We start from the raw sequence: 57,039 nt of genomic DNA, 5'->3' as shown, positions 1-57,039 counted from the left end.
CGAGGATCGTGCCGAGGCCGGAGATCGCCAGGCCGACGAACCAGAGGTCGGCACCGACGCCGGGCGAGTTGATCGAGTCGGTGAGCGGCGAGTACGCGTACCACCCGAAGTCGGCGGCGCCGCCGGGCGTGGCGAAACCGGACACCGCGGTCAGGGCGCCGAAGAGATACAGCCAGTACGAGAACGCGTTCAGCCGCGGGAAGCTCACGTCCGGGGCGCCGATCTGCAGCGGCAGCACCAGGTTGGCGAACGCGAAGACCATCGGCGTCGCGAAGAACAGCAGCATGATCGTGCCGTGCATGGTGAACAGCTGGTTGTACTGCTCCAGGCTGAGGTACTGCAGGCCCGGGCGGGCCAGCTCACCGCGCATCAGCAGGGCCATCAGGCCGCCCGCGAGGAAGAACAGGAACGCCGTGACCAGGTACATCTTGCCGATCAGCTTGTGATCGGTCGTCTTGAGCAGGTCGAGCAGCATCGACCCACGCGACGTCGTCCGCACCGGAGCGGGGCGGCTGACGATCGGCGAGGGGGCGGTGACGGTCACTGCTGGCCTCCGACTCATCGACAGCACCGCCGGAGCTGGAAGCTCCGGCAGCGAGCATCCGCAGAATAGTCCCCGGCTCCGGCGGGCGCGCTCCGGGATCCACCCGGTGGATCAGGCCGTCGCTGGGCCTGCGGAGATCGCGTCACAGGTGGGTCGTACGCCGATGTGATGCGGTCGGCTGGATTGGGCCCGTGCGGTCCGGGGTACCTCCAGTGCTGACCCAATGTGACGGTGTGGGGCCGTCGCAGACACAGTGGAGGAACCCGTGCTCTGGTTCATCATCTCGCTCATCATCATCGGCGCGATCGCCGGGTTCATCGCCCGCGCGCTGGTGCCGGGCAAGGACCCGATGGGCATCGGCGCGACGATCCTGCTCGGCATCATCGGCTCGTTCATCGGCGGTCTCCTCGGATACCTGCTGTTCGGGCACGACCTCAGCGAGGGCGCGCTGCAGCCGTCCGGGATCATCGGCTCGATCATCGGCGCCGTCATCGCGCTGCTCATCTACCGGGCCGCGACGCGTCGCGGGGTCGGTGGCCGCAGCCGTACGCGCCTCTAGTACCAACGCACCACTCCACGGGGATTGCACACTCGCTGTAACCGAAAGGCCCGGCCTCACGGCCGGGCCTTTCGGCTGTCGGGCCGCCCCTAACCCCCGGGCGGGGCTTCCGCGCGGTGCCGGAGAAGCACCGACCTCCTCCACCGAGGCCCCGCCGCAGGCGGAGGACCAGTAAGTCCAACCCCGGGTCAGGTCGGCTGCCGAGTTCCGGCGTGGATCGCCCGGACGGTGTCGAGGGTGTCCGCTTCGGCGGCGGTCTTGTCCTCCCGGTAGCGCAGGACGCGGGCGAAGCGCAGCGCGACCCCGCCGGGATAGCGCGGGCTCGTCTGCACCCCGTCGAACGCGATCTCGACCACCAGTTCCGGACGTACCCGCACGACCCAGCCGGAGTCGTCGACCGCCAGCTCCCCGAGCCGCGCCGTCTGCCAGCGCAGCATCTCGTCGGTCAGCCCCTTGAACGTCTTGCCCAGCATCACGAACCCGCCGGCCGGATCCCGGGCGCCGAGGTGCAGGTTGGACAACCACCCCGTACGGCGGCCGTGCCCGCGCTCGACCGCCAGCACGACCAGGTCGAGCGTGTGCCGCGGCTTCACCTTCAGCCAGCCCGCGCCCCGCCGCCCGGCCTCGTACGGCCCGGTCAGCGACTTGACCACGACCCCCTCGTGCCCGCGCTCCAGCGCCGCCGCGAACGCCGCCGACGCGTCGGCGGCCGAGCCCGCGACGACCCGCGGCACCCGCAGGTCGACCGGCACCACCGAGGCCAGCGCCGCAGCCCGGTCCGAACCGGGCGCGTCGAGCAGGTCCGCACCGTCCAGGTGCAGCAGGTCGAACAGCACCGGCGACAGCGGCGTCGCGACCCGCAGCCCGACCGGGTCGCCCTTGCTGCCGACCCGGGACGCGGTCACCTGGAACGGCAGCGGCCGGCCGTCCGGTCGCAGCGCGATCGCCTCCCCGTCCAGCACGGCCGCGGTCACCGGCAGCGCCAGCGCCGCCTCCACGACCTCCGGCACGCGGGCGGTGATGTCGTCCAGCGAGCGGGTGTAGACCGCGACGTCCGAGCCGCTGCGGTGGACCTGGATCCGGGCGCCGTCCAGCTTCCACTCGACCGCCGCCGCGCCGCCGATCTTCGCCAGGGCCGTGTCGACGCCGTCGGCGGGCTGGGCCAGCATCGGCAGCACCGGCCGCCCGACCTCCAGCCGGAACTCCGCCAGCGCGGCCGCGCCCCCGGCCAGCGCCGCGGCCGCGACCAGCCCGAGGTCGCCGCGCAGCATCGCCGCCCGCCGGACGTCCTTCACCGGCACCCCGGACGCCTTGGCGACCGTGTCGACCATGACGCCCTCGAGCGCACCCTGCCGCAGCTCTCCCACCAGCAGCTGGCGCAGGAACTTCTGCTCCGGCCCGGTCGCGCGGGCGAACAGCGCGGCCAGCAGCGTCCGCCGGGCCGTCTGCGACCCGGCCCCGGCCTGCCGGCCGACCTCCTCGAAGATCGCGTCGACCTCACCGACCCGCAGCGAGGGCGCGTCAGCCGGCGGCGGCACCTCGCGCAGGCTCGCCCAGCCGACGCCGATCTGCCGCTGCCGCAGCTCCCCGGACAGGAACGCCACGGCCGCGGCTGCCTCCGCGGGATCGGCCCGGGCCAGCGCCTCGGCCAGCAGCCCGACCTTGCCCAGCCGCGCGGAGGTCCCGGCGACCGCCGCCGAGGTGTCGGCGAGGTCCCGGAGCAGCACGGTCATGCCGCAGAAGCTAACCCGCCCCTACGACAGACCCGGCCGCCCGGCGCCGCTCAGGCCCGGCGAAATGAGCCGGGGCCGGGTCAGGTCCGGCGAAATGAGCCGGGCCGGGTCAGGTCCGGCGATGGGAGCCGGGCCTGGCCGGCTCAGTCGGGATCCGGGATCGTGAACCAGGCCACCGTCCCCCCGGTCGGCGCCGGCTTCAGGCCGCTGGCCATCGTCACCCCCCGTGACAACTACGCCAAGATCGTAACCAGTTCGGCCCAACGCGGAAATCAGCCGGCCGATTCGGGATAGGCCGACCTGCTCGCCGGGCACACAAGGAACGTGGACTTGGCACACGGCGGGGACCAGACGCAGGTGATCGAGCTCGACGGCGATCCGGACGCGCCGTCGCGTGGCCGGCACGCCGTGACCGAGGTGCTGGACGACTGGGGGTGCGAGCCCGGCATCCGCGAGGACCTGCTGCTCGTCGTCAGTGAGCTGGTCACCAACGCGGTCGTGCACGGCGCCGAGCCGATCGTGGTGACGATGGTCCGGGCGCCCGAGCGGGTCCGGGTCGAGGTCACCGACGGGGCCGCCGGGTCCTCGCCGCACGGCAACCCCCGCCCGCCGGCCGACGCCGAGAACGGCCGGGGACTGTCCGTGGTCACCCGCCTCGCGGTGGCCTGGGGCTGGCGCGCCTCCCCCGGCCATGGCAAAACGGTTTGGGCGGAGCTCCCGCTGCTGGCGCGCTAGCTATCCGAGCTGGTCCATCGCCCGGTAGATCCGCTGTTCCGAGACCGGGTACGGCGTGCCGAGCGACTGCGCGAACAGGCTGACCCGCAGCTCCTCCACCATCCAGCGCAGCTGGCGGACCTCGTCGGCCTCCCGCCGCCCCGGCGGCAGCGCGGCCAGGAACGAGTCCAGCTCCTGCTGTGCGGCCTGCACCCGCCCCATCCGGATCGAGTCCCGGGCCGTGTCCCCCGGCAGCCGGTCCAGCCGGTACGCCGCGGCGGCCAGGTAGCGACGCAGGTCCGGCAGCCGCCGGCGCCCGGTCGCGGCCACGAACCCCGGTCCGATCAGGCCCCGGACCTGCAGCTTCAGGTCGTTCAGGGCCGGCTGCAGCGGCGACGCGACCGGTACGCCGAGCCGGGCCACCAGCGGCGCCCACTCCCCGATCACCTGCTGGGCGCCGCGCAGCAGCTCCAGCACCCGCTCGTTGAGCTCGGCCTTGATCCGGTCGGCCAGCTTGGCGAAGCCCTCGGCGTCCCAGGGCGGCCCGCCGGCCTCGGTGATCATCTCGTCCGCGGCCGCGGCGGCGCAGTCGGCCAGCAGCGCGGCGAGGCTGCCGTGCGGGTTGTTGGTCAGCGCCAGCTTGGCCCGGTTGTCCAGCCGGGCCGAGACCCACTTCAGCGGGGACGGCACGCCGAGCAGCAGCAGCCGCCGGACCCCGGCCCACATCGCGGCCCGCTGCTCCGGCTCGGTCGGCAGCACCCGCAGCGCGACCGTCGCACCCTCGTCGACCAGGGACGGATAGCCGACCAGGCCACCGGCCTCGAACGTCCGCGGCACCGTCCCGACCGTCCAGCTCGTCAGGCCCGTACGCTCCAGCGTCCGCGCGGCGCCGGAGAGCACGTCCTGCACGGTCCGGCCGAGGCGGCGCTGCAGCTGCTCCAGGTCCTTGCCCTCGGCCACGGTCCTCGCGCCGTCGGTGACCCGGAACGTGGCCCGCAGGTGGGCCGGCACCTTGGCCCAGTCGAACGCGGTGATCGGCACGTCCTGCCCGGACGCCCGGCGCAGCTCCCGGGCCAGCGCCTCCACCAGCGGCTCCCGCCCCGGCTCCAGCTGGGCCAGGATGGCCCGGGCCGCGTCCGGCGCGGGGACGAAGTTGCGCCGCAGCGGCTTGGGCAGCGACCGGATCAGCGCGGTCACCAGCTCCTCCCGCAGCGCCGGCACCTGCCAGTCGAAGCCGTCCGGCCGGACCCGGTTCAGCGCCGCCAGCGGCACCTCGACGATGACCCCGTCGTCCGCCGCCCCCGGCTCGAACCGGTACGCGACCGGCAGCGTCAGCCCGCCCTGGGTCCACTCGTCCGGCGTGTCCGCGGTGTCCACGTCGTCCGGGACCAGCATCTCGCGGGTGAAGGTGAGCAGGTTCGGGTCGGTCCGGCGGGCCTGCTTCCACCAGGCGTCGAAGTGCCGCCCGGACACCACGTCGGCCGGCACCCGGGAGTCGTAGAAGTCGAACAGCGTGTTGTCGTCGACGACCAGCCCGCGCCGCCGGGTCCGGTGCTCCAGCTCCTCGACGTCCTCCAGCAGGGCCCGGTTGGTGGCCAGGAACGCGTGCTGGGACTGCCAGTCGCCCTCGACCAGAGCGTGCCGCAGGAACAGCTCCCGGGACAGCTGCGGGTCGATCCGGGCGTAGTCGACGGTCCGGCCGACCACGATCGGCAGCCCGAACAGCGTGACCCGTTCGGTCGCGACCACGCCGCCGCGGCGCTTGGACCAGTGCGGCTCGTTGTAGAAGCGCACGGCCAGGTGACCGGCCAGCTCCTCGGCCCACTCCGGCTCGACCTTCGCCACCGTACGGGCCCAGAGGCGGGAGGTCTCGACCAGCTCGGCCGCCACCACCCAGCGCGGCGGCTGCTTGGCCAGCGCGCTGCCGGGCCAGACCGCGAACCGGGCCCCGCGGGCACCGGCGTACTCCCGGGAGCGCGGGCCGGTGTCCTCGCGCAGCCCCAGGTGCGAGAGCAGGCCGGCCAGCAGGGACCGGGTGACGACCTTCGGGTCCACCTCGGCGGGCGAACGGGGCACCGCGGTGCCGAGCTGGCGCAGGATGCTGCGCAGCTGCCCGTACAGGTCCTGCCATTCGCGGACCCGCAGGTAGTGCAGGAACTCCGCCGTGCACAGCCGCCGGAACGCGCTGGAGGACAGCGCGTCCTGCCGGTCCTCGATGTAGTTCCAGAGGTTGAGCAGGGTCATGAAGTCCGAGGTCGGGTCGGCGAAGCGGCGGTGCATGGTGTCGGCCGCCTCCTGCTTCTCGACCGGGCGCTCGCGCGGGTCCTGGATCGAGAGCGCCGCGGTGATGACCAGCACCTCGTGCAGGCAGCCGTTCCCCTCGGCGGCCAGCACCATCCGGCCCAGCCGGGGGTCGATCGGCAGCTGGGCCAGCTTCCGGCCGACCGGGGTCAGCCGCCGCTTCTCGCCCGTGCCGGCCTCCAGCGCGCCCAGCTCGTGCAGCAGGGCGACGCCGTCGGCGACCGCGCGCCGGTCCGGCGGGTCCACGAACGGGAACGCGCCGACGTCGCCGAGCCCGAGCGCGGTCATCTGCAGGATGACCGAGGCCAGGTTGGTCCGCTGCACCTCCGGCTCGGTGAACCGGGGCCGGGACTCGAAGTCCTCCTCGGAGTAGAGCCGGATGCAGATGCCGTCCGCGGTCCGGCCGCAGCGGCCCTTGCGCTGGTCGGCGCTGGCCTGCGAGACCCGCTCGATCGGCAGCCGCTGGACCTTCGTACGCAGGCTGTAGCGGGAGATGCGGGCGGTGCCGGGGTCCACGACGTACCGGATGCCGGGGACGGTGAGCGAGGTCTCCGCGACGTTCGTGGCCAGCACGACCCGGCGGCCGGAGTGCGACGCGAAGACCTTGTGCTGGTCGGCCGCGGACAGCCGGGCGAACAGCGGCAGCACCTCGGTGGTCTCCGGCAGCGACTTGCGCAGCGCGTCCGCGGTGTCCCGGATCTCGCGTTCGCCGGAGAGGAAGACCAGCACGTCGCCGGGCGCCTCCAGGCCCAGCTCGCCGACCGCGGCCGTGATCGCCTCGATCTGGTCGGCGTCCTCGGCCGGCTCCCGGTAGCGGACCTCGACGGGGTACGTCCGGCCGGACACCTCCAGGATCGGCGCGTCGCCGAAGTGGGCCGAGAACCGCTGCGGGTCGATCGTCGCCGAGGTGATGATCACCTTCAGGTCGGGGCGGCGGGGCAGCAGCTGCCTGAGGTAGCCGAGCAGGAAGTCGATGTTCAGGCTGCGCTCGTGGGCCTCGTCGATGATCAGCGTGTCGTACCGGCGGAGCATGCGGTCGTGCTGGATCTCGGCCAGCAGGATGCCGTCGGTCATCACCTTGACCGCGGTGTCCTCGCCGGCCCGGTCGGTGAACCGGACCTGGTAGCCGACGGCGCTGCCGAGCTCGACGCCGAGCTCCTCGGCGATCCGCTCGGACACGGTGCGGGCCGCGATCCGGCGCGGCTGGGTGTGCCCGATGACCCCGCGGACGCCGCGGCCCAGCTCCAGGCAGATCTTCGGCAGCTGGGTCGTCTTGCCCGAGCCGGTCTCGCCGGCGATGACCACGACCTGGTTGTCCCGTACGGCGGCGAGGATGTCGTCGCGGCGGGCCGAGATCGGCAGCTGCGGCGGGTAGCTGACCGCGGGGATCGCGGCCCGGCGCCGCTCCACCCGCGCCGCGGCCTTGTCGATCTCGTCCTCGAGACCGTCCGGGACGGCGTCCCCGCGCACGCCGTCGAGCCGGCGCCGCAGACGGAACTCGTCGCGCAGCGTCAGCTCGGGAAGCCGGGCGCGCAGCTCGGCGAGGGAAGAAGACATACGGATCGTTCAACGATCCCGGCCGAACCGGGATTCCGCACCCGAATTCGGCTCCTCAGGGCCGCGTGCCGATCCGCTCGCGGGGTGGCACGGGCGTGGTCGCCGGCCGGAACCGCCAGGCGATCAGCAGGATGCCGGCGACCGCGGCGCCGGCGGTCGCACCCAGGCCGTTCGCGACGACGTCGGCGAACGAGCCGACCCGGGTGGTCAGCGCGGACTGGTAGCACTCGATCGCCACCGAGAGCAGGCCGCAGGCCAGCGCCGCCGTGATCGGGCGCCGCAGCAGCAGCGCGAGGAAGAACCCGAGCGGGACGAAGAGCACGACGTTGAGCGGGCCGTCGCCGGTGTGCATCCACTCGGTCAGGTCGGTCCGCTCGGGGCTGACGTTGCGGACGATGCTGTCCAGCGCGTTCGTCGTGACGCCGAAGTTGCGCCAGCCGCCCCACGGCACCGTGGTCACCCCGAGCACGGCCGCGAGGGACGCGCCGGTGAACAGGAGCAACGCCCGCCGGCGCGGGGCCACGATCACGACCGCCAGCACGACCAGCCCGATCAGGAAGATCGTGTCGACGATCGACGGGCTGTGGAGGAACGCACGGACGTAGCCGGTGTCGCCCAGGCCGCTCACGGACGGCTCCCGGCGGTGGAACGGGCCGGCGGTGCGTCGGTCATGCCCCCAGTGTCACCCGCGCGGGCTCACCGCGACCTGAAAGAACCCTGTGAACCAGCCCTGCGTCCGGGGCGGATCAGCCCATGAGGGCGCGGGCGTAGCCGGCGGCGAGGGCTCCGAGCAGGATGTGGAGCGGGCCGGCGAAGGTGACCTCGTCCAGGCCGAGCTCCGGCAGCAGCCGCTCGCCGAGCACCGCGACGCTCGCCGCCAGCACGTCCGGGTCGTCGAGCCCCCGGCGGACCAGCGCGGCGCCGACCCGCTCGGCCGCGCGGGTGTCCGGCGGGAGCGCGAGCAGCGCGTCGTGCAGCGTCTCCAGGTGCGGGCGCAGCCAGAGCGCGACCTCGGCCCGGACGATGCCGGACGGCCCGAACGGGGCCACCGCGTGGGCCCAGTCCCGCGCCAGCATGGGCTTGCCCGCCGTGACCGTCTGCCACGGTGGGGTCCAGTCGCGAGCGGCCACCCGTCGTCCCTCCCCCGGTCCTCGTCGCCGTCCTGTCCCGGCGTACTTACCGAACGAGCTGACGGCATGGTTCGGTGTCACGGCTGAACGGGAATTCCCGACCGCACGTCGGGGTAGCAGGGGAGAAGGTCGGCGCCGGGTCCCCGGCGCCTCGCGACGACGGGAGCACACATGCCGAGCAGGGACGCCACCACGCACTGGACCGGCGGGCTGCAGGACGGGAAAGGCCAGGTCACGCTGGACTCGTCCAACGCCGGGCAGTTCGACGTCTCCTTCCCGACCCGGGCCGGCAGCCCGGACGGGCAGACCAGCCCGGAGGAGCTCATCGCGGCCGCCCACTCGGCCTGCCTGGCGATGAACCTGTCCGGCGTGCTCGGCGGCGAGGGCCTGACCGCGGACAGCATCGACGTCAGCGCCGAGGTCACCCTCGGTGAGGCCGACGGCGGGTTCGCGATCACCGGCATCGAGATCACGCTGCGGGCCAAGGTCGACGGCGTCGACGCCGCCAAGTTCGCCGAGCTGGCCAAGACGGCCGAACGCACCTGCCCCGTCTCCAAGGCCCTCTCCGGCACCACCATCAACCTGGACGCCGCCCTCGTCTGACCAGGCCGCCGGTCGGCGGACACGACCACGATCGGGCCGGCTACGCCCCCGGCCCTCCGCTGTCATTCCCCGGCCCGCACTCCGTCGGCCGCTCAGTCCCGGCGGTCGGATGGTCGTTCCCGGGCTGTACCACTCCCAGTGGTAGTCACCACTGGGAGTGGTACGAGTTCTGCGAGGTATCCGCCGCATGGATCCTTGGCCCGCCAAGTGGCGTCCGGCCCGCGGGGCCCAAGACGAGACGGGCACGCGCAGAACGAGACCGGCGCGGCGGCCTCAGTCGCGACCCGGCTCAGCCGCGACCCGACTCAGCCGCGACCCGGCGCGCGGCGGCCTCAGTCGCGACCCGACTCAATCGCGACCCGACTCAGTCGCGACCCGACTCAGTCGCGACCCGGCGCGCGACCCGACTCACACCCCGGCGGGATCGCCGGCCGGGATGACCGTTCCGTCGGCGAGGACGAGACCGTCGGCGCAGCGGGCCTGGACCTGACCGTCGCCGAACTGCTCGTGGTAGAGCGACGCGTACAGCCCGCCGCGGCGCAGGAGCTCGTCGTGGGTGCCCTGCTCGACCAGCTTCCCGCCGTCGATCGCGAAGATCACGTCCGCGGCCAGGATCGTGGACAGCCGGTGCGCGATCGCGACCGTGGTCCGCCCGACCAGCACCTGCTCCAGCGCCTCCTGTACCAGCCGTTCGCTGGTCGTGTCCAGGGCCGAGGTCGCCTCGTCCAGGATCAGCACGGTCGGGTCCTTGATGATCACCCGCGCGATCGCCAGCCGCTGCCGCTCCCCGCCGGACAGCCGGAAGCCGCGCTCGCCGACCACCGTGTCGTACCCGTCCGGGAAGCTCATGATCCGGTCGTGGATGTTCGCGGCCCGGGCCGCGGCCTCCAGCTGGGCGTCGGTGGCGTCGTCGTCGGCGTACCGCAGGTTGTCCTTGATCGTCGCGTGGAACAGGTACGTCTCCTGCGTCACCATCCCGATCACCGACGCCAGCGACTCCAGCTTCAGCTCCCGGACGTCCGTGCCGTCGAGCGTGACCCGCCCCCGGTCCGGGTCGTACAGGCGCGGGACCAGGTAGGACAGCGTGGTCTTGCCGGCGCCGCTCGGCCCGACCACCGCGGCCAGCTGCCCCGGCTTCACGGTCAGGGACAGGTCGCGGATGGCCCAGCCGGGGGCGTCGTCGGCCGGCTGCGGGGTCGGCGGATCGGCCGGGTACCGGAACCAGACGTGCTCCAGCCCGATCTCGCCGCGTACTCCGGTGGCCGGCAGCGGGCGCGCGTCCGGTACGTCCACGATCTGCGGGACCAGGTCGAGGTAGGCGAAGATCCGGGCGAACAGCGCCAGCGAGGTCTGCACGTCCAGCGCCACCCGCAGCAGGTTCACCACCGGGAACAGCAGCCGGGTCTGCAGCGTGGTGAACGCGACCAGCGTGCCGGCCGAGAGCAGCCCGCCGCTGCCGCCCCCGGTCAGCCCGGCGACCAGGTAGACCAGCGCCGGGGTGATCCCGAAGAACGTGCCGACGATCGCGAAGAAGCTCTGCCCGGTCATCGTCTGGCGGACCTGCAGCGCGGCCTGCTTCTCGTTCTCCCGCTCGTACCGGTTGGTCTCGAACGCCTGCCGGTTGAACACCTTGGACAGCAGCACCCCGGAGACCGACAGCGACTCCTGGGTGATCGAGCTCATCTCCGACAGTGAGGTCTGGGTCCGGGCCGCGACCCGCCGCCGGACCCGGCCGACCTGGATCTGCAGCAGGATGAACACCGGCAGCAGCGCGACCGCCACGATCGTGAGCTGCCAGGACAGCAGCAGCATGCCGACCAGCGACGCGATCACGGTGACCGCGTTGGACAGGATCGAGGACGCGGTCTCGGTCACCACCGACTGCACGCCGCCGACGTCGTTGCCGAGTCGCGACTGGATGTCGCCGGTCCGGGTGCCGGTGAAGAAGCCCAGGTGCATCGACTGCAGGTGCGCGAACAGCCGGTTGCGCAGGTCCTGCATGACCCGGTTGCCGAGCACGGTCGTCAGGTATGTCTGCCCGACCCCGATCAGCGCCGACACCAGCGGGATCACGATCATCAGGCTGACCAGCAGCACCAGCAGCCGGATGTCCGGCCCGCCGGTCACGAACAGCGCCCGGTCGAAGACGGCCCTGGTCAGGAACGGGTTGGCGATCCCGAGCACCGAGGTCACCAGGATCGCGACCCCGATCAACGTCAACCGGGGCTTGTACGGCGCGAACAGCCCGGCGACCCGGCGGGTCAGCCCCCGCTCGTCCTCGGTCGTGTCCGCCCGTGTTGCTGCCTGCTCCGGCACCGTTGTCTCCTCGTCTCCCTGGCGATGGTGCCATCCGGGTGTGACCGTCGCCGTCCTGGGAAGGACCGCGGCCATGACGACACCGACGCCGTTGACCGCGTTCGCCCTGGTCTGCAGCCTGAAGCCGAGCCCCGACCGGTCCAGCAGCGAGCTGCTGGCGACCCAGGTGCTGGACGCGCTGGCCAAGCACGGCGTGACCGGATCCCTCGAGCGCGTGCTCGACCACGACGTGAAGCCCGGGGTCGAGGCCGACATGGGCGCGGGCGACGACTGGCCGGCGCTGCGGGAGCGGATGCTGGCCGCGGACATCTTCGTGCTCGCCACCCCGACCTGGATGGGGCACATGTCCAGCGTGGCCCAGCGGGTGCTGGAGCGGCTGGACGCCGAGCTGTCCGACACCGACGACGCCGGCCGGCTCCGGACGTACGGGAAGGTGGCGGTCGCGGCCGTCGTCGGCAACGAGGACGGCGCGCACAAGATCAGCGCGGACCTGTTCCAGGGACTCAACGACGTCGGCTTCAGCCTGGCCCCGGGCGCGGTGACGTACTGGAACGGCGAGGCCATGAACACGGTCGACTACCAGGACCTCGACTCGACGCCGGAGCAGGTGGCGACGACGACCGCGTCGCTGGCCGCGAACGCGGCGCACCTGGCGCGGCTGCTCAAGGCGGACGGCTACCCGCCGGCGAGCTAGGTTCGAGGCGTGACGACCGAGGTGTTCGACCGCCCGCAGCAGCACCGCTTCGAGATCGTGGTGGACGGGCAGGTGGCCGGCTCAGCGCAGTACGAGCTGAGGCCGGGCGAGATCATGTTCACCCACACCCTGATCGACGAGACGTACGAGGGCAAAGGCCTGGGATCGGTGCTCGTACGGCACGCTTTGGACGCGACCCGCGAGCGTGAACTCGCCGTGCTGCCATTGTGTCCGTTCGTGCGGGAATGGATCGTCCGGCACCAGGACTACCTGGATCTGGTGCCGACGGCGGCGCGCGGGAAATACCACCTTCCTGCCTGATCCGCTGGTGAGAAGCGGTGACCACGCCGCGAACCGCCTGACCTGCACGCCAGCTGAATCGAGCTGACCCACCGGCCGGCGGCCCTCCGCGGTTGCCGGCCGGTCAGGTCTCGTGGCCGCCGAAGCCGCGGGAGAGCTCGGTCATGGCCTGGTCGAGCAACGGCTCCAGCTCGGCGTCCTCGTCCCGCAGCCACTGCTCGTAGGCCGCCACCGCCGCGCCCAGCGCCGCGTACGCGATCAGCTGCGGCACCATGTCCTGCACCTGGGCCCCCGTGCGGGCCGCCGCGAACTCGGCGATCACCGCCCGCCAGCGCGCGTACATCGGGGTGGAGTGGGCCTGCAACGCGGGCGTGTTGAGGATCAGCGCCATCCGCCGCCGGTGCCAGGGCTCCTGGTCCTTGGGCAGCCGGTTGAACGTGAGCACCGCGTGGTGCACCGCGTCCATCAGCGGCACGTCCGGCTTGCACTCGTCGAACCAGGCCCGCAGCATCTCCAGCTGCCCGTCGAACTCGCCCCAGACCGCGTCGTTCTTCGAGGCGTAGTAGCGGAAGAACGTCCGCCGGCCGATCCCGGCCGCAGCCGCGATGTCCTCGACGGTCGTCTCCTCGAACCCGCGGCTCGTGAACAGGTCGAGAGCCACCCGTTCCAGTTCGGCACGGGACGTACTGGGACGCCTCCCGGTCGCCACATCCCTTCCTTTCGGCACTCGGTGCCATTAACATGGCGGTCACGTCAGCGACCGCCCTCAGACACCGAGGAGCATTCCATGACCGACGAGGCCACCCCCACCGTGGAGCCGACGGAGACCGCGCCCGCCCCCCTCGTCGAGCAGGATCTGCTCGTCGAGGACGTGTCCATCGACGGGATGTGCGGGGTCTACTGAGCATGTCCGCACCGGTGGACATGGCGTTCGACCTGGACCGGCGATACGGCCTGCATCCGCAGGTCGCCGTCCGGCCCGAGCCGTTCGGGGCGCTGCTCTACCACTTCGGCACCCGCCGGCTGTCCTTCCTGAAGGACCCGCGGCTGCTGGCGGTGGTCCGCGGTCTCGACGAGGCGCCGACGGCCCGGGCCGCCTGCGTCGCGGCCGGGATCACCGACCCCGAGCTGCCGCAGTTCACCCGCGCGCTGGCCACGCTGGCCCGCACCGAGATGCTGGAGGCGGCCTGATGCGACTGGTGGACCAGTTCGAACGGGGCCTGGACGCGCCGATCTGCCTGACCTGGGAGCTGACGTACGCGTGCAATCTCGCCTGCGCGCACTGTCTTTCCTCCTCCGGCCGGCGCGACCCGCGGGAACTGTCCACTGTGGAGGCGAAGGCCGTCATCGACGAGCTGGAGCGGATGCAGGTCTTCTACGTCAACATCGGCGGCGGCGAGCCCACGGTCCGGCCGGACTTCTGGGAGCTGGTCGACTACGCGACCGCGCACCGGGTCGGGGTCAAGTTCTCCACCAACGGTGTGAAGATCAGCCCCGCGGTGGCGCAGCGGCTGGCCGCCTCCGACTACGTCGACGTCCAGATCTCGCTGGACGGCGCCACCGCCGAGGTCAACGACGCCGTGCGCGGCATCGGCTCGTACGACACGGCGGTCCGGGCGATGGAGAACCTGGCCGCGGCCGGCATGCGCGGCTTCAAGATCTCCGTCGTCTGCACCCGGCACAACATTCCGCAGCTGGACGATTTCAAGGCCATCGCGGACCGCTACCAGGCGCAGCTGCGGCTGACCCGGCTGCGCCCGTCCGGTCGCGGCGCGGACACCTGGGACGGGCTGCACCCGCTGCCGGGGCAGCAGCGCGAGCTCTACGACTGGCTGGTCGCGCACGGCGAGGGCGTGCTCACCGGCGACTCGTTCTTCCACCTGGCGGCGTACGGCGACGCCCTGCCGGGGCTGAACCTCTGCGGCGCCGGGCGGGTGGTCTGCCTGATCGACCCGGTCGGCGACGTGTACGCCTGCCCGTTCGCGATCCACGCCAACTTCCTGGCCGGCAACATCCGGACCGCCGGCTTCCAGGCGGTCTGGCAGACCTCGCAGCTGTTCCAGGACCTGCGCGAGCCCCAGTCGGCCGGCGCCTGCGGTTCCTGCGGCGCGTACGACGCCTGCCGCGGCGGCTGCATGGCGGCCAAGTTCTTCACCGGCCTGCCGATGGACGGACCCGACCCGGAGTGCGTGATCGGGCACGGTGTCACAGCTCTGTCCACTGTGGACTCCCTTGCCGCGCCGCGGCCGACGGGGGACCACTCCCACACCGGCGGCGTCCGGGGTGGCCCCGTCCCCGTCACGATCGGACGCCGCCGCCCACCCGCGCACGCCTGCGACGAGAGCCCGGTCGCGGGCCTCGCCGGCGTCGGCGCGGGGTGACTCCTCGCCGCCGGACAGCGGACGCACAGACTTCGAGTCCACTGTGGACTCGTACGGGGGCCGAGGCCGGCCGGTAGCCGGCATCGAACGGGGATCCCCTAAGCCCGGGTCCCCGGAAGGGAGGCGCGCGATGGGGCGTGTCGAGGGCAAGGTCGCATTCGTGACGGGAGCCGCTCGGGGCCAGGGCCGCAGCCACGCGGTCCGGCTGGCCGAGGAAGGAGCCGACATCATCGCGGTCGACGTACCCGGTGACTACGACACCGTCGGGTACCCGATGGGCACCGAGGCCGATCTCGCCGACACCGTCAAAGCCGTCGAAGCGCTGGACCGCCGGATCATCGCCACCAAGGCGGACGTGCGGGACCTGGCAGCGCTGAAGTCCGCCGTGGACGAGGGCGTCGCCCAGCTGGGCAAGCTGGACATCGTCTGCGCCAACGCCGGCATCTGCACCGTGCAGACCTGGGACGAGGTGACGCCGCAGGTCTGGCAGGACACGCTGGACACCAACCTGACCGGCGTCTGGAACACGTTCGTCGCCGCGGTGCCGCACCTGATCGCCAACGGCGGCGGCTCGATCATCGCCACCAGCTCGACCGCGGGCATCAAGGGCCTGCCGTTCCTGGCCCCGTACGTGGCCGCGAAGCACGGCGTCGTCGGGATCTCCCGGTCGATGGCGAACGAGCTGGCCAAGCACAAGATCCGGGACAACACCGTGCACCCGACCGGCGTGAACACGCCGATGGTCGCGGGCCTCGGCGGCCTGGACGCGATCATCGGCAAGGAGCCGGAGCTCGGCTCGATCTTCGTCAACACGTACCCGATCGAGATCGTCGAGCCGGTCGACATCTCCAACGCCGTCCTCTGGCTGGCCTCCGACGAGTCCCGTTACGTCACCGGGCTCGAGCTGACCGTCGACGCCGGCAACACGATCCGCTAGGAGGCTTCCCACCATGGGACGAGTAGAGGGCAAGGTCGCCTTCATCACCGGTGCGGCCCGCGGCCAGGGCCGCAGCCACGCCATCCGGCTGGCCCAGGAGGGCGCGGACATCATCGCCGTGGACCTCTGCGACCAGATCGCCACGGTCGAGTACCCGATGGCGACGCCGGAGGACCTGGCCGAGACGGTCAAGGAGGTCGAGGCGCTCGACCGCCGGATCGTGGCCCGGCAGGCCGACGTCCGCGACAAGGCCGCCCTGCAGGCCGCCTTCGACGAGGGCGTCGCGCAGCTCGGCGGCGTGGACATCGTGCTGGCGAACGCGGGCATCGCGCCGATGGGCGCGGACAACGAGGACCGGACCGCCGCGTTCCGCGACGTCGTCGACGTGAACCTCACCGGCGTCTGGAACTCCGTCGAGGTCGCCGTGCCGACGCTGGTCGAGCAGGGCCGCGGCGGTGCGATCGTGCTGACCAGCTCGACCGCCGGCCTCAAGGGCATCGGCGGCGAGTCCGGCGGCGGCATGGGCTACACGGCGGCCAAGCACGGCGTCGTCGGCCTCATGCGCGGGTTCGCGATGAACCTGGCCAAGCACAGCATCCGGGTGAACACGGTCCACCCGACCGGGGTGAACACGCCGATGATCGTGAACGAGGTCATGGAGCGCTTCCTGGCCCAGAGCGACATGGCCGACGCGCTGACCAACCTGCTGCCGGTGGCGATCGTCGAGCCGGTCGACATCAGCAACGCGATCCTGTTCCTGGTCTCCGACGAGGCCCGGTACGTCACCGGGGTCACCTTCCCGGTCGACGCCGGGTTCATGGTGAAGTGATGGGCCGCGTCACCCCGCCGATCGACGCCGGAGCGACCGTCAAGTGACGGAGTCACTGTCCACTGCGGACGACCTGGCCGAGATCCGGGACCGGGTCGCCCGTCACCTCGTCGGCCGGGAGCGCGAGCTCGAGCTCGTGCTCTCGGCCGTCGGGGCCGGCCGGGACATCGTGCTGGAGGGGCCGCCGGGGACGAGCAAGACCACGCTGCTGCGGGCGATCACCGCCGAGTGGGGCATCCCGCTGCTGTTCGTGGAGGGCAACGCCGACCTGACCCCGTCCCGGCTGGTCGGCCACCACAACCCGGCCCGGGTGCTGCGGGAGGACTACAGCGCCGAGAACTTCGTGCCGGGCCCGCTGGTGGAGGCGATGCGGGAGGGCGGGTTCCTCTACATCGAGGAGTTCAACCGGGCCCCCGACGACACCCTCAACACCCTGCTCACCGCGATGGCGGAGCGGCAGGTGACCATCCCCCGGGTCGGCACCACCACGGCCAAGCCGACCTTCCGGGTCATCGCCTCGATGAACCCGTACGACAACGTCGGCACGGTCCGGCTGTCCACCAGCATCTCCGACCGGCTCTGCCGGCTCTCGGTGGACTACCAGGACGACACGGCCGAGCGCGGCATCGTGGCGCTGCGGACCGGACTGTCCATCCAGGACCGGCTGGTGGCCGACGCGGTCGCGGTCACCCGGGCCACCCGGGAGCACCCGGACGTCCGGCAGGGCTCCAGCGTCCGCGGCGCGATCGACACCGCGCTGGTGGCGGTCGAGATCGCGGAACTGCGCCGGGTCGGCACCCGCGAGGACGAGCGCTACCCGGCCGTCGTGCTGGACGCGATGACCGTCGCCCTGTCCGGGCGGGTCCAGCTCGACGAGGCGGCCGAGACCACGCCCGAGCAGGTGCTCCGCCAGATCTGGGAGGACCACTTCATCCTGATCCCACACGCGGCCGAGCCGGGTTGAAGAGCAGTGCCCGCGGACACGCCGCTGCGGCGGCCGGGAGCTGAACGACCGGCCCGGCCCTTGCGGCGCAGGCCCAAGCAGCTCGACGCGGCGCCCAGCCTGTACGAGCCGGCGGCCGGCGGCCGCGGCGGGCTGGTCCTCAGTGGACGGTCGGACCGGCGGGGCGCGATGCCGCAGGGCCGCAGCGGGTCCACCACCGAGCACACCGACGAGCAGGGCGAGCTGGTCGCGGTGCCGGCCGGCGGGCCGGTCGACCCCGAGGTCCGGGCCCGGGCCCGGGAGATCGCGGCCCGGCTGGCGGTCCCGCGGCCGCGCCGGGACTCCGCCGCCGTCCGCGGGCCGGGCGACATCCTGAGCCTGCCGTACCGGGGCGGGTCCGACGACATCGACCTGGACCGCACGCTGGACATGCTCACCGAGCGGCCGGTGCCCGAGGAGGAGGACATCATCGTCCGCGAGCAGGTGCGGACCCGCCGCGCCGTGGTGCTCGCGGTCGACGTCTCCGGCTCCATGCGGGGCGAGCGGATCCGGACCGCGGCCGCGGCCGTCGGCGCGCTGGCGGGCGAGCTGGAGCGCGACGACCTCGCGGTGATCGCGTTCTGGTCGGACGCGGCGGTGCTGCTGCGCCTGGGCGCCAGGGTCCGGCCGCTGCGGCTGCTGGACGAGCTGCTGGCGATCCCGGCCCGGGGACTGACGAACGTCGGCTTCCCGCTGCAGCTCGCGGCCCGGGAGCTGGCCCGCAAGCCCACCCGGGACGCCCGGGTGGTGCTGCTGTCGGACTGCCTGCACAACGCCGGCCCGGACCCGCGGCCGTTCGCGGCCCGGCTGCCGCGGCTGGACGTGCTGCTGGACACCGTCGGCGAGCACGACCTGGAGCTCGGCCGGGAGCTGGCCGCGGCCGGCCGCGGGCGGCTGTTGCGGGTACGTCACCACCGGGACGTGGCACCGGCGCTCGGCCGCGTGTTCGCGGCCTAGGACTACGAGAGGACTGCGATGGCGAATCCCTGGTTCGAGACGGTGGCGGAGGCACAGCGGCGCGCGAAGAAGCGGCTGCCCGACTCCGTCTACAAGGCACTGATCGCCGGGTCCGAGCACGGGGTGACGCTGCGGGACAACGTCAGCGCGTTCTCCGAGCTCGGCCTGGCCCCGCACGTGGTCGGGCTGCAGAGCGAGCGTGACCTGTCCACGACCGTGCTGGGGCAGGAGATCGCGCTGCCGGTGATCTGCTCCCCCACCGGCGTCCAGGCCGTGCACCCGGACGGCGAGGTCGCGGTCGCCCGGGCCGCGGCCGCCCGCGGCACCGCGATCGGCCTGTCCTCGTTCGGCTCCAAGCCGGTCGAGGAGGTCGTCGCGGCCAACCCGAAGACGTTCTTCCAGCTCTACTGGGCCGGCTCCAAGGACCAGATCGTGGCCCGGGTCGAGCGGGCCAGGCGGGCCGGCGCGGTAGGGCTGATCGTCACCCTCGACTGGTCGTTCTCGATGGGCCGGGACTGGGGCTCGCCGGTCATCCCGGACGCGATGAACTTCAAGACGATGGTGAAGTACTCGCCGCAGGCGATCGTCCGGCCGCGCTGGTTCTACACCTGGGCCAGGACGCTGCGGCCGCCGGAGCTGACCGTGCCGAACATGGCCGTCGGCAACGAGCCCGCGCCCTCGTTCTTCGGCGCGTACGGGCAGTGGATGCAGGCGACGCTGCCGACCTGGCAGGACGTGGCCTGGCTGCGGGAGCTGTGGGGCGGGCCGTTCCTGCTCAAGGGCGTCATGCGGATCGACGACGCCAGGCGGGCCGTCGACGCCGGCGTCACCGCGATCTCGGTGTCCAACCACGGCGGCAACAACCTCGACGGCACCCCGGCCACTATCCGGGCGTTGCCGGCCGTGGTCGACGCGGTCGGCGACCAGATCGAGGTGCTGCTGGACGGCGGCGTCCGGCGCGGCTCGGACGTGGTCAAGGCGGTCGCGATGGGCGCCCGCGCGGTGCTGATCGGGCGCGCGTACCTCTGGGGGCTGGCGGCGAACGGCCAGGCCGGGGTGGAGAACGTGCTCGACATCCTGCGGTCCGGGATCGACTCCGGGCTGCTCGGGCTCGGCCACCGGACGCTGAAGGACCTCTCCCGCAAGGACCTCGTCATCCCGGCCGACTTCGTCCGCACCCTCGGTGCCGACTGACCTCGCCTCCCTCACCTCGGGGGAGGTTGCGGCGGCCGGGGACGTGCTGCTGGTCGTCCCGGTCGGATCGACCGAGCAGCACGGACCGCACCTGCCGCTGTCCACGGACACCGACGTGGCCGTCGCGCTGGCCCGACGGCTCGCGGACCGGCGGCCGGACGTGCTGGTCGCGCCGGCGATCCCGTACGGGTCGAGCGGGGAGCACGACGGGTTCGCCGGCACGCTCTCGATCGGCGCGGCCGCGACCGAGCTGGTGCTGGTCGAGCTGGGCCGCTCGGCGCTGCCGGGCACCGTGCGGCGGATGCTGCTGGTGTCCGCCCACGGCGGCAACGCGGGGCCGGTGACCGCGGCGGTCCGGCTGCTGCGGTCGGAGGGCCGGGACGTCCGGGCGTGGGCGCCGCGCTGGCGGGGGGACGCCCATGCCGGGCGGACCGAGACCTCGGTACAGCTCGCCCTCGACCCGGCCCGGGTCCGGCCCGCCGCGGTGGCCGGCAACACCGCGGACGTCCGTACGCTGCTGCCGGCGATGCAGGCGGGGGGTGTCCGGGCGGTGAGTCCGAACGGGGTGCTCGGCGATCCGGGCGGGTCGACCGCGGCCGAGGGCGCCGCGCTGCTGGACGCGGCCGTCGAGGACCTCGCCGGCTTCGTCACCCGCTGGCTCGCCGCCGACACGGCGCCGGTCTCCGCACCTGCGGACGGCTTCCGCCGACCGGCCGGCGCCGGCACCCCGGCCGGCCGGCCCACGGCCGCGGTCGGCCCTCCCAGGGCCGCCGGCGGCGGACCCACGAACGCGGGCGGCGCTCCCACGGGCGAGGGCGGCGCCCTCGGCGGCGAGGAGAGACAGTGAGCCGGGTGGCGCTGGTGACGGGGGCCGCGCGCGGGATCGGGGCGGCGACCGTGCGGGCGCTGGCGGCCGAGGGCTGGTCGGTCGTCGCGGTGGACCGGGCCGCCGACGACCCGCGGCTGCCGTACGGGATGGGGACCAGGGCCGAGCTCGACGCGCTCGCCGGCGACCGGGTCCGGACCGTGGTCGCCGACGCCACCGACGAGACCGCGCTGCGGTCCGCGGTCGAGCTGGCCGAGCGCGAGTTCGGCGGCCTGGACGCCGCGCTCGCGGTGGCCGGCGTGATCGCCGGCGGCAGACCGCTCTGGGAGATGCCCGCGGCCGAGGTCGAGGCCGTCCTGGACGTCGACCTGCACGCCGTGCTGGCGCTGGCCCGGGCCGCGATCCCGGCGCTGCTGCGCCGGCCCGAGCCCCGCAGCGGCCGGTTCCTCGCCGTCGCCTCGGCCGCGGCGACCCGCGGCCTGCCGATGCTGGCCGCCTACTGCGCGGCGAAGGCGGGGGTGGCCGGCCTCGTCCGCGCGCTCGCGGCCGAGCTCGGCCCGACCGGCGTCACCGCCAACGCGGTCTCCCCCGGCTCCACCGACACCCCGATCCTGGCCGAGAGCGCCCGCCTCTACGGCCTGGGCGCGGCCGCCGACTTCGCCCCCCAGCAGCCTGTCGGGCGGCTGCTCGACCCGGCCGAGGTCGCGGCCGCGCTGGTCTGGCTGGCGGGCGAGGGCAGCAGCGCGGTGACCGGGGCGGTGCTGCCGGTCGACGGCGGTCTCGCGCTGTAGGGCGTTCGTTCGTCCCGTCCCGGGGGTAGGCCCACGAATGAAGCCTGGTCGGGGCCGAAGGAGACAAACAGCGATGAATGCCTGGCAGACAGTGCTGCTGATCGTGGTGATCGTGCTGGTCCTGGCGTTGCTCGCCTGGGCGGCGACGCGGCGGCAGCGGACCGCGAAGCGCGAGACCCAGGCCCGGGAGCACCTCACCGAGGCCCGGGAGCGACAGGCCCGGGCCGAGAGCACCCGGGCCGCGGCCGACGAGGAGGCCGCGAGGCTGCGCCGCGAGCGCGCCGAGCTGGAGCAGCGGACGGCGCAGTCCGAGCGGGAGTCGGCCCAGATGGCGGCCGACGCCGATCGCGACGCGGCCAAGGCCGCCGAGCTGCAGGAACGGGCCCGCAAGCTGGCGCCGAACCTGGCCGCCGAGGACCCCACCACCCGCGACGGCGCCGGCGTCCTGCGCGAGGACCACTCCGGGGTCGTCCGCGACGACCACTCCGGGGTCATCCGGAGCGACCACTCGGGCGTCGTCCGGGACGACCACGCCGGGATCGGGCGGGACACCCACGACGGGATCGACGACGACACCCGGATCGGCCCGGCGCCCACCCAGTACGACGACACGACCGTCCGCGAGACCGACGAGCGGCCGACCGCCGACACCTACCGGCACTCCGAGCCGGTCACCGACCCCGAGGGCGTGACCGACGACGGGCCGTACGCCGGCGCCCACCGCACCGACGGGACCACCGATACCTACCGCGACGCAGAGGGGACCGTGCGCGACGGCGACGCGGACGGGACGTACCGGGACCGGGACGGCGACGGGGTCCCGGACGACCAGGAGCGCGGCGGTCTGAACCGGCTGAAGGACCGGCTCACCGGCCGGGTGGACGATCACGACGCGGCGGTCGAGGATGAGGCGGACGCCGACCGGCGCCGCCGCTGACCGAGGGGAACCACGTGGCGATTCCCACCCTGGAGTTCGGCTCGACCGGGCACCGCAGCACCCGCCTGATCTTCGGTGCCGCGGCGCTCGCCGAGGTGTCGCAGGAGGTGGCCGACCGCACGCTCGGCCACCTCCTCGACCACGGCATCAACCACATCGACACGGCCGCCGGGTACGGCGACTCCGAGCTGCGGATCGCGCCCTGGTTGCGCACCCGCCGCGACGACTTCTTCCTCGCCACCAAGAGCGGCGAGCGGACCGCGACCGCGGCCCGGGCCCAGCTGGAGGACTCGCTGCGCCGGCTCGAGGTCGACCACGTGGACCTCTGGCAGTTCCACAACCTGGCCGACCCGATCGAGTGGGACATCGCGCTCAGCCCGGGCGGCATCATCGAGGCGGCCGAGCAGGCCAAGAAGGACGGCCTGGTCCGGTTCGTCGGCGTCACCGGGCACGGCAGCCAGATCGCCGCCAACCACCGCCGCAGCCTGGAGCGGTACGCGTTCGACTCGGTGTTGCTGCCGTACAACTACGTGACGATGCAGAACTCCTACTACGCCGAGAACTTCGACGCCGTGCAGGCGACCTGCCAGGAGCGCGGGATCGCGGTGCAGACGATCAAGTCGGCCGCGCGCCGGCCCTGGCGCGGCCGGCCGCACACCCGCGCCACCTGGTACGAGCCGTACGAGGACCAGGACGCCCTCGACCTCTCGATCTGGTATGCGCTGGCCCGCGAGGGCACGCACGTGATCAGCCTCGGCGACGTCGACATCCTGCCGCGGGTGCTGGACGCGGCCGAGCGGTTCGAGGACGAGCCGACCGACGAGGCGATGGCGGCGCTGTCCGCCCACGCCGAGGCGGACCCGCTGTTCGTGTAGGACTGCGATTAGCCTGGTCCGCGTGGGTGGACCGCTGACGGGCGTACGGGTGGTCGAGCTGGCCGGGATCGGGCCCGGCCCGTTCGCGGCGATGATGCTGGCCGACGCCGGGGCCGACGTGATCCGGGTCGAGCGGCCCGCCGCCGTCCGCGACCACCCGGACGGCCCGCACCCGGACGTCGTGCTGCGCGGCCGGCGCTCGATCGCGGTCGACCTCAAGCACCCCGACGGCCGGCAGGTCGTGCTCGACCTGGTGGCGTCCGCCGACGCCCTGCTGGAGGGCTTCCGGCCCGGGGTCACCGAACGGCTCGGCCTCGGCCCGGCCGACTGCCACGCGGTCAACCCGGCCCTGGTGTACGGCCGGATGACCGGCTGGGGCCAGGACGGTCCACTCGCGACGGTGGCCGGCCACGACGTCGGCTACATCGCGCTGACCGGCGCGCTGAACAACAGCCGCCGGGCCGGCGACCGGCCGGTGCCGCCGATGAACCTGCTCGGCGACATGGGCGGCGGCGGCATGATGCTCGCCTTCGGCGTGGTCAGCGCTCTCCTGGAGGCGGGCCGGACCGGCACCGGCCAGGTCGTCGACGCCGCGATCGTCGACGGCACCGCGGCCCTGTCCAACTTCGTCTACGGTGCCCGCAACGCCGGCCTCTGGCCGGGACCGCCGGGGCACAACCTGCTCGACACCGGCGCCCCGTTCTACGAGGTCTACGCCTGCGCGGACGGGCGCGAGATCGCGGTCGGTGCGCTGGAGCCGAAGTTCTACGCCGAGCTGCTGCGACTGTCCGGAATGGACGGTGTCCCGGAGCTCGCTCCGGACCGCCGGAACGACCCGGCCGGCTGGCCGGCGGCCAAGCAGCGCTGGGCCGAGCTGTTCGCGACCCGGACCCGGGACGAGTGGGCCGCGGTGTTCGAGGGCAGCGACGCCTGCGTGGCGCCGGTGCTGGACTGGGACGAGGCGCCGGCGCACCCGCACCTGGCCGCGCGCCGGACGTACACGGCCGTCGACGGGGTGCCGCAGTCGGCGCCGGCCCCGCGCTTCGACCGTACGGTGTCCACACTGGACCGTCGCCCGGCCTGGCCCGGGGCCGACACCGACGCGGTGCTGACCGAGCTGGGCCGGACCCCGGACGCCGTGGCGGCGCTGAGGGCCGCCGGTGCGGTCGCCTGAATGACCGCGCTCAGCCCGGCCGACCAGGAGCGGCGGCGCGGGCTGATCCGGATGAAGTCCGGGGCGACCGCGCTGCTGCTGCTGGCCGCGGTGGTCTACGTGCTGGCCCGGCGGGCCGGCGGCCACGGCTGGGTCGGCTTCCTCGAGTCCGCGGCCGAGGCCGGGATGGTCGGCGGGCTGGCCGACTGGTTCGCGGTGACCGCGTTGTTCCGCCGGCCCCTGGCGCTGCCGATCCCGCACACCGCGATCATCCCGACCCGCAAGGACGCGCTCGGCCGCAACCTCTCCGACTTCGTCGGCACCAACTTCCTGTCCGAACAGGTCATCCGGGAGCGGCTGCGCAACGCCGACGTGCCGCGGCGGGTGGGCCGCTGGCTGGCCGATCCGGAGCACGCCCGCCGGGTCACGGCCGAGCTGGCCCGGGCGCTGCGCGGTGCGGTCGACGTGCTGCGGGACGAGGACGTCCGGGCGGTGCTGGAGCCGGTCGTGCTGCGCCGGCTGTCCCAGCTGCCGGTCGGCCCGACGCTGGGGCGGCTGCTGGCCCAGGTGGTCGAGGACAAGGCGCACCACCGGCTGGTCGACCTCGTCGCCACCGCGATCGACGACTGGGTCACCGCGAACCGGGAGCAGCTGGTCGACCTGGTCGCCCGGCAGGCGCCGGTGTGGTCACCGGAGTTCGTGGACCGGGCCGTCGCCGGCCGGATCTACGCCGAGCTGGCCCGGGTCTCGGCCGAGGTCCGGGCCCAGCCCGAGCACCCGATCCGGCAGACGCTGGACCGGCTGCTGGCCCGCTTCGCCGAGGACCTGCGGCACGACCCGGCCACCATCGAACAAGCCTCCGGGGTGCTCACCGGGCTGCTGGAGCAGCCCGAGGTCCGCCGCGCGTTCGGCGACGTGATCTCGGCCGGCCGCCGCCTGCTGCTGGAGATGGTCGACGACCCCGACGGCGAGCTGCGGACGCGGCTCGCCGGCGCGCTCGCCGACCTCGGCCGCCGGCTGGACACCGACGACGTGCTGCGGGCCCGGGTCGACGGCTGGGTCGCGGACGCGGCCGGCTACGTGGTCACCCACTACCGGGACGAGCTCACCCGCACGATCACCGACACGGTCGAGCGCTGGGACGGCGTCGAGACCGCCCGCAAGGTGGAGCTCGCGGTCGGTCGCGACCTGCAGTTCATCCGGATCAACGGGACCGTGGTCGGCGCGCTGGCCGGCGTGGTCATCCACACCGTCGGCCTGCTGGTCAGCTAGTACCGCGCCTTCGCCGGGTCGCCCACCCCGAGCACCTCGGCCGGCACGATCTGCGGCGCCCCCGCCAGCAGGTGACCACCACTGGCCATCGCGCCCGCGATCGACGGCCCGTTCATGTGCTTGTCCAGGTGGTCCAGCGATGTCCACTTCTCGACCGTGACGAAGACGTCCCGGTCCTGGACCCCGCGCTGCAGGCTGTAGAGGACGCAGCCGTCCTCCTGCTGGCTGGCCGCGGCGAGGTCGCTGAGCATCGTCTGGACCGCGTCCCCCTCGCCCGCCTTGGCGGTGATGATCGCGACCACGCTGATGTCGGCCATGCGGGCTCCTCCCGTTGCGGACGCGTCGGTGCGCCCGTGACGGCAGCCTAGGACGCCTCGGCCAGCCGGGCCTGCAATCGCGCCCGGATCTCCTCAGGCGTGTACGTCCGCCGCCGCCGTTCCGACCGGGCCAGCACGACCCCGCCGGCCGCGACCCCGACCAGCCCCGCGATGCCGAGCACCTTCCACAGGTTCACGGGCCCTAGGGTAGGGCGGTGCCGATCAGCCTGGACGAGGCGCTCGACGTCACCCGGACCGGTGACATCTGGATCTTCCGTGGTTCCTCCGCGGCCGACCGGGCCATCCGGCTGTCCACCAACAGCCCGGTCAACCACGTCGGCATGATCGTCGCGCTGGACGACCTGCCGCCGCTGCTCTGGCACGCGGAGCTGGGCCGGTCGCTGCCGGACCTGTGGTCCGGCGACCGGCACCGGGGCGTACAGCTGCACGACGCCCGGGACGCGATCATGCTGTGGGCCCACCGGTACGGCCAGCACGCCTGGTTGCGTCAGCTCGACCACCAGGTCGGCCGGGACCTGGAGGACGCGCTGCTCAGGACCATCGCCCGGCTGGACGGCACGCCGTTCCCGTCGACCGCCCGGCTCGCCGGGCGCTGGCTGACCGGGCGGATCCCGGTCCGGCGGCGCCGGGACGCGGCCGAGCTGGAGACCGCGTACTGCGCCGAGGTGGTCGCGGTGACGTACCAGGAGATGGGCCTGCTGCCGGACGATCATCGGCCCAACCACTACGACCCGGGCTCGTTCTGGAGCGGCGACAAGCTGCCGCTGACCGGCGGGGCGTGGTTGTCGAAGGAGATCGTCGTCACCGTACCGGCCGGTGCGTGAAGACCGGTGTCTCATCGCGAGGCAGTCCGTGGCATCCTCAACCCTCGGCTCCTCTTGCGCAGCGCAGCCCGGCGGAGGTGGAAACCGTCCTGATGTCGACCAGGGAGAACGCGGTGAAGGTCGTCTCCGTCATCAACCACAAGGGCGGCGTCGGCAAAACGACGCTCACCGCCAACCTCGGCGCGGGCCTGGCTGCCCGTGGTCGCAAGGTTCTCTTGATAGACCTCGACTCGCAGGCCAGCCTCACGGTGTCGTTCTTCACCCAGGGCGAGTGGCAGACCGACCTGGTGCCGAACAAGACGATCAAGAATTGGTTCGAAGGTCTGGCCGGTGACGGCGCGGAGACGTTGTCCTCGCTGGTCGCCTCGCCGCAGCGGGTCGCGCAGTTCCTGACCACGAGCGGTGGCTCCCTCGACCTCGTCGCCTCGCACCGGGACCTCTCCGAGGTGGACACCGCGCTGGCCGCGCAGCTGCTGATCGATCCCGAGCACTACCTGACCGCGCACCGGCGGCTACGCGAGGGGCTGGCCGAGAAGGAGATCGCCGACTACGACGTGGCGTTGATCGACTGCGCCCCGAACTTCGGTCTGATCGCCAAGAACGCGGTCGCCGCGAGCGACATGCTGCTGATCCCGACCCGGCCGGACTACCTGTCGATCAACGGCATCGACTCGCTCGGCCGCAAGGTGCAGGCGTTCGCGCAGGAGTACAACGAGCAGCTCCAGGCCGCCGGCGACGAGGGCGGCGCCCCGCTGGGCCGGCCGCCGGCCGCGGTCGTCTTCACGATGGTGCAGCTGCACGACAACCAGCCGATCGAGGCCCAGCGCAGCTACATCAGCCGGGTCGAGGGGCTGGGCGTGCCGACCTTCGCCACCACCGTCCGAGACTCCAAGGCGGTCTACGGCCCGGCCCCGGAGTACGGCGTGCCGGTCATCCTGGCCGGCACCGGCCGGGCCCTGACCCGGGAGCTGCGCGACCTGGTCAGCGAGATGGTCGCGCACCTGGACGAGGTCGCGGCCTGAGCAACCTGGACTGGGTGCGGCAGTACGAGCCGGACAACTGGCTGGTCGCCGGGACCGGCGTGTTCGCGCTGCTCGCGGTCGTCCTGGACGCGGTATGGCGGTGGACCCGCAACCTCGTCACGATCGTGCACGAGGGCGGGCACGCGCTGACCGCCGTGCTCACCGGGCGGCGGCTGACCGGGATCCGGCTGCACTCCGACACCTCGGGGCTGACGCTGTCGGTCGGGCGGCCGAGCGGGCCCGGGATGGTGGTGACGGCCGCGGCCGGCTACCTGGCGCCGTCGCTGGTCGGGCTGGTCGGGGTCGTGCTGCTGGCGTTCGACCAGGTCACGGTCATGCTCTGGGCGGCGGTGGCGCTGCTGCTGGCGATGCTGATCATGGTCCGCAACGTGTACGGGGCGCTGACGCTGCTGGTCACCGGCGCGATCGTGGTCGGCGTCTCGCTGTTCACCCCGGCGGACGTGCAGGCCGGCTTCGGGTACGCGGCGACCTGGTTCCTGCTGCTGGCCGGCGTCCGGCCGGTCTGGGAGCTCTACCGCGAACGGCGGCGGACCCGCCGTACCGACGCCGACCAGCTGGCCCACCTCACCCACGTGCCGGGCGGCCTCTGGGTCTCGTTCTTCGGCCTGTCGACGCTGGCCGCGCTCGCCGCCGGCGGCTGGCTGCTGCTCACGTAGCCGACACGGTCAGCGTCACGGCGAGCCTGGTCAGCCCGGCTGTTGCCCGGACTGGGCCTGGATCGCGGTGATCGCCACCGTGTTCACGATGTCGGCGACCGTGCAGCCGCGGGACAGGTCGTTGACCGGCCGCCGCAGGCCCTGCAGCACCGGACCGACGGCGACCGCCCCGGCCGACCTCTGCACGGCCTTGTAGGTGTTGTTGCCGCTCGACAGGTCCGGGAACACGAACACGGTGGCCTGCCCGGCGACAGCGCTGCCCGGCAGCTTGGCCGCCGCGACGCTCGCGTCGACCGCCGCGTCGTACTGGATCGGACCCTCCACCGGCAGGTCCGGCGCCCGCTCGTGGACGAGCCGGGTCGCCTCCCGCACCTTGTCCACGTCGGCGCCGGACCCGGACGAACCGGTCGAGTACGACAGCATCGCCACCCGCGGCTCCACCCCGAACCGGCGCGCGGTGGCCGCGCTGGAGACCGCGATGTCGGCCAGCTGCTCGGCGGTCGGGTCCGGGATGATCGCGCAGTCGCCGTAGACCAGGACCCGGTCGGCCAGGCACATGAAGAAGACGCTGGAGACCGTACGGACCCCGGGGACGGTGCGGACGATCTCGAACGCGGGCCGGATCGTGTGCGCGGTGGTGTGCGCGGCCCCGGACACCATGCCGTCGGCGAGGTCCTCGGCCACCATCAGCGTGCCGAAGTAGCTCACGTCGGTGACCACGTCGCGGGCCTGGGTGAGGGTGACGCCGCGGTGCTTGCGGGCCTCGGCGTACCGGGCGGCGAAACGGTCACGCAGGTCGTCGGCGTCCGGCCCGACCGGGTCCAGGATCGCGGCCCCGTCGATGTCCAGGCCGAGCGCGGCCGCCCCGGCCCGGACCTCGGCCGGCGCGCCGAGCAGGGTGATCGCGGCGACCCCGCGCCGCAGCACGATCTCGGTCGCCCGCAGCACCCGCTCGTCCAGGCCCTCCGGCAGCACGATCCGGCGCCGGTCGGCCCGGGCCCGCTCGACCAGGTCGTACTCGAACATCAGCGGGGTCACCCGGTCCGAGCGGGTCAGCTCGGCCCGGCGGACCAGCTCGGCGGTGTCGACGTACCGCTCGACCAGGCCGAGCGCGGCCGGGATCTTGCGGCCGGACAGCCGGCCCTGGATCCGCCCGACCGCCTGCGCGGTGGTGAACGTGTCGGTCTCCACCGCGAGCACCGGCGTGTGCGGGGCCAGCCCGTCCAGCACCCGCTGCACCCGCGGGTCCGGCAGCAGCCCGGCGGTCAGCAGCAGGCCGCTGACGTGCGGCGCGCTCGGCGACACCGCGGCCGCGAGCATGCCCAGCACGATCTCGGCCCGGTCGCCCGGGGTGAGCACCAACGCGCCTTCGGACAGGTGGTCCAGCACGGTCGGCAGGGTGGCCGCGCCGACCACCACCGCCCGGACGTCGCGGTCCAGCTCGGCCGGGTCGCCGACCAGCACCCGGGCCCCGGTCTGCTCGGCCACCTCGCCCACGGTCGGCTCGACCAGCACCGGGTCGTACGGGACGACGTACTCGCCGGTGGTCGCCCGGACCTCGTCCGCGACCGCGGGGTCGACCCGGTTGGCGACCACGCCGAGCACCGAGGTCTCGGCCAGCTCGGACCGGGCGAACCGGATCGAGGCGATCACGTCGGCGGCGCTCTTGCCGCGGCCGGAGACCACCGCGAGCACGCTCGCGCCGAGATCCCCGGCCAGCCGCCGGTTCAGCGCGAACTCGGTCGCGGTCGACACGTCGGTGAAGTCGCTGCCCACGCAGAGGACGGCGTCGCAGTCCCGGGCCAGCTCCCGGAACCGCTCCACCACCCGGCTGACCAGCTCGTCCGGGCTCAGCTCCTGCGCCTGCGCGTACGTGATGCCCTGCGGCTGGACCTTGACCTGGTAGCGCTCGCGCATCAGCTCGACCAGCGGGTCCGGACCCTCGCCGAGGATCGGCCGGAAGAACCCCACCCGGCCGGTACGCCCGGCCAGCGCCTCCATCACCGCCAGCGCGACCGCGGACTTGCCGGTGTCCGGCTCCAGCGCGGCGACGTACACGGTGCTGACCACGCCCGGACCCTAGCTCGGCCGGCGAAGTCTCCGGCCGGGAAAGTGAACCGGTGGGGTGGGGTGTCCGTATCAGCATTTCGACGACGTTCGGCGGAAGGACGCAACGTGCCTGTTGCTGCTGCGGTCGCCTGGCTCCGGGTGCTGGTCACCGTGCTGGCCGGCCTGGGCTTCGTCGGCGTGATCGTGTTCGCCGTCCTCGTGGTCGTGGCCGCGATGTCCGGGAGCGGCACCACCTCCGGGGACTACGGCTCGGTCTACTGACCCGTCCACCCAGCGCGAACGGTGCTCGGCTTCCCGCGCGAGCCCCGCCGACGAGGTCGGCCTGCCCGACGATCCGGAGTTCCGCTCGGCCTTCGTCGCCTACCTGGAGTGGGGCTCGCGCATCGCCCCGGCCAACTCCCGGCCCGGCGCCACACCCCCGCCGGCCGCCCCGATTCCCGACTGGGCTGGGGCGGTGCGCCGCCCTACCAGCCCTGAGAGACCCCGAAGGGGCGGCAGTCGCTGCCGCCCCTCGGGTCCTACGGGTCAGGCCGCGGCGAGCGCGGGCTCCGACGGGATGTCGTCCTTCTTCGCGTTGATGAAGATGAGCGCGAAGACCAGACCGGCGGCCAGCAGCACCGCGGCCCAGAAGAAGGCCACGTGGTAGCCGTGGATCAGCGCGTCCGGCTGCAGCCGCTGCGCGTCCGCCGGAGACGTGACCCGCGCGGCCAGGAAGCCGGTCACGGCCGACGCGTACAGCGTGTTGAGCAGCGCCGTGCCGAGCGAGCCGCCGATCTGCTGGGACGTGTTCAGCAGCGCGCTGGCCACACCGGCGTCATGCGAGTCGACGCCGACCAGCGCCGTGCTCGACGCCGGGATGAACACCCCGGCCAGGCCGATGGACAGCAGCAGCTCCGACGGCAGGATGTGGCTGACGTAGCTGGTGTCCGCGGTGATCTGGGTCAGCCACAGCATCCCCAGCACGGCCATGACCAGACCGCTGATCATCAGGGGCTTCGGTCCGAGCCGCGGCAGCAACTGCGAGACCACGCCCGCGCTGACGATGATCCCGCCGCTGAACGGCAGCAGCGCCAGGCCCGACTTCAGCGCGCTGTAGCCCAGGTTGAGCTGGAAGTAGTACGTCAGGAACAGGAACATCCCGAACAGGCCGGCCCCGACGACCAGGAAGACCAGGTACGACCCGCCCCGGTTGCGGTCGAGCGCGATCCGCAGCGGCAGCAGCGGGTTCGCGATCCGCGACTCCCACACGACGAACGCGACCAGCAGGACGACCGACGCGGCCAGGAAGAAGATCGTGGTGCCGGCGGTCCAGCCCAGGTCGGGCTTGGCGGCCTCGGTGAACCCGTACACCAGCGAGACCAGGCCGAGGGTGACCAGGACCGCGCCGGGCACGTCGTACTTGGTGTTGCCGTGGGCCTTGCTCTCCTTGACGATCACGAAGGCCGCGCCGGCGGCTGCGATGGCGATCGGGACGTTGACGCCGAGGCACCAGCGCCAGGACGCGTACTCGGTCAGGATGCCGCCGAGGACCAGGCCGATGGCCGCGCCGCCGCCGGAGATGGCGCCGAACACGCCGAACGCGCGGGCCCGTTCCTTCGGTTCGGTGAACGTCACCGTGATCAAGGACAACGCGGCCGGCGCCAGCAGGGCCGCGAACGCCCCCTGCAGCGCGCGGGCCGCGAACAGCAGCTCCGCGGTCGAGGCGATGCCGCCGAGCGCGGACGCGCCGGCGAAGCCGAGCAGGCCGACGATGAGCATCCGCTTGCGGCCGACGTAGTCGGCGATGCGACCGCCGAGCAGCAGCAGCCCGCCGAAGGCCAGCGTGTACGCCGTGACGACCCACTGCCGGTCGGCGTCGGTGATGCCGAGGTCCCGCTGCGCCGACGGCAGGGCGATGTTCACTATGGACGCGTCCAGCACGACCATGAGCTGGCTCACCGCGATCACGGCAAGGGCGAGCCAGCGCCTGGAGTCCTGGGCGCCTGATTCTGGCGCGGCTTGGTCAGGGCCGGCGCCGATGGAGCTGGTCACGATGTCTCCTGTCTGGCGGATGGAACCGTCGTTCGGGTGCTGCTGCAGGCGAGCAGCGGGATGAGCACGTCGTCGGCGACGTGGGCGAAGAACTCGTCATCGATGGGTTCACCGGTGACGAGCACGCGGAAGAACATGAGGGCCGGCGCGACCTCGTGGAAGACGGACGGGTCGGCGTTCGGGCCGAGCTCGCCGCGCTCGATCGCCCGGCGCACGATGGTGGCCCCGACGTGGCGCTTGTCCACCAGCACCTGCTGGCGCAGCGTGTCGGCAAGCTCCGGAGCTCCACGCATGGCCCGCAGGACGCCGGCCAGCAGCGCGACGTCCTCGGAGCCGATGCCCTCGCGGGCGAACCGCAGGGTGGCGATGATGTCGCCGCGCAGCGTCCCGGTGTCCGGCGGCTCGACCGCCTGCGGCCCGCGGCAGCGGATGGCATGCACCACCAGCTCCCGCTTGCCGGGCCAGCGCCGGTAGATCGTCGCCTTGGAGGCGCGGGCCCGGGAGGCCACCGCGTCCATGCTCATCTTGTCGTAGCCGACCTCGGCCAGCAGCTCGAGCGCCGCGGCACAGATCGCCGACTCCCGGGCCGGACCCCGGCTGGAACCCGGCGTCGCGGGCTCCTCCAGGACGTCGGCCGACAGGCCGGCGGGCTCGTGCGGTGACATGCTGAGGTCCTCCCGTTACCAACAAGTGAACGACACCGTTTCGTACTCCAGCACGAAACGCTAAGACCCTTCGCGCAACCCCGCAACCGGATTACGGCGAATTCGGCCCTGGGCTGAACGCGGCTCTCAGCTCCACGCCTGGCCCCGCTCAGAAAGAGTCCGACGCCACAGAACCCTCGCAGGAGGGTCCGACAGAACCGGGATCCTCAGGAAGCCCCGACCGAACTGTCGATGTACGCGTTGGTGACAAGATCGTCCGCGGTGAGCCCGGCCGGCAGCGGTGTCCGGTCCGCCGCGAACACCGGCCGGACGATCCCGAGCAGCTTCGTGACCCGCGCCAGGTCGAAGTTGCCGAGGATCCCGTCGGTCCCGTTGCCGACGATCCCGTTGTCCTTCATGACCTTCGCCGCGTACGCCGCCCGCGCGGCCGAGTACGGATAGGCGTTGTAGTCCTGGGTCAGCTTCACGATCAGCGTGTTGGTCGCGGCCGGGTCGGACAGGTAGCCCACCGCTGAGCGCTGGATGATCGGCACGAGCTTCTTCAGGCAGGCCGCGTCCGCGCTCTCCTTGTCCGAGCGGACCGTGAGCGTCTCCGGGTAGACCGGGTAGCCGGCGTCGGCGACCAGCAGCCAGGCCACCTTCTTGTCCCACGACGGCAGCTCGTTCTCGTACGCGAACGGCTCGTTGGTGAGGAAGCCCTGCTGCACGATGCTGCCGCGGGCCGCGACCCAGCGGTCCGGCGTCCCGGCGTACCCGGAGTCGACCTGGGCCTTCTTCAGCTGTCCCGACCCGACCAGGTAGTCCATGTAGGTCGCGCCCTGGAAGTAGAGCACCCGGGTGTCGGTCTTCCCGATGTCGCCGATCTTCGTGAACGAGTGCTGGGCCGGGTCGAACATCAGCACCACCGGCGAGCGCTCCATCGGCGCCACCACCGCCTTGACCGGCTTGGACGAGGCCAGCTGCGCGATCTGGTCGGTGTCCGCGGTCGCCAGCAGCACCGAGGGGTCGGTGTAGAGCACGCTCGCCGCCGGCACGAACCCGTTGGCCGGCCCGCCCGAGCGGATCTGCACCTTCACGCCGGTGTCGACGCCGTCGGCGACGAGCGCACCGGTGACCCGCTTGTGCTGCTTGTCGACGTCGAGGGTGCCGCCGAGCAGCCGGTAGATCGCGCCGTCCTCGGCCTGCGCCCACCAGTTCGACTGGATCGTCACGGTGGCCGGGCAGACCCCGGCCAGGCTCGCGGCCCCGGACGCCGAGGCGCTCGGCTGCGCGCCGGTCACCTGGTCCGAGCCGCTCGTACAGGCCGCCGCGGCAAGGGCGGCAGCGATCAGCGGAACGATCAGACGCGGGCGTAGCACCGCACGACGGTACCCGGCACCGGGAGCGGTCCCGGTGTGATCTTCACGGCCCGATGATGCCGCGCATGCCGGTGCCGACGGTGAGGTCGGGCGGCACGGCCGGCAGCACGCCGGCGAAGTAGTCCTCGGCCGCGCGGGTGGTGCCGACGTCGCGGCCCTCGGCCTCGGACAGGAACCAGCGGTGCTCCAGGATCTCGTGGAAGACCTCGGCGTCGTCCAGCCGACCCCGCAGCTCCTCCGGCATCGAGGCGATCACCGGCTCGTACACCTCCGCCAGCCAGCGGTTGGCCGCCGCCGCGTCGGGCACCCGCCGGCCCTCGCTCTGCTCCAGCCAGGCCCGGAAGCTGGCCACGTCGTTGAGCAGCCGGCGGGCCTGGTTCTCCTGGGCGTCGATCCCGGTCCGGGCGAACAGCAGCTGCCGGTCGTGCCCGGGCTCGGCGATCCGGGTCCGGACCCGCAGCCGGTTGCCGGCCGGCCCCTGCACGATGTCCAGCTCGTCGACGTCGAAGCCGAGCTCGTTGAGCCGGCGCAGCCGCTCGGCGATCCGGTAGCGCTGGTCGCCGGGCTGCAGCAGCTCCTCCCGGGTCAGCTCGTGCCAGAGCGCGTCGTACCGGGCCTCGACCTGCTCGGCCACCGCCAGCGGGTCGATCTCGGGTGAGAGCAGCCCGCCGGCCTGCAGGTCGAACAGCTCGCCGCCGACCCGCTCGAAGGCGAGGCTCACGTCGTAGTGCCGCATCCCGTCCGACAGGGTCGGCCGCAGCTCGGCCGTCTCCGCGTCGACCAGGTACGCCGCGAACGAGCCCGCGTCGTGCCGGAACAGCGTGTTGGACAGCGAGCAGTCGCCCCACAGGAAGCCGGCCGTGTGCAGGCGGGCCAGCAGCTCGACCAGCGCGTCCAGCAGCCGGTCGGTCAGCTGCACCCCGCGCGGGTTCGCGAACAGGTTCCGGTACGGCGTGGAGAAGTCGAGGAAGCGGGTCACCAGCGCCGCCTCCAGCCCGGGCCGGTCGGCGACCACGCCGAGCACGTCGACCGCCGGGATGCCGAGCTCGCCCAGCCGCCGCAGCAGCCGGTGCTCCCGCCGGGCCAGCCGCTCGTCGATCTCCTTGATCGCGAACACCTCGCCCCCCTCGACCACGAACCGGACCACGTGCCGGGAGATGCCGCGCTGCCGGATCTCCACCAGCCGATCGTCGGTCCACTCCGCCAGCGGGCGGTCCCAGGGCAGGCTCAGCAGGCCTGCGGCCGCTTCCGCCGGCGGTGTGAAGACGAAGTGCACGCCGAACAGTGTCGCTGATCCCCCGGCCGCTCCGGGTGGTCGCCTCCGGCGGCGTCCTCCCTCCGCGCGGCGACTCGGTCGGCGCGTCGCTGCGGTCCAGACGCCGCCGCGCCCGCCCTGCGCGGCTCAGGCGCGGTCGCGCTGCTCCGTTCGGGCGGCCGGGCGCGGCGCGGCGACCGACTCGCGCTCGTGCAGCGGCATCGGCACGGCCTCGATCCCGTGCCCGGACTCCGAGGCCAGCAGGACCCGGACGGCCCGCCGGCCGAGCTCGTAGTGCGGCAGCGCGACGCTGGTCAGCCCCGGCCGCAGCCAGCCGGCCAGGTCCGAGTCGTCGAAGGAGACGACCGACACCTCGGCCGGGATCGCCACCCCGGCCTCCTGCAAGGCCTGGTACGCCCCGAACGCGATCCGGTCGTTGAGGCAGATCAGTGCCCGCGGAACCCGTCCGCGGGCCAGCGTGTGCGCGACCGCGTCGTACCCGGCCTCGGGCCACCAGGAGCAGTCCAGCATCGCGTCCGCCTGCGTCCCGGCCTCGGCCAGCGCCTCCTCGATCCCGGCCAGCCGCTCGCGGGCCGCGTACACCCCCGGCGGGGTCTCGCCGGCGATCACGATCCCGTCCCGGTGGCCGCGGTCGAGCACGGCCTGGGCGGCGGCGCGGCCACCGGCCCGCTCGTCCGGCAGCACGGTCGGCAGCGCCGCGTCGCCGGTGGTGCAGTTGAGCAGCACCACCGGGTGGCCCTGCAGCGAAGCCGGCAGCGTGACCTGGCGGGTGAACATGGAGGCGTAGAGGAAGCCGTCGACCTGGCGGCCGAGCAGGTCCTCGACCAGCCGCTCCTCGGTCCGCGGGTCGCCGTCGGTCTCGGTGACGAAGAGCAGGTGCTCCTCCTCCAGCGCGGCGGTGAGCGCGCCGCGGATCATGCCCCCGCCGTACTGCCGGGTGGTGATCGTGTCGGAGACCAAGGCGAATGTCCGGGTCACCTTGGTCCGCAGGCTGCGGGCGGTGAGGTTGGGCCGGTAGTCGAGGTCGGAGGCGGCCTGCCGGACCCGCATCCGGGCCTCCTCGGAGATCCGCATGTCCTCCCGCCCCGCGAGCACGAACGAGGCGGTGGTGGGCGAGACCCCGGCCCGGACGGCGACCTCGCGAAGGGTGACCCGGCGTGGGCGCGCGAACGGCACGTCCCCGAGTGTCGCACCAACATCAACCCAAGCGGCCGTCTGAACCGGTTCATCTCCCGATCACCTCCCGCGCGTGCTAGGCAGGGTCCATGACCGGGGTGACCGGCGAGACCGGCGTCCGCGGGGTGACCGTCGTGCACGGAGACGTGGTCGCGCTGCGCGAGGTCACGCTGCTGGCCGGCCCGGGCGAGCTGCTCGCGGTCCTCGGCGCCTCCGGCAGCGGCAAGTCCACCCTGCTGCGGACGGTCGCGGGGCTGCTGCCGGTGCGCTCGGGCGAGGTGGTCGTGAACGGACGGCCGGCGAACGGGATCCCGGCCGGGGACCGCCGGGTCGCGATGGTGTTCGAGACCAGCGCGCTGCTGCCTTTTCTCGACGTCGCCGGCAACCTGGGCTGGGGCCTGAAGGTCCGGCACGTGGAGAAGTCCGAAGTGGACAGACGAGTGACCGGGCGGGCCGGCCAGTTCCGGATCGGCAAGCTGCTGCGGCGCAAGCCCGATCAGCTCTCCGAGGGCGAGCGCGGGCTGGTCGGCATCGGCCGGGCGATGGTGCAGACGCCGCAGGCGTTCCTGCTCGACGAGCCGCTCGCGCACCTCGACGCGGCCGAGCGGATCCGGGTCCGGCGCCGGATCGTCGAGGTGGTCCGCTCCCTCGGCGTGAGCACCCTCTACGTCACCCACGACCCGGACGAGGCGCTCGCGGTCGCCGACCGGGTCGCCCTGCTGCACGAGGGTTCCGTCGTCCAGGTCGGCCCGCCCGCCGACCTGTACGACCGGCCCGCGAGCGTGCTCGCGGCCGTCTCGGTCGCGCCGATCGGGCTGGTGCCGGCCCGGCTCGTCGGCACCGACCTGGCCGGCTACGAGGTCGGCCCCCGCACGCTGCCGCTGTGGGGACCGGCGCCGGCCGGGCTGGCCGGGCGCGCGCTCGCGCTCGGCTTCCGGCCCGAGGACGTCCGCCCGGCCACCGGGACGGCCGAGGAGGTCACCCTGGACGCGGTCGTGACCGCGGTCGAGTACACCGGCCGGCACCAGGCCGTGGTGCTCGCCGTCGGGGCCGCGCCGGTGACCGCGCCCGGGGCCGCGCTGGCCGCGCCCGGCGGCGCGACGTTGCGGGCGCTCTACCCGCCGCGGGACCCGGTCCGGGCCGGCGACGCCGTCCGGGTCGCGCTGGACGGCCGCCGGGCGCACGTCTTCGACGCCGGCACCGGGGCCGCGCTGTTCCACCCCGTTAACCGCTCGACGGACGGCCTAGCCTGATCGTGATGCCAACCGCGTACGCCGTCGCCCCGGGCTGAGCGCCTGCCGCGAGCCCGGGACCTCGTCCGTCCACAAAGGACTCCCGCGTGCGCGCGTACCCGCTCTACCTGCTCCTGCGCGGCCTCGGCTCCCTGGCCGGTGGCTGCGCGCTGACGTACTCGCTGGTCTACCAGATCCGGGACGTCGGCCTCGGCCCGTTCCAGCTGGTGCTCGTCGGCACCGTGCTGGAGGTGACCTATCTGATCGCCCAGCTGCCGACCGGCCTGGCCGCCGACCGGTACGGCCGCAAGCCCGCGATCGTCGCCGGCACCGCGCTGCTCGGCGCCGGGATCGCGGTGCAGAGCGTGCCGACCCTCGTCCCGGTGCTGATCGGCACCGCGGTGTCCGCGCTGGGCTCCGCCCTCACCGACGGCGCCGAGCAGGCCTGGATCGCCGGCGAGCTCGGCGACCACCGGGCCGGGCCCGCGTTCAGCCGCGGCGCCCAGCTCGCCCAGGTCGGCACCGTCGCCGGGGTCGGGGTCGGCGCCCTGCTCGGCCGGCACGGTCTGCGGCTGCCGATGGTCGCCGGCGCGGCCGGCTGGCTGCTGCTGGCCGGGCTGCTCGCGCTCGCCCTGCAGGAGACCCGCGTCGCCCCGGCCGCGGACGAGATCCGGCTGTCCCGCATCCGCCCCTCCCCCGCGACCCTGTACGTGCTGGCCGCGGTCTTCGTGCTCGGCCTCGGCAGCGAGGGCTGGGACCGGCTCGGTCCCGCCCGGCTGCTGGCGTTCCCGGCGGTCGGCGTGCTGACGATCGGCGTGCTCACCGCGGCCGCCATGCTCGGGGCGGCCGGGCTGACCGAGCTGTTCCGGCGCCGGCTGGACGCGTCCCGGGCCGGCGGCCTGCTGCTGGCGGTGGAGTGCGTCCGGCTGCCGGCGATGACCGTGTTCGCCGTGACCGGGCTGCTGCCGCTGGCCGCGGCGACCTGGCTGCTGGCCGGGCTGCTGCGCTCGGCCGCCGCGCCGCTGCTGGACACCTGGCTGGTCGCGCTGACCGACCCGGCGACCCGGGCCACCGCCCTGTCCGCGGTCGGGCAGGCCGACTCGGCCGGGCAGATCCTCGGCGGACCGCCGATCGGGCTGCTCGGGTCCCGGGCGTCGGTGCCGGCGGCGCTGCTGGCCACCGCCCTGCTCGGCGCGCCCGCGGTCGCGCTGCTCGCGCGTGCCCGCCGCCGGGGGCGGGTAGGAGCGCCCGCATGACCGTGCCGTACGACTTCGCCCCGGCCGCCCGTCAGATCGCCGTGCTCGCCGACGGCGTCACCGACGATCAGTTCGACCGGCCGACGCCCTGCCCGGGCTGGTCGGTCGCGATGCTGCTGCACCACCTCCTCGACTTCACGGTGGCGTTCGCCAACGGTGCCCGCAAGCAGATCGGCCTCGCGCCGGAACCGACCGCCGACCTGCCGCCGGACTGGCGCGACCAGCTGCGGTTCCGGCTCGACGACCTGGTCTCGGCCTGGCGCGACCCGGACGCCTGGCTGGGCGAGGCGACCGTCGGCGGGGTCGCGCTGCCGGCCGATCTCACCGCGGCGGTCCTCGCGGACGAGCTGGTCGTGCACGGCTGGGACCTCGCGGAGGGGACCGGGCAGCCGTACGGGGCCGAGCCCGAGCTGGTGGCCGCGGCACTGGGCTTCGCGGAGAAGTTCTCCGACCTGGAGGGCGGGCCGTTCGGGCCGTCGGTCGAGGTGCCGGCGGGTGCGGACGACCTCCGGCGGCTGCTCGGCCTGACCGGCCGCGACGTGAACTGGCGGCGTTAGCGCAGCCCGCGTCAGCGGGCGCGGAGCGCGTCGAGCAGGAGGTCGAGCAGCCGGCCGGCCTGGTCCCGCTCGCCCGCGGCCAGGGTGACCCCGGACAGCCCGGCCAGCACGTCCGGCGCGAGCACGTCCGGGCGCAGGCTGCCGGCCTGCACCCCCGCCTCGAGCAGCGACTCGACCGCGGTCGTCATCCGGTCCCGACTGTGCGCGTACGGATTCCCGCCGGAGGCGATCAGCGCCTTGAGCGCGTCCGCCATGCCGCGCTTGGTCGTCATGTAGTCGACGAACCGGTCCATCCACGCCCGCAGCGCCCGCTCCGGCGGCAGCTCGGCGAGCAGGGTCGGCGCCGCGTCGCAGAGCCGGTCGAGCTCGGTCCGGTACGCGGCCTCGACCAGCGCGTCCCGGGTCGGGAAGTGCCGGTAGAGCGTGCCGATCCCGACGCCGGCCTCCCGGGCGATCGCGTCCAGCGGCACGTCCGGGCCGTCCTGGGAGAACGCGCGCACCGCCACCGCGAGCAGCCGGTCCCGGTTGCGCCGGGCGTCGGCGCGCAGCGGGCGCGTCTCCACAGGTGCCTCCTCCGTCGCGGTGCCGACCGGGTCACGTTGCTAACCGGAGCTTCCTCCGCTTAGTCTGGAGAGGTAGCGGAGGTTCCTCCGCTTCCATCGTACCGAGATCGTCCTACCGGGAGAGGTCCATGACCGCCAGCACACCCGCCCCCTGGCCGTTCGGGCGGGAAACCACCGCCGCCGAGGTCGTCGCCGGGATCGACCTGTCCGGCCGGCGCGCCGTCGTCACCGGCGGCGCCTCCGGCATCGGCGTCGAGACCGCCCGCGCGCTCGCGAACGCCGGGGCCGAGGTCACGATCGCCGTCCGCAACCTCGACGCCGGGGCCAAGACCGCCGCCGAGATCGGCCGCAACGTCCTCGTCGCCCCGCTGGACCTGGCCGACCGGGCCTCGATCGCGGCGTTCACCGCCAACTGGGACGGCCCGCTGCACATTCTGGTCGACAACGCCGGGGTGATGGCCTCGCCGCTGATGCGGACGCCCGAGGGCTGGGAGATGCAGGTCGCGACCAACCACCTCGGCCACTTCGCGCTCGCCAGCGGGCTGCACGACGCGCTCGCGCTGGCCGGCGGGGCCCGGCTGGTCTCGGTCAGCTCGGCCGCGCACCTGCGCTCCCCGGTCGTCTTCGACGACATCCACTTCGAGCACCGCGCATACGAGCCCTGGGCGGCGTACGGGCAGTCGAAGACGGCGAACGTGCTGTTCGCCGTCGAGGTGGCCAGGCGCTGGGCCGGCGACGGCATCACCGCCAACGCCCTGCACCCGGGCGGCATCCGGACCAATCTGCAGCGCTACGTCTCCGACGAGGACCTGGAGCGGATGCGGACCGCGGCCGGCGGCTCGACCCTGCCGCAGTGGAAGACGCCCGAGCAGGGGGCCGCGACCTCGGTGCTGCTGGCCGCGTCCCCGCTGGTCGAGGGCGTCACCGGCACGTACTTCGAGGACGTGGCCGAGGCCGGCCTCAACCAGCCCGGCACCCGGACCGGCGTCGCCGCGTACGCGCTGGACCCCGAGGCCGCGGCCCGGCTCTGGACCGTGTCGCAGGACACACTGGCTCGCTGAACCACCTCGCGCGCCCCTCAGCTCACAGGAACTGGGGGGCGCGCTGCTGTCCGCTCGCCTAGTAAGGTTCCCCTTACCTAACGAGCGGACATTGGAGTTCTGCCATGCGCGGGCGCAGTACGGCGGTAGCGGCGGTCGTCGGGGCAGCGGTGCTGGCCCTCTCGGCCGCCTGCGGCGGCGGCGGATCCGGATCGAAGACCGAGCTCGTCGTCTACAACGCGCAGCACGAGGACCTGGTCGCGGCGATGCTCAAGGGCTTCGCCAAGGAGACCGGGATCGACGTGACCTTGCGCAACGGCAGCGACTTCGAGCTGGCCAACCAGATCGTGCAGGAGGGTTCCGCCTCCCCGGCCGACGTCTTCCTGACCGAGAACTCGCCGGCCATGACGCTGGTCTCGGACAAGGGCCTGTTCGCCCCGGTCGACGGCGACACGATGGCCCAGGTGCCGGCGGCGTACGTGTCCTCGAAGAAGGACTGGCTCGGCTTCGCGGCCCGTTCGACCGTGCTGGCGTACAACACCGCCGGGGTGCCGAAGGACCAGTTGCCCGCCTCGATCATGGACATGGCCGACCCGCGGTGGAAGGGCCAGGTCGGGATCGCCCCGTCCGGCGCCGACTTCCAGGCGATCGTGTCCGCGGTGGTCGCGGTCGAGGGGCAGGCCAAGGCGCAGACCTGGCTGCAGGGGCTGAAGACCAACGCCAAGATCTACCGCAACAACGTGGCCATCCTGTCCGCGGTGAACTCCGGCGAGATCAAGACCGGGATCATCTACCACTACTACTGGTACCAGGACCAGGCCGAGTCCGGCGCCAACAGCAAGAACGTCACGCTGGACTTCTTCGGCCACCAGGACCCGGGCGCGTTCCTGTCGACCTCCGGGGCCGGCGTCCTGAAGTCGAGCAAGCACGCGGCCGACGCGCAGCAGCTGGTGAACTACCTCACCGGCAAGGCGGGCCAGCAGGCGCTGGTCGACAGCAACGCGCTGGAATACCCGGTGGGCAACGGGATCAAGGCCAACGCGAAGCTCAAGCCACTGTCCGAACTGGACCCGCCGACCGTCGACGTCGGCGCGCTCAACGGGCCCGCGGTGGTCGCGATGATGCAGCAGGCCGGGCTGCTCTAGCCGATGACCGTCCTCTCCGCCCCCGAGGCCACACCTCCGGTCACCCGGCGCCGCGTCCCGCGGCCGCCGGCACTGCTGGTGCTGGCCGCGGCGGCGGTGGCGCTGCTCGCCCTGCTGCCACTGGGTTTCGTGGCCTGGCAGGCCGTGGACACCGGCTGGTCCGAGGCGAGCCGGCTGGTGTTCCGGGACCGCACCGGCGAGCTGCTCTGGAACACCGTCCGGCTGACCGGCGGCTGCGTCGTGCTCTGCGTGCTGCTCGGCGTCGGCGGGGCCTGGCTGGTCGAGCGGTCCGACCTCCCGCTCCGTCGCTTGTGGACGGTGCTGCTGGTGGCGCCGCTGGCGGTGCCCTCGTTCGTCAACGCGTTCGGCTGGGTCTCGGTCCTCCCGTCCGCCGACGGGTACGGCGGCGCGCTGCTGATCACGACCCTGTCGTACTTCCCGCTGGTGTTCCTGCCGGCGGCCGCGATGCTGCGCGGGCTCGACCCGGGGCTGGAGGAGTCGGCGTACTCGCTCGGGCTGAACCGGGGCGCGACCTTCGCCCGGGTGGTGCTGCCGCAGCTGCGGCCGGCCCTGCTCGGCGGCGGGCTGCTGGTCGCGCTGCACCTGCTCTCCGAGTTCGGCGCGCTGGCGCTGCTGCGCTACCCGACCTTCACCACCGCGATCTACGACCAGTTCCAGTCCTCGTTCAACAGCTCGGCCGCGACCATGCTGGCCGCCGTGCTGGTGCTGCTCTGCCTGACCCTGCTGGTGCTGGAGCTCGCGCTGCGCGGCCGCAGCCGGTACGCGCGGATCGGCGGGGGCGCGCCGCGGCCGCCGTCCCCGGCCCGGCTCGGGTGGGCGACCTGGCCGGTCACCGCCGCCCTGGTCGGGCTGACCGTGCTGTCCCTCGGGGTGCCGATCGGCTCGATCGTGCGCTGGCTCGTCGCCGGCAGCTCGACCGGGATCGACGCCCACATCCTGCTGCAGGCGACCGGGAGCTCGCTCACCCTGGGCGCGCTCGCGGCCGTCATCACCGTCGTGCTCGCGGTCCCGGCGGCCTGGCTGGCGGTCCGGCACCGCGGCCGGGTGTCCGCGCTGCTGGAGCGCAGCACGTACGTGTCCAGCGCGCTGCCCGGGATCGTCGTCGCGCTCGCGCTGGTGACGATCGCGATCCGGGGCGCCAAGCCGCTCTACCAGACCGCCCCGCTGCTGCTGGCCGGGTACGCGATCCTGTTCCTGCCCCGGGCCGTGGTGACCGTGCGGGCGGCGCTGGCGCAGGCGCCGCCGGTGCTCGACTCGGTCGCGCACTCGCTCGGCCAGGGCCCGATCGGCACGCTGCGCCGGGTCACCCTGCCGCTCATCGCGCCCGGCCTCGGCGCCGGCGCCGCGCTGGTCTTCCTGGCCGTCGTCACCGAGCTGACCGCGACCCTGCTGCTCTCCCCGCTGGGCACCCGGACGCTGGCCACCGAGTTCTGGAACCAGAGCAACAGCCTCGCGTACGGGGCGGCCGCGCCGTACGCGGCGCTGCTCGTGCTGCTCTCGGCCCCGGCGACGTACCTGCTCACCCGCCAAGCGAGAAGGGTGACCGCATGACGGCACTGACGGTGTCCGGCGTCACCAAGGCGTTCGGATCGACCCCGGTGCTGCTGGGCGTGGACCTGCACGTGCCGGCGCACACGCTCACCGCCGTACTGGGTCCGTCCGGGTGCGGCAAGACCACGCTGCTGCGGCTGGTGGCCGGCTTCGACGACCCGGACTCCGGCACGATCGCGCTCGACGACGAGGTGGTCGTCGGGGCCGGCCGGCGGCGGCCGCCGCAGCGCCGCCGGATCGGGTACGTGCCCCAGGAGGGCGCGCTGTTCCCGCACCTGTCGGTCGCCGCCAACGTCGGTTTCGGGCTGCCCCGGCGGGAGCGGACCCCGGGCCGGATCGCCGCCGGCCTGGAGCTGGTCGGGCTCGACCCGGCGCTGGCCGGGCGGCACCCGCACGAGCTCTCCGGCGGGCAGCAGCAGCGGGTCGCACTGGCCCGGGCGCTGGCCCCGCGCCCGGAGATCGTGCTGCTGGACGAGCCGTTCTCGTCGCTGGACGCGGGCCTGCGGGAGTCGACCCGGCGGGCGGTCGCAGCCGCGCTGGAGGCGGCCGAGACGACCGCGGTGCTGGTCACCCACGACCAGGCCGAGGCGCTGTCGATGGCCTCCCAGGTCGCGGTCATGCGGGAGGGCCGGCTGGTGCAGCTGGACGCGCCCGAGATCGTCTACCGCTCGCCCTCGGACGCCGGGGTGGCCGGGTTCGTCGGCGAGGCCGTGCTGCTGCCGGCCTCGATCTCGCACGGGTACGCGACCTGCGAGCTGGGCTCGTTCGCCGTCCGCGGCGACGTCGAGGGCGAGGCCCGGATCCTGCTCCGGCCGGAGCAGCTGGTGCTCTCCTACTCCGGCACCGGCGGGGTCGAGGCCCGGGTCCGCGACGTCAGCTACTTCGGGCACGACGCCGCGGTCCGGCTCGAGCTGCTGCCGAACGGCACCGAGGTGCTGGCCCGGGTCGCCGGCCACGACCGTCCGGCCCTCGGCTCGGTCGTCCGCCTCTCCGTCGCCGGCGAGGCCCTCGCCTACCCGGGCGAGGCGCCCGCCCCGGCCCTTCAGCCTCAGCCGACCCACACCGCCGGCTGACCCGGGCGTCACCCGGATCCGCCGGCCGGTCTCAGTCCGTCGGCAGCCGGTCTCAGTCCGTCGGCAGGCCGAAGGGATAAGCCTGCGGGGCGGGGTCGTCGTGGTGGGCGGAGCAGAAGGTGGTGCGGTCGACCCGGCCGGGCGCGGACGGGAGGTAGCTCATCGCCGCCGAGTACAGCGTCGCCTGGGTCACCGAGTTGGCGTCGATCGTCGTCTGGACCAGGCCCTTGGTCAGGGCCGGGGCGAGCGCGAGCAGCTCGGCGTTGCGCCAGGCCTGCTCCCGCCAGAGGAACATGAGGTTGCCGATGGCGACCGCGTCCAGGTTCAGCGGCAGCGTGGTGTCGTCCATGCTCGGGTCGAACCGGGCCGAGAGCTCGGCGACCAGCGGGTTCGTGACCGAGTTGAGCAGCAGGTCGATCTTGTCGTAGTTCGGCTTCGCCGACTGGCCGTTGGCCTGGGTCAGGCCGGCCGCCGCCATCGCCAGCGCGAGGTCGTGGTTGATGTGCGCGTTGAGCCCGAGCAGGAAGTTGCCGGTACCCATGATCTTGCCGTCGCGGGCGCCGCTGAACGCGATCTTCCAGGCCTGGGGCACGTTCGCCGAGTTGTTGTCGGCGGTCCAGTTGTCGAACGCGCGCAGGTAGTACTTCGCGAACACGGCGACCGCGTGGTTGGTCCAGGCCGGGTCCTGGTAGTACCCGGGCTGCCGGGCGCTCCAGGCGTACGTCTGGGTGACGCGGAGGTAGGTCAGCGCGAACACGGCCTGGTCCGAGCAGCTGTCCCGCAGCGGCTCGTAGCGGCGCTGCATCTCGCGCACGAGCGCGTCGATGCAGCCGATCTTGCCGGCGACGCAGACGTTCGAGCTGCCGGCGTCGAAGCCGTCGACGAGGCCCGGCAGCACCGCCGGCCATTCGACGAACAGCGGGTCGGCGTCGGCCCGGTGCCCGGTCGTCGAGACACCGGCGACGGTGGCGACGAGCGCGAGGACGAGCGCGGCGCCGAGGGCGCGCAGACGTGAGCCGAACACCTAATCCTCCAAGGCAGGGGCCGGACCTCAGGACGAACCGGTTCCGGACTGTAACCGTTGGATCAGCGGTGCGCCAGTGGTCTTTCCGTAGCTGAAGACCCCTTGCGTGGGCGAAGAAACAGCGTTGTCTGAGTGGATCATCGATGACCGCTCCGGACGGTCCTGTGATGACTCATCCGGACCGCGCAGTCGCTGCGAGCAACTGCTAGTGGTCGGGGTCCGCCGGCAGCACGCCCCGGTCGACGGCCGCGAGCAGCGCGGCGTGGTCGGCCTCGGTCTGGTCCGCGTACGCCCGGGCGAAGCGGCACAGCGCGTCGTCCATCGTGTGCCCGTGCCCGACGTACCCGGCGATCATCGAGGCGCCGCTGGTGCGGGCGTGTCCCTTGGCCAGCAGCGATCCGCAGACACCGGCGTAGTCGGCCAGCGCGGCGGCGTCGATGCCGTCGACGGTGATCGCGCCCTTCATGTCCCGGAACTGCCGGACGTAGTACTGCCGGCCGGCGACCGTGGTCCAGCCCAGCAGCGGGTCGCTGACCGTCTGCAGTGCCTGCTGGTATTCCACCACCCGCTGGCCCTGGTGCTGGTGCCAGGCCCGGTCGCCGTGCACGTACGGCCCCAGGACGGACCGGCGGGCCTGCTTGAGCTGCAGGAACAGCACGTCGTCCGGGGAGCTGCCCTCCAGCAGGGCCACGTACGCGCGCAGGCCGACCGAGCCGACCCCGACCACCTTGTGGGCCAGGTCGACCAGCGTGTAGCCGCCGAGGATGCGGGCCCAGTGCGAGGGCAGCGTGCGCAGGTAGTCGTCCAGGCCGGCCGCGAGCTGGTCCGCGTGCTTCGCCGTCGGCCGGGTGATCAGCGGCGGCTCCTGCACGATCCGGCGGGCGCCGTCCCGCTGCTCGGTGAACCGCGGCAGCGCCCGGTCACTGGTCCGTTTGCGCGCCTGCCGGGCCGCCCGCTTGACCTCCTTGCGCAGCGCCGGGCTGGCCCCGGCGCCGAGCTGGTCGACGTCCAGCCGCTCGAACGAGCGGGCCAGCAGCGGCTGATCGGCCAGATACCGCACCTGCTGCCGGTACGCCGACGTGCACCGGGCGACCGCGTCGCCGCACTCGGACTCGCTGGAGCCGTTCTGCCGGCCGGCGACCCAGACGCTGGTCGCCAGCCGGCGCAGGTCCCACTCCCAGGCGCCCGGGTGGGCCTCGTCGAAGTCGTTGAGGTCGAAGACCAGCTCCCGCTCGGGCGAGGCGTAGAAGCCGAAGTTGCCCAGGTGGGCGTCGCCGCAGACGACCGGCGTGATCCCGGTCGAGGGCAGCGCGGCGAAGTCGGCCGACATGATGTTGGCCGCCCCGCGCAGGAACGCGTACGGCGAGGCGGCCATCCGCCCGACCCGGACCGGGATCAGCCACGGCACCCGGCCCTTGTGCGCGGTGATGATCTGCTCGACCGGGTCCTTGCGGCGGTCGGGCGAGGTCCAGTCGCCGAGCGCGGAGCGCGGCACCTGCTTGCGCAGGGCGCGACCCAACTCGTACCGCTGCTCGCGCGGGGTGGCGGCCTCGCGCAGGGAGAGGAAGCCGCGGGCGACGGCCGCGCCGAGCTCCGGATGCTCGCCCGCGTCGCTGCTCACGGCCTGACTGTAGGCGTCAACTCCGCTGCGGCAGCTGCTGCAGCGACCAGGTGTTGCCGTCGGGATCGGCGAAGTAGACGAACCGGCCCCAGGGCTGCTCGCTGACCTCGCTCACGTCGACACCGCGCTCGGCGAGCTCCTTGCGGGCGGCGTCCGCGTCCGGGATCACCGCCATCAGCCCGCGCAGCGAGCCCGGCACCATGTCCCCGGCCACGCCGACGCCGATCACGATCGAGCAGGCCGACCCGGGCGGGGTCAGCTGCACGAACCGGATCTCGGGGCTGACGACGTGGTCGTGGTCGGGGGTGAAGCCGACCTGGTCCACGTAGAACGACTTGGCCCGGTCGACGTCGGTGACCGGCACGGGCACGACTTCCAGCCTCATCTCCATGCCCACGAACCTAGCGGTGGGGTACGACCGTTCCGGGTGGGTAACGGGAGGCCGTGGACAACGGCTGTCCGAAGCGGATGGTGCACGGCCCCTGCGGCGGGGTCCGGGCCGACCTCGGCTGCGAGGTCGGGGACCGGCCCTGCCCGTTCGCGACCCGGCCGCCGGTGCGCTGGCCGGACGAGCCGGTCCCGCCGGTCCCGGTCGAGGTGCCGCTGGTGCTCACCGACCTGACCGTCCGCCCGTACGACCCGGGCTCGGTCCGGCGGGTGGTCGAGATCCTGGCGCCGGTCTCGGACGGGCTGCTGGTCGGCGAGCACCACAACCGGCCGGACCTGCCGCCGACGCTGTTCGCGACCGAGGTGCTCGCCGCCGGCGGCCGGCCCTGGACGACGCTCACCTGCCGGGACCGCAACCGGATCGTGCTGGAGCAGGAGCTGGTCGGGCTGCGGGCGCTCGGCGTGCAGGGCGTGCTCTGCGTGACCGGCGATGCCCGCGGCCAGGGCGTACGGCCCGATGTGACGCAGGTGTTCGACCTGGACGGGACCCGGCTGGCGGCGCTGGCCGCGGCGACCGGGTTGCCGGTCGCGGTGCCGGAGGCGCCGGACGCGCCGCCGACCGGCCTCCGGCCGGGCCGGGTGGCGCAGAAGGAACGGGCCGGGGCCGGGATGTGCGTGCTCAACCACGTCCGGACGCCGGCCCGGGCGGCCGAGTTCGTCGCGGCGGCCCGGGCGGCCGGGGCGCGGCTGCCGTTCGTGGCCGGGGTCGCCGTCTACACCGACGAGCGGTCCGCGCGGGTGCTGGAGCGCTTCCCCGGGCTGGCGATGGACCCGGCCGCGATCGCGGCGGTGCTGGCGGCGCCGGACCCGCGCGCGGCCGGGATCGAGGCCGCGGTGGCGGAGGCCGCGGCCCTGCTGGCGATCCCCGGGGTCGAGGGCGTGAACCTGTCCGGACTGGCGTCCGGCGCCGGCGAGGAGGCCGCGGCCGAGGTCAAGGCCACGGTCGCCGCCTGTGTCCGGGCGGCCGTCCGATGAGCGCCGCCAGGCCGGGCCGGCACCGGCCGGGGCCGGAGGCCGACCCCGACGGCCGGTCGACCGCGTGGGCGGCCGGGACGGATCGACGCCGGTCCTGTAAGGAGACACCGTGAGCGAGCAGCTGGAGGACGAGTTCGACCTCGTCGCGACCTGGACCGAGCAGGCCGTCGAGGAGCTCGGGCCGGCGTACGCGATCGCCGCCGCCTGCCGCGGCTCCGGCAGCCCGGCCAGCCTGGCCTGGCTGGCCGAGGCGCTGGAGGTCCCGCTCGCCCGCCGGATGCTGGACGCCGGCTCCGGGGTCGGCGGCCCGGCCGCCTGGCTGGCCGCGCACTTCGGCGTCCGGCCGGTCTGCGCCGAGCCGATGCGCGGCGCCGTCCGCGCCAGCCACCGCCTGTTCGGGCTGCCCGCGGTCGCGGCGGAAGGGCAGGCGCTGCCGTTCGCCGACGGCAGCTTCGACGCGGCCTGGTCGCTCGGCGTGCTGGACACCGCCGGGGACAAGGCCGCCCTGCTGGCCGAGGTACGCCGGGTGCTCGGCGACGGCGGCCGGCTCGGCCTGCTCGCCTTCCTCGCCGCCGGCCCGCTGCCGCCGCCGCTGCCCGAGGGCAACGACTTCTCCACCCAGGACGAGCTGCGCAGGCTGCTGAAGGAGGCCCGCTTCCACGTCCTGCAGACGGTCCCGGCGGCGCCGCTGCGGGACGCGCCGGTGTCCTGGCGGGCGCACGCCGACCAGGTCGAGGACGTCCTGAACCGGCAGCACGGCGACGACCCGCGCTGGGTCACCGCCGAGGAACAGTCCGCCCGCATCGGCCGGCTGATCGCCGGCGGCCACCTGCACCCCACCCTGCTGCACGCGCTGGCCGTCTAGCGTGCTCAGGATGCGCCCTTTCCGCTTCCTGGCCCCGATCGGTGACGGCCTGCCCGACGCCCGCGCGCTCGTCGCGGAGGCGCGGCGGGCCGAGGAGATCGGCATCGACGTACTGATCCGTTCCGACCACCTCCTGGAGCAGTACGCGCCGCTGCCCGTGCTCGCCACCGTGGCCGCGGCCACCGAGCGGATCCGGGTCGGCACGTTCGTGCTCAACGTCGACCTGCGCCACCCGGCCGTGCTCGCGCAGGAGCTGGCCAGCCTGGACGTCCTGTCCGGCGGCCGGCTGGAGATCGGCATGGGCGCCGGCTGGAACGAGCCCGAGTACGACGCGGTCGGCATCCCGTACGACCGGCTGCCGACCCGCGTGCAGCGGCTCACCGAGGCCGTCGCGGTGCTCAAGGGCTGCTTCGCCGACGGCCCGTTCACACTGGCCGGCGAGCATTTCCGGATCACCGGCCACGACGGGTACCCCAAGCCGGTGCAGCGTCCGCACCCGCCGCTGTTCCTCGGCGGCGGCGGTCGCCGGTCGCTCACCCTGGCCGCGCGGGAGGCCGACATCATCGGGCTGGCGCCGCGGCCGGGTGACCCGCGCAGCATGACCGCGGCCGCGACCGAGGAGAAGATCGGCTGGGTCCGGGAGGCGGCGGGCGACCGGTTCGACGCGCTGGAGTTCAACGCGTACCCGTCCGGCGGGCCGGTGGTGGTGACCAACGACGCGCGATCCGCGGGCGCGGAGCGGGCTCAGCGGCTCGGGCTGACCGTCGAGGAGCTCCTGGAGTCGCCGCACGTGTTCATCGGCTCGGTCGACGGGCTGGCCGAGAAGTGCCGGGAGCTGCGGGAGCGGTTCGGCATCACCAGCATCATGCTCGATGATCCCGAGGCCGCCGCGGCCGTGATCGAGAAGCTCAGGTAGTGGCGATCCCGGCCCGGCGGGCGTGGCGGCTCAAGCCGCCGGCCGGGCCGGCGGGTCTGGCGCTCACGCCGACAGGCCGGCCCGGTCCAGGAGGTAGGCGGTGAGCGGCAGGTAGAGGCGCGGGTCCACGTTGTCGTCCAGCGGCACGCAGGAGAGGACCTTTCCCTCGGCCTCGCCGACGAACAGCGCCGGGTCGTTGCAGTCCGCGTACCCGACGGTGTCGATGCCGGCCTGCCCGGCCGCCCCGGCCCACCCGTGGTCGGCCACCACCAGGTCCGGCGGCGTCTCCAGCGTGTCCAGCGCCGCCTGCATGAGCAGCGGCGAGTGGGTGTGCTTGAGGTTGCCCCACGGCGAGCGCAACACCCCGACCGAGTCGACCCAGTCCAGCGTGCCGGAGTGGTCGCCGAGCTCGGCCACGTCCGGGTGCCGCCAGCCGCCGGCCGGGGTCAGCAGCGTGCAGCCGGCCGCGGCCAGCCCGTGCGCGACCGCGGTGTGCGTCGGCCGCAGCCCGACCGGGTGGCCGGTCGCGACGATCACCCGCTCCTGCCGTTCGGCCGCCAGCCGCAGCCGGTCGGCCATCGCGTCCAGCCGCTCGACCGTACGGTCCGGGTCGATGGTGTCCTGCCCGTGAACGTGCTCCGGGTCCGCGACGACCCCGCAGCGCGATGCCATCAACGCCAGCACGTCCTCGTACGACCAGCGCCCGGTCGGGAGCAGCCCGAACAGGTAGAGCGGGTCGCGCCGGCTCATCTTGCCGAAGTTCTCCAGGTTGTTCTGGCGCGTCGTGGCCACGTCACCGGCGATGCGGGAGCTGACGAGGTGGGCACGGAGCTGGTCCCGGGTCGGCGTCTGGGTAACGGTGGTCACCACCCCACGCTATGTGCCCGCGGCGAGAACCGGGAGGGAGACCGGCGTCACGCGGTCGCCCGGCGAGGTACGTGATGAGCGCCGGCTACCCGTACGACACGGTCGTCCCGGTGGACGGCTTCAGCTCCGCGCTGGTGAGCCGGTGGTCGTACCTGGCCGGGACGCAGCCGCTGACCGAGCAGGGCCTGGTCAAGGCCGGCGTCTACGCGAACCGGCTGACGTTCGACGACAGCCTGCTGGTGCGCGACGCCGGCGACGCGGGCTACCACAAGCGGTCGGTGACCGACTCGCTCACGGTGCCCGTCGTCGCCGGCCGAGCGCTCAGACCGTCGTCGGTACGGCCGTCTCCGCGTCCCGCTCGATCGCGGACTTCGTCTGCAGCACGGTCTCCTTGACGAACAGCACCGCGACGAAGGCCAGGACCGCGAACGGCGTGGCGAACAGGAACACGTCGCCGATGCCGTGCCCGAACGCGTCCTGCACGACCTGCCGGACCGGCTCCGGCAATGTCGCCGGGTTGGGCAGCTCCGCGCCCGCGCCGCCGCCGGCCGGCACCACGCCGACCGCGGCCAGCCCGTCGGCCGTGTACGACGCGACCCGGTGGGCGAGCAGCGCGCCGAGCGCGGAGACGCCGACCGCGCCGCCGAGGCTGCGGAAGAACGCGACGGTCGAGCTGGCCGCGCCGAGGTCGCGGGTGGCGACGACGTTCTGGGTCGCCAGGACCAGGTTCTGCATCATCATGCCGAGGCCGGAGCCGAGCAGGAGCATGTAGAACGCGAGCAGCCAGTACGGCGTGTCCGTACGCATCGAGCCCATCAGCCCGAAGCCCACCGAGATCAGCACGCCGCCGGTGACCAGGTAGCGCTTCCAGACCCCGGACCGGCTGATCAGCTGGCCGACGATCGTCGAGGCGCCGAGCAGGCCGAGCACCAGCGGCAGGCTCATCAGGCCGGACGCCGTCGGGCTGTGACCGCGGCTGATCTGGAAGTACTGCGCGAGGAACACGGTGCCGCCGAACAGGCCGATGCCGACGAAGAGGCTGGCGACCGTGGACAGCGTGACGGTCCGGTCCCGGAACAGCCGCAGCGGGATGATCGGCTCGGCCGCGCGCTGCTCGACGACCAGGAACAGCAGGCCGAGCAGGATCGCACCCGGCACCATCACGTACGACGCGAGCGAGTTCCAGCCGAACTGGTGGCCGGCCAGCGAGACCCAGATCAGCAGCAGCGAGACCGCGGCGGCGACCAGCGTCGCGCCCAGGTAGTCGATCGTGACCTGCCGCTTGACCACCGGCAGGTGCAGCGTGCGCTGCAGCAGCACCAGCGCGACGGCCGCGAACGGGATGCCGACGTAGAAGCACCAGCGCCAGCCGAGCCAGCTGGTGTCCACGATCACGCCGCCGACCAGCGGCCCGAGCACCGTGCCGACGGCGAACACCGCACCGAGGTAGCCCATGTACCGGCCGCGCTCGCGGGGCGAGATCATCGCGGCCAGGATCACCTGCACCAGCGCGGTCAGGCCGCCGGCGCCGACGCCCTGCACGACCCGGAACGTGATCAGCATGCCGGCGTTCTGCGACAGTCCGGCCAGCGCCGAGCCCAGCACGAAGATCGTCAGCGCGATCTGGATGAGCATCTTCTTGCTGGTCAGGTCGGCGAGCTTGCCCCAGATCGGGGTGGTCACGGTCAGTGCGAGCAAGGTCGCGGTGACCACCCAGGTATAGGCGGACTCGCCGGCATGCAGATCGGAGATGATGCGGGGCAGCGCGTTGGACACCACCGTGCTGGCCAGAATGGTGACGAACATGCCGAGCAGCAGGCCCGACAGCGCCTCCAGGATCTCCCGGTGGCTCATCGCCGGTGCGGCGACGGCCGGCGGTGCGGGCTGGGTCGTGCTGGACATGGTGGAACCCCTCGATCGTGGCAACGCGACGCCAAGAACAAGGTAGTTGAGACATGCAACATTCCCGTTCGCAGGATGCCGACCAGATGGCCGCCCTCGAGGCGGCGATCTCCGACACCTGGTCGTGGGCCCGGGCGACCGCGAAGGCCGGCGCGCAGGCGCTGGACCCGCGGCTGGACACCACGGCGTACCCGCTGGTGTCGATGATCGGCTGGCGCGGCGACATGCGGCCGTCCGAGCTCGCCGCCGCGCTGCACCTGGACCGGTCCACGGTCAGCCGGCAGATCGACTCCGCCGCCCGGCTCGGGCTGCTGGAACGGGTGCCGGACCCGGACGACGCCCGGGCCGTGACCGTACGGCTGACCGAGCCGGCGCGGGAACGGATGGAGGCGCTCAAGGCGGTGCGGATGGAGCGGTGGCGGACCGCGCTGGACGAGTGGGAGCCCGGCGACATCACCGAGCTGACCCGGCTGCTCGGGCTGCTCGGTCAGGTCCGGCTGACGTGAGTCTGTCCGACCGCCTCCGGACGGCGCTCCGCGACTCCATGCGGGCGCGGGACAGGGTCGCGACGGCGGCGCTGCGGTCGGCGCTGGCCGCGCTCGACAACGCGGGCGCGGTGCCGCCGGCCGAAGGTCCCGGCGGGCCGGGCGGCCCCGGGCCGGCCGAAGGTCCGGGCGGCCCCGGGCCGGCCGGGCTGGTGCCGGCCGGGGACGAGCACTTCGCGGGCAGTGCGGTCGGGGTCGGCGCCGCCGAGGTGCAGCGTCGCTCCCTGACCGAGGCCGAACAGGACGCCATCGTCCGGGCCGAGATCGCCGAGCGGCTCGAGGCGGCCGACCAGTACGGCCCGGGCCCGGCCGCCGACCGCCTCCGCGCCGAGGCCGCGGTCCTCACTGCCCTGCGGGGCGGCTGACCCCTCGGTGATCTCCCGCCCGGTCGCAGCCCTGGCGCCGCCAGAGCTGGTCCGCCGGCTCCCGGTGCGGGTCGAGATACCCGACCGCGGGCGGAACCGGGTCCGGCTCGCCCGGCGATCGCGCACCCGGTCGTGTCGAGGTGCGTCGCCAGGGGAATCATCTGCTGTGTGCCCGACGCCGTGACCTCGCCGCTCCCGGAGCCCATGCCGGATGCCCAGGAGCCGGAGCCGCGGCCGGAGCCCGCGGCCGGGACCGGCCGCTCCAAGGCCCAGACCGGCGCGATCGGGCTCATGCTGGCCGCGCTCGGCGTCGTGTTCGGCGACATCGGCACCAGCCCGCTCTACTCGCTGCAGACCGTCTTCTCCCTCGACCACAACAAGGTCCAGGCCACCCCCACCGACGTGTACGGGGTGATCTCGCTGGTTTTCTGGTCGGTCACCCTGATCGTCTCGATCAAGTACGTGACGATCGTGATGCGGGCGGACAACCACGGTGAGGGCGGCGTCCTGGCCCTGGCCGCGCTGGTCCGCCGGATGGCCGGGCCGCGCTCGCCGGTGACGAGACGGGTGATCCTGCTCGCGATCGTCGGCGCCTCGCTGTTCTACGGCGACTCGGTGATCACCCCGGCGATCTCGGTGCTGTCCGCGGTCGAGGGGCTGAAGGTGGCCGCGCCGAGCCTGGCCCACCTGGTCGTCCCGATCGCGGTGACGATCCTGGCCCTGCTGTTCGTCTCGCAGCGGTTCGGCACCAGCCGGATCGGCGCGTTGTTCGGACCGGTGATGGCGCTCTGGTTCCTGGTCATCGGCGTGGCCGGGCTGCGCGAGGCCGTGCTGCACCCGGGGATCCTGCGCGGGCTGTCCCCCACGTACGCGCTGGCGTTCCTGGGCGAGCACCCGTTCATCGCGTTCGTCTCGCTCGGCGCGGTCGTCCTCTGCATCACCGGCGCCGAGGCGCTGTACGCGGACATGGGCCACTTCGGCCGGCCGCCGATCCGCCGGGCCTGGTTCTTCGTCGTCTTCCCGGCGCTCACGCTGAACTACCTCGGCCAGGGTGCGCTGATCCTGCGCGACCCGGCCGGGATCTCCTCGCCGTTCTTCCTGCTGCTGCCGGGCTGGGCCCGGATCCCGATGGTCGTGCTGGCCACGGTGGCGACCGTGATCGCGTCGCAGGCGGTGATCTCGGGCGCGTTCTCGGTGTCCCGGCAGGCGGTCCAGCTCGGGCTGCTGCCGCCGCTGCGGATCCGGCAGACCTCCGAGCACGAGGCCGGTCAGGTCTACCTGCCCGCGGTCAACTGGTCCCTGTTCGCCGGCGTGCTCGTGCTGATCGTCGCGTTCCGGACCTCGGAACGGCTGGCCACCGCGTACGGGATCGCGGTCACCGGGGCGCTGCTGGTCGACACCGTGCTGCTGCTGGTGGTGGCCCGGCGGCGGTGGCACTGGGCGACCTGGCAGCTGGTGCTGGCGGCGGTCGCGTTCGGCGGCACGGAGCTGGCGTTCTTCGGCGCCAACCTGACCAAGGTGCTGTCCGGCGGCTGGCTGCCGCTGCTCATCGCGTCCGGCGTCTTCCTGATCATGACGACCTGGCGCAAGGGCCGCGAGATCACCGTACGGAACCGGACCGCGGCCGAGGGTGAGCTGCCGGACTTCATCGACAAGGTCCGCAAGCACAAGATCACCCGGGTCGTCGGAACCGGCGTCTTCCCGCACCCGAACAAGCAGACGACCCCGCTGGCGCTGCGCGCGAACGTCGAGCACAACCACGTGCTGCACCGGCACGTGCTGATCGTCTCGGCCCGCCCCGAGGGCGTCCCGCATGTCGAGCCGGACGAGATGCTCACCGTCGACGACCTCGGCTACACCGACGACGGGATCGTGCACCTCACCGTCCGGTACGGCTTCTTCGACACCCCCGACCTCCCCGGCGCGGTCGGCCGCGCCGCCGCGGAGGGGCTCGTCTCGTCCGAAGTGGACGCTCAGGAGGCGTCGTACTTCCTGTCCCGCGGGGCGTTGCGCCGCACCGACGGGCCGGGGATGAGCCACTGGCGCAAGCAG

The 57,039-nt window shown here is 73.5% G+C and carries 58 protein-coding genes (1 of these 58 only partly in view); 37 read left to right on the top strand and 21 right to left on the bottom strand.

What is annotated here, in order from left to right; all coding sequences use genetic code 11:
* Positions 1-475, bottom strand: partial view of a cytochrome c oxidase subunit I gene (gene ctaD / locus VGP36_15350; protein HEV7656090.1) — the 5' end (the start) only. 1,211 nt of this gene lie to the left of the window's left edge; 475 of the gene's 1,686 nt are visible here — the first part of the coding sequence; its start codon is at positions 473-475; its stop codon lies beyond the left edge, outside the window.
* 334 nt (positions 476-809) lie between these two features.
* On the opposite strand from ctaD, the gene VGP36_15345 reads away from it, so the two are divergent.
* A complete protein-coding gene (locus VGP36_15345) occupies positions 810-1,103 on the top strand; it encodes a GlsB/YeaQ/YmgE family stress response membrane protein (protein HEV7656089.1) in 294 nt (97 codons plus the stop codon).
* 188 nt (positions 1,104-1,291) lie between these two features.
* On the opposite strand, the gene VGP36_15340 is transcribed toward VGP36_15345, so the two are convergent.
* Positions 1,292-2,830 (bottom strand): ATP-dependent DNA ligase, encoded by a 1,539-nt coding sequence (locus VGP36_15340; GenBank protein HEV7656088.1) that lies wholly within the window; start codon positions 2,828-2,830, stop codon positions 1,292-1,294.
* Between the two features lie 330 nt (positions 2,831-3,160).
* Here VGP36_15340 and VGP36_15335 point away from each other — a divergent pair, with 330 nt between their 5' ends.
* A complete protein-coding gene (locus VGP36_15335; protein HEV7656087.1) occupies positions 3,161-3,571 on the top strand; it encodes an ATP-binding protein in 411 nt (136 codons plus the stop codon).
* Here VGP36_15335 and hrpA read toward each other — a convergent pair whose 3' ends face one another.
* The 3 genes from hrpA to VGP36_15320 form a co-directional block, all read right to left on the bottom strand.
* Positions 3,572-7,408, bottom strand: a complete 3,837-nt coding sequence (gene hrpA, locus VGP36_15330; protein HEV7656086.1) for an ATP-dependent RNA helicase HrpA — start codon at positions 7,406-7,408, stop codon at positions 3,572-3,574.
* Between the two features lie 55 nt (positions 7,409-7,463).
* Positions 7,464-8,036, bottom strand: a complete 573-nt coding sequence (locus tag VGP36_15325) for a VanZ family protein (GenBank protein HEV7656085.1) — start codon at positions 8,034-8,036, stop codon at positions 7,464-7,466.
* A gap of 118 nt (positions 8,037-8,154) precedes the next feature.
* Positions 8,155-8,538, bottom strand: a complete 384-nt coding sequence (locus tag VGP36_15320; protein ID HEV7656084.1) for a hypothetical protein — start codon at positions 8,536-8,538, stop codon at positions 8,155-8,157.
* 171 nt (positions 8,539-8,709) lie between these two features.
* Between VGP36_15320 and VGP36_15315 the strand changes: the two genes are divergently transcribed.
* Entirely contained in the window at positions 8,710-9,141 is a 432-nt protein-coding gene (locus VGP36_15315; GenBank protein HEV7656083.1) for an OsmC family protein, read from the top strand.
* A gap of 408 nt (positions 9,142-9,549) precedes the next feature.
* Here the strand turns inward: VGP36_15315 and VGP36_15310 are convergent, their stop codons facing one another.
* Positions 9,550-11,457 carry an ABC transporter ATP-binding protein gene (locus VGP36_15310; protein HEV7656082.1) on the bottom strand — a complete coding sequence of 636 codons (1,908 nt, stop codon included), beginning with the start codon at positions 11,455-11,457 and terminating at the stop codon, positions 9,550-9,552.
* Positions 11,458-11,530: 73 nt separating this feature from the next.
* Between VGP36_15310 and VGP36_15305 the strand changes: the two genes are divergently transcribed.
* A complete protein-coding gene (locus VGP36_15305) occupies positions 11,531-12,151 on the top strand; it encodes an NAD(P)H-dependent oxidoreductase (protein HEV7656081.1) in 621 nt (206 codons plus the stop codon).
* A gap of 9 nt (positions 12,152-12,160) precedes the next feature.
* Positions 12,161-12,472, top strand: a complete 312-nt coding sequence (locus VGP36_15300; GenBank protein HEV7656080.1) for a GNAT family N-acetyltransferase — start codon at positions 12,161-12,163, stop codon at positions 12,470-12,472.
* Positions 12,473-12,575: 103 nt separating this feature from the next.
* Here the strand turns inward: VGP36_15300 and mftR are convergent, their stop codons facing one another.
* Positions 12,576-13,178, bottom strand: a complete 603-nt coding sequence (mftR, locus tag VGP36_15295) for a mycofactocin system transcriptional regulator (GenBank protein HEV7656079.1) — start codon at positions 13,176-13,178, stop codon at positions 12,576-12,578.
* Positions 13,179-13,238: 60 nt separating this feature from the next.
* On the opposite strand from mftR, the gene mftA reads away from it, so the two are divergent.
* From mftA to VGP36_15225, 14 genes are all read left to right on the top strand, one after another.
* Positions 13,239-13,355, top strand: coding sequence for a mycofactocin precursor MftA (gene mftA / locus VGP36_15290; GenBank protein HEV7656078.1), 117 nt, complete (start codon positions 13,239-13,241; stop codon positions 13,353-13,355).
* 2 nt (positions 13,356-13,357) lie between these two features.
* Positions 13,358-13,642, top strand: coding sequence for a mycofactocin biosynthesis chaperone MftB (mftB, locus tag VGP36_15285; GenBank protein HEV7656077.1), 285 nt, complete (start codon positions 13,358-13,360; stop codon positions 13,640-13,642).
* On the top strand, positions 13,642-14,832 hold the full coding sequence (gene mftC / locus VGP36_15280; GenBank protein ID HEV7656076.1) for a mycofactocin radical SAM maturase: 1,191 nt from the start codon (positions 13,642-13,644) through the stop codon (positions 14,830-14,832). Before mftB ends, mftC begins: the two co-directional genes overlap by 1 nt.
* Positions 14,833-14,962: 130 nt before the next feature.
* Positions 14,963-15,769 (top strand): mycofactocin-coupled SDR family oxidoreductase, encoded by an 807-nt coding sequence (locus VGP36_15275; GenBank protein HEV7656075.1) that lies wholly within the window; start codon positions 14,963-14,965, stop codon positions 15,767-15,769.
* A gap of 13 nt (positions 15,770-15,782) precedes the next feature.
* Complete coding sequence (locus VGP36_15270) at positions 15,783-16,598, top strand: mycofactocin-coupled SDR family oxidoreductase (GenBank protein HEV7656074.1); 816 nt, start codon at positions 15,783-15,785, stop codon at positions 16,596-16,598.
* 43 nt (positions 16,599-16,641) lie between these two features.
* The gene (locus tag VGP36_15265; protein HEV7656073.1) at positions 16,642-17,562 is read left to right on the top strand and encodes a MoxR family ATPase; all 921 of its coding nucleotides are present in this window, start codon (positions 16,642-16,644) and stop codon (positions 17,560-17,562) included.
* Between the two features lie 60 nt (positions 17,563-17,622).
* Entirely contained in the window at positions 17,623-18,537 is a 915-nt protein-coding gene (locus VGP36_15260) for a vWA domain-containing protein (GenBank protein ID HEV7656072.1), read from the top strand.
* 18 nt (positions 18,538-18,555) lie between these two features.
* On the top strand, positions 18,556-19,731 hold the full coding sequence (gene mftD, locus VGP36_15255) for a pre-mycofactocin synthase MftD (protein ID HEV7656071.1): 1,176 nt from the start codon (positions 18,556-18,558) through the stop codon (positions 19,729-19,731).
* A complete protein-coding gene (mftE, locus tag VGP36_15250) occupies positions 19,721-20,578 on the top strand; it encodes a mycofactocin biosynthesis peptidyl-dipeptidase MftE (GenBank protein HEV7656070.1) in 858 nt (285 codons plus the stop codon). The genes mftD and mftE overlap by 11 nt, the downstream gene beginning before the upstream one ends.
* The gene (locus VGP36_15245) at positions 20,575-21,348 is read left to right on the top strand and encodes a mycofactocin-coupled SDR family oxidoreductase (protein ID HEV7656069.1); all 774 of its coding nucleotides are present in this window, start codon (positions 20,575-20,577) and stop codon (positions 21,346-21,348) included. The genes mftE and VGP36_15245 overlap by 4 nt, the downstream gene beginning before the upstream one ends.
* 73 nt (positions 21,349-21,421) lie before the next feature.
* A complete protein-coding gene (locus VGP36_15240) occupies positions 21,422-22,285 on the top strand; it encodes a hypothetical protein (protein ID HEV7656068.1) in 864 nt (287 codons plus the stop codon).
* Between the two features lie 14 nt (positions 22,286-22,299).
* Positions 22,300-23,160 (top strand): aldo/keto reductase, encoded by an 861-nt coding sequence (locus VGP36_15235; protein HEV7656067.1) that lies wholly within the window; start codon positions 22,300-22,302, stop codon positions 23,158-23,160.
* A gap of 22 nt (positions 23,161-23,182) precedes the next feature.
* A complete protein-coding gene (locus tag VGP36_15230; protein ID HEV7656066.1) occupies positions 23,183-24,334 on the top strand; it encodes a CaiB/BaiF CoA-transferase family protein in 1,152 nt (383 codons plus the stop codon).
* On the top strand, positions 24,335-25,585 hold the full coding sequence (locus VGP36_15225) for a DUF445 domain-containing protein (GenBank protein HEV7656065.1): 1,251 nt from the start codon (positions 24,335-24,337) through the stop codon (positions 25,583-25,585).
* Here VGP36_15225 and VGP36_15220 read toward each other — a convergent pair.
* A complete protein-coding gene (locus tag VGP36_15220; GenBank protein HEV7656064.1) occupies positions 25,582-25,902 on the bottom strand; it encodes a putative quinol monooxygenase in 321 nt (106 codons plus the stop codon). The genes VGP36_15225 and VGP36_15220 overlap by 4 nt on opposite strands.
* Positions 25,903-25,949: 47 nt before the next feature.
* Positions 25,950-26,099 (bottom strand): hypothetical protein, encoded by a 150-nt coding sequence (locus VGP36_15215; protein HEV7656063.1) that lies wholly within the window; start codon positions 26,097-26,099, stop codon positions 25,950-25,952.
* Positions 26,100-26,123: 24 nt separating this feature from the next.
* Between VGP36_15215 and VGP36_15210 the strand changes: the two genes are divergently transcribed.
* From VGP36_15210 to VGP36_15200, 3 genes are all read left to right on the top strand, one after another.
* Positions 26,124-26,747, top strand: coding sequence for a hypothetical protein (locus VGP36_15210; GenBank protein ID HEV7656062.1), 624 nt, complete (start codon positions 26,124-26,126; stop codon positions 26,745-26,747).
* Positions 26,748-26,839: 92 nt separating this feature from the next.
* Positions 26,840-27,769, top strand: coding sequence for a ParA family protein (locus VGP36_15205; GenBank protein HEV7656061.1), 930 nt, complete (start codon positions 26,840-26,842; stop codon positions 27,767-27,769).
* A 14-nt stretch (positions 27,770-27,783) separates the two neighbouring features.
* The gene (locus VGP36_15200) at positions 27,784-28,446 is read left to right on the top strand and encodes a M50 family metallopeptidase (protein HEV7656060.1); all 663 of its coding nucleotides are present in this window, start codon (positions 27,784-27,786) and stop codon (positions 28,444-28,446) included.
* 30 nt (positions 28,447-28,476) lie between these two features.
* Here VGP36_15200 and pta read toward each other — a convergent pair whose 3' ends face one another.
* Entirely contained in the window at positions 28,477-30,516 is a 2,040-nt protein-coding gene (gene pta, locus VGP36_15195; GenBank protein HEV7656059.1) for a phosphate acetyltransferase, read from the bottom strand.
* A gap of 105 nt (positions 30,517-30,621) precedes the next feature.
* On the opposite strand from pta, the gene VGP36_15190 reads away from it, so the two are divergent.
* Positions 30,622-30,777 (top strand): hypothetical protein, encoded by a 156-nt coding sequence (locus VGP36_15190; GenBank protein HEV7656058.1) that lies wholly within the window; start codon positions 30,622-30,624, stop codon positions 30,775-30,777.
* A 264-nt stretch (positions 30,778-31,041) separates the two neighbouring features.
* Here VGP36_15190 and VGP36_15185 read toward each other — a convergent pair whose 3' ends face one another.
* From VGP36_15185 to VGP36_15165, 5 genes are all read right to left on the bottom strand, one after another.
* Positions 31,042-32,547: an MFS transporter gene (locus tag VGP36_15185; GenBank protein ID HEV7656057.1), complete on the bottom strand. Its 1,506-nt coding sequence runs from the start codon at positions 32,545-32,547 to the stop codon at positions 31,042-31,044.
* A complete protein-coding gene (locus tag VGP36_15180) occupies positions 32,544-33,212 on the bottom strand; it encodes a TetR/AcrR family transcriptional regulator (GenBank protein ID HEV7656056.1) in 669 nt (222 codons plus the stop codon). The genes VGP36_15185 and VGP36_15180 overlap by 4 nt, the downstream gene beginning before the upstream one ends.
* Positions 33,213-33,418: 206 nt before the next feature.
* Positions 33,419-34,570 carry an ABC transporter substrate-binding protein gene (locus tag VGP36_15175; protein ID HEV7656055.1) on the bottom strand — a complete coding sequence of 384 codons (1,152 nt, stop codon included), beginning with the start codon at positions 34,568-34,570 and terminating at the stop codon, positions 33,419-33,421.
* A 43-nt stretch (positions 34,571-34,613) separates the two neighbouring features.
* A complete protein-coding gene (locus VGP36_15170; protein HEV7656054.1) occupies positions 34,614-35,846 on the bottom strand; it encodes a DUF4032 domain-containing protein in 1,233 nt (410 codons plus the stop codon).
* 126 nt (positions 35,847-35,972) lie between these two features.
* Complete coding sequence (locus tag VGP36_15165) at positions 35,973-37,022, bottom strand: LacI family DNA-binding transcriptional regulator (protein ID HEV7656053.1); 1,050 nt, start codon at positions 37,020-37,022, stop codon at positions 35,973-35,975.
* 89 nt (positions 37,023-37,111) lie between these two features.
* On the opposite strand from VGP36_15165, the gene VGP36_15160 reads away from it, so the two are divergent.
* The 3 genes from VGP36_15160 to VGP36_15150 all read left to right on the top strand — a co-directional run bounded on the left by VGP36_15160 (position 37,112) and on the right by VGP36_15150 (position 40,067).
* Positions 37,112-38,275, top strand: coding sequence for an ABC transporter ATP-binding protein (locus VGP36_15160; GenBank protein ID HEV7656052.1), 1,164 nt, complete (start codon positions 37,112-37,114; stop codon positions 38,273-38,275).
* Positions 38,276-38,361: 86 nt separating this feature from the next.
* On the top strand, positions 38,362-39,510 hold the full coding sequence (locus tag VGP36_15155) for an MFS transporter (protein ID HEV7656051.1): 1,149 nt from the start codon (positions 38,362-38,364) through the stop codon (positions 39,508-39,510).
* Positions 39,507-40,067: a TIGR03086 family metal-binding protein gene (locus tag VGP36_15150; protein ID HEV7656050.1), complete on the top strand. Its 561-nt coding sequence runs from the start codon at positions 39,507-39,509 to the stop codon at positions 40,065-40,067. The genes VGP36_15155 and VGP36_15150 overlap by 4 nt, the downstream gene beginning before the upstream one ends.
* A gap of 11 nt (positions 40,068-40,078) precedes the next feature.
* On the opposite strand, the gene VGP36_15145 is transcribed toward VGP36_15150, so the two are convergent.
* Positions 40,079-40,630 carry a helix-turn-helix domain-containing protein gene (locus tag VGP36_15145; protein ID HEV7656049.1) on the bottom strand — a complete coding sequence of 184 codons (552 nt, stop codon included), beginning with the start codon at positions 40,628-40,630 and terminating at the stop codon, positions 40,079-40,081.
* A 128-nt stretch (positions 40,631-40,758) separates the two neighbouring features.
* Between VGP36_15145 and VGP36_15140 the strand changes: the two genes are divergently transcribed.
* From VGP36_15140 to VGP36_15125, 4 genes are all read left to right on the top strand, one after another.
* Entirely contained in the window at positions 40,759-41,691 is a 933-nt protein-coding gene (locus VGP36_15140) for an SDR family NAD(P)-dependent oxidoreductase (protein HEV7656048.1), read from the top strand.
* A 104-nt stretch (positions 41,692-41,795) separates the two neighbouring features.
* Positions 41,796-42,815 carry an iron ABC transporter substrate-binding protein gene (locus VGP36_15135; protein HEV7656047.1) on the top strand — a complete coding sequence of 340 codons (1,020 nt, stop codon included), beginning with the start codon at positions 41,796-41,798 and terminating at the stop codon, positions 42,813-42,815.
* A 3-nt stretch (positions 42,816-42,818) separates the two neighbouring features.
* On the top strand, positions 42,819-44,387 hold the full coding sequence (locus VGP36_15130; protein ID HEV7656046.1) for an iron ABC transporter permease: 1,569 nt from the start codon (positions 42,819-42,821) through the stop codon (positions 44,385-44,387).
* Entirely contained in the window at positions 44,384-45,460 is a 1,077-nt protein-coding gene (locus VGP36_15125; GenBank protein ID HEV7656045.1) for an ABC transporter ATP-binding protein, read from the top strand. The genes VGP36_15130 and VGP36_15125 overlap by 4 nt, the downstream gene beginning before the upstream one ends.
* A gap of 52 nt (positions 45,461-45,512) precedes the next feature.
* Here VGP36_15125 and VGP36_15120 read toward each other — a convergent pair whose 3' ends face one another.
* The 3 genes from VGP36_15120 to VGP36_15110 form a co-directional block, all read right to left on the bottom strand.
* Positions 45,513-46,484 (bottom strand): DUF5995 family protein, encoded by a 972-nt coding sequence (locus tag VGP36_15120; protein HEV7656044.1) that lies wholly within the window; start codon positions 46,482-46,484, stop codon positions 45,513-45,515.
* A 205-nt stretch (positions 46,485-46,689) separates the two neighbouring features.
* Positions 46,690-48,105, bottom strand: coding sequence for a DUF2252 domain-containing protein (locus tag VGP36_15115; GenBank protein HEV7656043.1), 1,416 nt, complete (start codon positions 48,103-48,105; stop codon positions 46,690-46,692).
* Between the two features lie 16 nt (positions 48,106-48,121).
* The gene (locus VGP36_15110; protein HEV7656042.1) at positions 48,122-48,496 is read right to left on the bottom strand and encodes a VOC family protein; all 375 of its coding nucleotides are present in this window, start codon (positions 48,494-48,496) and stop codon (positions 48,122-48,124) included.
* 53 nt (positions 48,497-48,549) lie between these two features.
* On the opposite strand from VGP36_15110, the gene VGP36_15105 reads away from it, so the two are divergent.
* The 3 genes from VGP36_15105 to VGP36_15095 all read left to right on the top strand — a co-directional run bounded on the left by VGP36_15105 (position 48,550) and on the right by VGP36_15095 (position 51,308).
* Positions 48,550-49,527, top strand: coding sequence for a methylenetetrahydrofolate reductase (locus VGP36_15105; GenBank protein ID HEV7656041.1), 978 nt, complete (start codon positions 48,550-48,552; stop codon positions 49,525-49,527).
* A gap of 109 nt (positions 49,528-49,636) precedes the next feature.
* Complete coding sequence (locus VGP36_15100; protein ID HEV7656040.1) at positions 49,637-50,392, top strand: class I SAM-dependent methyltransferase; 756 nt, start codon at positions 49,637-49,639, stop codon at positions 50,390-50,392.
* 10 nt (positions 50,393-50,402) lie between these two features.
* Positions 50,403-51,308: a TIGR03621 family F420-dependent LLM class oxidoreductase gene (locus tag VGP36_15095; GenBank protein HEV7656039.1), complete on the top strand. Its 906-nt coding sequence runs from the start codon at positions 50,403-50,405 to the stop codon at positions 51,306-51,308.
* Between the two features lie 63 nt (positions 51,309-51,371).
* Here VGP36_15095 and VGP36_15090 read toward each other — a convergent pair whose 3' ends face one another.
* Positions 51,372-52,175 (bottom strand): phosphatase, encoded by an 804-nt coding sequence (locus VGP36_15090; protein ID HEV7656038.1) that lies wholly within the window; start codon positions 52,173-52,175, stop codon positions 51,372-51,374.
* Between the two features lie 74 nt (positions 52,176-52,249).
* Between VGP36_15090 and VGP36_15085 the strand changes: the two genes are divergently transcribed.
* Positions 52,250-52,570 (top strand): hypothetical protein, encoded by a 321-nt coding sequence (locus VGP36_15085; GenBank protein ID HEV7656037.1) that lies wholly within the window; start codon positions 52,250-52,252, stop codon positions 52,568-52,570.
* On the opposite strand, the gene VGP36_15080 is transcribed toward VGP36_15085, so the two are convergent.
* Positions 52,497-54,077, bottom strand: coding sequence for an MDR family MFS transporter (locus VGP36_15080; protein HEV7656036.1), 1,581 nt, complete (start codon positions 54,075-54,077; stop codon positions 52,497-52,499). The genes VGP36_15085 and VGP36_15080 overlap by 74 nt on opposite strands.
* A gap of 86 nt (positions 54,078-54,163) precedes the next feature.
* On the opposite strand from VGP36_15080, the gene VGP36_15075 reads away from it, so the two are divergent.
* From VGP36_15075 to VGP36_15065, 3 genes are all read left to right on the top strand, one after another.
* Positions 54,164-54,583: a MarR family winged helix-turn-helix transcriptional regulator gene (locus tag VGP36_15075; protein ID HEV7656035.1), complete on the top strand. Its 420-nt coding sequence runs from the start codon at positions 54,164-54,166 to the stop codon at positions 54,581-54,583.
* Positions 54,580-54,987: a hypothetical protein gene (locus VGP36_15070; GenBank protein HEV7656034.1), complete on the top strand. Its 408-nt coding sequence runs from the start codon at positions 54,580-54,582 to the stop codon at positions 54,985-54,987. The genes VGP36_15075 and VGP36_15070 overlap by 4 nt, the downstream gene beginning before the upstream one ends.
* Positions 54,988-55,155: 168 nt before the next feature.
* Positions 55,156-57,039: KUP/HAK/KT family potassium transporter (locus VGP36_15065; protein HEV7656033.1), on the top strand; the 1,884-nt coding region annotated here is incomplete at its 3' end.

The organism is Mycobacteriales bacterium, from assembly GCA_035995165.1.
Lineage (GTDB): Bacteria > Actinomycetota > Actinomycetes > Mycobacteriales > CADCTP01 > CADCTP01.
Note: the sequence above shows the minus strand (reverse complement) of the source record. Positions and strands in the feature narration are given on the sequence as shown.

Excerpts from the sequence above, each read along its gene's own strand:
- VGP36_15135 (HEV7656047.1), top strand. The coding sequence starts at position 41,796 with ATGCGCGGGCGCAGTACGGCGGTAGCGGCGGTCGTCGGGGCAGCGGTG.
- VGP36_15315 (HEV7656083.1), top strand. The coding sequence starts at position 8,710 with ATGCCGAGCAGGGACGCCACCACGCACTGGACCGGCGGGCTGCAGGAC.
- VGP36_15270 (HEV7656074.1), top strand. The coding sequence starts at position 15,783 with ATGGGACGAGTAGAGGGCAAGGTCGCCTTCATCACCGGTGCGGCCCGC.
- VGP36_15095 (HEV7656039.1), top strand. The coding sequence starts at position 50,403 with ATGCGCCCTTTCCGCTTCCTGGCCCCGATCGGTGACGGCCTGCCCGAC.
- VGP36_15125 (HEV7656045.1), top strand. The coding sequence starts at position 44,384 with ATGACGGCACTGACGGTGTCCGGCGTCACCAAGGCGTTCGGATCGACC.
- mftB (HEV7656077.1), top strand. The coding sequence starts at position 13,358 with ATGTCCGCACCGGTGGACATGGCGTTCGACCTGGACCGGCGATACGGC.
- VGP36_15140 (HEV7656048.1), top strand. The coding sequence starts at position 40,759 with ATGACCGCCAGCACACCCGCCCCCTGGCCGTTCGGGCGGGAAACCACC.
- VGP36_15075 (HEV7656035.1), top strand. The coding sequence starts at position 54,164 with ATGGCCGCCCTCGAGGCGGCGATCTCCGACACCTGGTCGTGGGCCCGG.
- VGP36_15130 (HEV7656046.1), top strand. The coding sequence starts at position 42,819 with ATGACCGTCCTCTCCGCCCCCGAGGCCACACCTCCGGTCACCCGGCGC.
- VGP36_15150 (HEV7656050.1), top strand. The coding sequence starts at position 39,507 with ATGACCGTGCCGTACGACTTCGCCCCGGCCGCCCGTCAGATCGCCGTG.
- VGP36_15305 (HEV7656081.1), top strand. The coding sequence starts at position 11,531 with ATGACGACACCGACGCCGTTGACCGCGTTCGCCCTGGTCTGCAGCCTG.
- mftD (HEV7656071.1), top strand. The coding sequence starts at position 18,556 with ATGGCGAATCCCTGGTTCGAGACGGTGGCGGAGGCACAGCGGCGCGCG.
- VGP36_15225 (HEV7656065.1), top strand. The coding sequence starts at position 24,335 with ATGACCGCGCTCAGCCCGGCCGACCAGGAGCGGCGGCGCGGGCTGATC.
- VGP36_15180 (HEV7656056.1), bottom strand. The coding sequence starts at position 33,212 with ATGTCACCGCACGAGCCCGCCGGCCTGTCGGCCGACGTCCTGGAGGAG.
- VGP36_15275 (HEV7656075.1), top strand. The coding sequence starts at position 14,963 with ATGGGGCGTGTCGAGGGCAAGGTCGCATTCGTGACGGGAGCCGCTCGG.
- VGP36_15220 (HEV7656064.1), bottom strand. The coding sequence starts at position 25,902 with ATGGCCGACATCAGCGTGGTCGCGATCATCACCGCCAAGGCGGGCGAG.
- hrpA (HEV7656086.1), bottom strand. The coding sequence starts at position 7,408 with ATGTCTTCTTCCCTCGCCGAGCTGCGCGCCCGGCTTCCCGAGCTGACG.
- VGP36_15110 (HEV7656042.1), bottom strand. The coding sequence starts at position 48,496 with ATGGAGATGAGGCTGGAAGTCGTGCCCGTGCCGGTCACCGACGTCGAC.
- VGP36_15240 (HEV7656068.1), top strand. The coding sequence starts at position 21,422 with ATGAATGCCTGGCAGACAGTGCTGCTGATCGTGGTGATCGTGCTGGTC.
- mftC (HEV7656076.1), top strand. The coding sequence starts at position 13,642 with ATGCGACTGGTGGACCAGTTCGAACGGGGCCTGGACGCGCCGATCTGC.
- VGP36_15205 (HEV7656061.1), top strand. The coding sequence starts at position 26,840 with ATGTCGACCAGGGAGAACGCGGTGAAGGTCGTCTCCGTCATCAACCAC.
- VGP36_15085 (HEV7656037.1), top strand. The coding sequence starts at position 52,250 with ATGAGCGCCGGCTACCCGTACGACACGGTCGTCCCGGTGGACGGCTTC.
- mftA (HEV7656078.1), top strand. The coding sequence starts at position 13,239 with ATGACCGACGAGGCCACCCCCACCGTGGAGCCGACGGAGACCGCGCCC.
- VGP36_15080 (HEV7656036.1), bottom strand. The coding sequence starts at position 54,077 with ATGTCCAGCACGACCCAGCCCGCACCGCCGGCCGTCGCCGCACCGGCG.
- VGP36_15160 (HEV7656052.1), top strand. The coding sequence starts at position 37,112 with ATGACCGGGGTGACCGGCGAGACCGGCGTCCGCGGGGTGACCGTCGTG.